This is a genomic window from Neorhizobium galegae, assembly GCF_017877055.1.
In the GTDB taxonomy this organism is placed as follows: domain Bacteria; phylum Pseudomonadota; class Alphaproteobacteria; order Rhizobiales; family Rhizobiaceae; genus Neorhizobium; species Neorhizobium galegae_D.
The window spans coordinates 115,343-173,013 of sequence record NZ_JAGIPG010000006.1; the positions used below are offsets into that span (position 1 = coordinate 115,343).

Sequence of the window (57,671 nt, forward strand, 5' to 3'; positions counted from 1 at the left end):
TTGGATGTATAAGGATAATCGCAACGAATGGCGTTGGAGGTATGATGCCTCCAACGCCGAGACGATCGCTGTAAGCAGTGAAGGCTACGTCAAAAGGTCTGATTGCCAGCGCGGCATCGACATTATGAAGGCATCCTACAATAGCCCTGTATGGCTGCCTTACGATCTTTTAGACGCCGCCTAACATAACATTGATGCCGCTGCGACCTTGCTCGTTGGCGGCCTCGTGGATAAGCAAATATTCCTATTGACATTGGTCATGGATCGGAATTTATTCCTTTCCATGACCAATGCTCTTTTGTTTCTTACTGGCATCATCGCGGTGTTCACCACCGAAGCGAAAGCCCGTGACGAGATTTCCGGGCCGGTGGTGGCGGAAATCCTGCGGGTCATTGACGGCGATACGCTGCTGGTCGAAGCACAGCCCTGGCCGCAGCAGAAGATGGAAGTTTATGTGCGCATCCGCGGCATCGATGCGCCGGAACTGAAGTCGAAATGCGAGCGGATCCGCGAAGCGGCGTTCGATGCGCACCGTGCGCTTGAAGCATTGACCGCAACATCACGCAAAATTCAGCTTACCCATATTTCCGGCGACAAATATTTCGGCCGCATCGTCGCCGACGTCGTGCTCCCCGATGGCCGCAACGCCGGGCACGACCTGCTGCTGGCAGGTCTGGTGCAGACCTATGACGGCGGGCGCAAGCCGCAGCAGGTCTGCGACACGAACTGAAAAGGCCGCCCGGTTTCCCGAGCGGCCCTTTGGTTCGATCAGCCCGCCTTGTTCTGGCGGTTGGCGATCAGGTCTTCCACGACAGCAGGATCGGCGAGCGTCGAGATATCCCCGAGCGAGCCGAAATCGTCCTCGGCGATCTTGCGCAGGATGCGGCGCATGATCTTGCCGGAACGGGTTTTCGGCAGGCCGGGCGCGAACTGGATCTTGTCGGGGGCCGCGATCGGGCCGATCTCCTGGCGGACATGCTTCACCAGTTCCTGGCGCAGCGCGTCATTGCCTTCATGGCCGGACATCAGGGTCACGTAGCAATAGATGCCCTGGCCCTTGATGTTGTGCGGATAACCGACGACCGCCGCTTCCGAGACAAGGTGGTGCGAGACGAGCGCCGATTCCACTTCCGCGGTGCCGAGCCGGTGGCCGGAAACGTTCAGCACGTCGTCGACGCGGCCGGTGATCCAGTAATAACCGTCCTCGTCACGCCGGCAGCCGTCGCCGGTGAAATATTTGCCCTTGTAGGTGGAGAAATAGGTCTGGATGAAGCGCTCGTGGTCGCCATAGACCGTGCGCATCATGCCAGGCCAGGCGTCGCTGATGCAGAGATTGCCGTCGGCCGCCCCTTCCAGCACCTTGCCCTCGTTATCGACCAGTTCCGGCTTCACGCCGAAGAACGGCTTGGTCGCCGAACCCGGCTTCAGGTCGGTGGCGCCCGGCAGCGGAGTGATCATGTGGCCACCGGTTTCCGTCTGCCACCAGGTATCGACCACCGGGCAGCGCTTGTCGCCGACCACGTTGTAATACCATTCCCAGGCTTCCGGATTGATCGGCTCGCCGACCGTGCCGAGCAGGCGCAGGCTTTCGCGCGAGGAGCGCTTCACGAATTCGTCGCCGGCACCCATCAGCGAACGAATCGCCGTCGGCGCGGTGTAGAAGATGTTGACCTTGTGCTTGTCGATGATTTCCCAGAAACGGCCCTGGTCCGGGAAATTCGGCACGCCTTCGAACATCAGCGAGGTGGCGCAGTTCGCGAGCGGCCCGTAGACGATGTAGGAATGCCCGGTCACCCAGCCCACATCCGCCGTGCACCAGTAGATGTCGCCGTCATGGTAGTCGAACGTGTATTCGTGGGTCATCGCCGCGAAGACGAGGTAACCGCCGGTCGTGTGCAGCACGCCCTTCGGCTTGCCGGTGGAGCCTGACGTGTAGAGGATGAACAGCGGATCCTCCGCCTTCATCTTAACCGGCTCGCAATGTTCCTTCACCGTGGCGATTTCCTGGTGATACCAGAGATCGCGGCCGGGCGCCCAGCCGGTCTTGCCGCCGGTACGGCGCACCACCACGACCTTGTTGACGATCACGTGCTGGCGGGCCGCGATATGGATCGCAGTATCGGTATTGTCCTTGAGCGGCACCGGCTTGCCGCCGCGCACGCCCTCGTCGCAGGTGATCACGAAAGTGGACTGGCAGTCGATGATACGGCCGGCAAGCGCTTCCGGCGAGAACCCGCCGAACACGACCGAATGCACGGCGCCGATACGGGCGCAGGCGAGCATCGCATAGGCCGCTTCCGGGATCATCGGCATGTAGATGGTGACGCGGTCGCCCTTCTTGACGCCGTGCTTCTTCAGGACGTTCGCCAGTCGGCAGACCTGATCGTAAAGCTGGTTATAGGTGATCTTCTTGTCGATATAGGGATTGTCGCCCTCCCAGATCAGCGCCGTGCGCTCCCCATGGGTCTTCAGGTGGCGGTCGATGCAATTGTAGGAAACGTTGGTAAGGCCATCCTCGAACCACTTGATCGAGACCTTGCCCTTGAAGGAGGTGTTCTTGACTTTCGTGTAGGGCTTGAACCAGTCGATGCGCTTGCCGTGCTTGCCCCAGAACTTGTCCGGATCCTCGACGCTCTCCTCGTACCACTTTTCGTATCTGTCCTTGTCGATGAGCGCTTTTGCTTTGGCAGACTTGAGGACCGGGTAGACTTTTTCGGACATGAACACCTCCCTGAATTGGCACGCATGACGACGCATCGAGCCGTCAGCGATATGTGCCGCATTCATAACAGGTGAGGCAAGGGCGGCAATTAGACAAACGTTCATCCGGGCAGCGACGATCTCGCTTCAAAGATTTGCAATTCCGTCCCAATTCGATTATAGGGCGGTAAATTCCCGGAAATTGTGGTTGATACCCACGGCCCGCGACACCGGCGCGGACGGACAGAGGACCTATACCCATGGCTCAACAATTGCTCATGCCGAAGGCGACCGCTGTATGGCTGGTCGACAATACCGCACTTTCCTTTGATCAGATCGCCAACTTCTGCAAGCTTCACCCGCTCGAGGTGAAGGCCATTGCTGATGGCGAAGCGGCGCAGGGCATCAAGGGCCTGGACCCGATCGCCACCGGCCAGCTTTCACGCGACGAGATCGAGCGCGGCGAAAAGGACATCAATCACAAGCTGAAACTTTCCGAGCCGAAGGTTCGCGTGCCCGAATCGAAGCGCCGCGGCCCGCGTTACACCCCGGTCTCCAAGCGCCAGGATCGCCCCAACGCCATTCTCTGGCTGGTCCGCAACCATCCGGAACTGAAAGACGCGCAGATTTCCCGCCTCGTCGGCACCACCAAGTCGACGATCGAGCAGATCCGCGAGCGCACCCACTGGAACTCGACCAACCTGACGCCGATGGATCCGGTCACGCTTGGCCTCTGCAGCCAGATCGACCTCGACCTTGAAGTCGAACGCGCCTCCAAGGGCCGTCCGCTGCCGACCGCCGCCGAACTCGGCGCTTCCCTGCAGCCGGCGGCCGAAACCGAAAACCTCGGCTTCAGCTATCGCAATGAGCGCGAGGAAGAGAAGGAAAAGGAGATCGACGCGGACGCCGTGTTTGCCAAGCTCTCGTCGCTCAAGTCTACCCGTCGCGACGACGACGAGGAAGACGACCGCTTCTGATCGACCCATTTCGATTGCACGAAGAAAGCCCCGGAAACGATCCGGGGCTTTCTTCGTTCAGGCGCTCTGTTTCAGGCCGTTGCCTTCGCGGGCATAACCGTTGGCCTTCAGGATCGCGGTGATCTCGTCCAGCACCGTCGCATCCTCGATCGTCGCCGGCATTTTCCACGGCATGTCGTCGGCGATCTTCTGCATCGTGCCGCGCAGGATCTTGCCGGATCGGGTCTTGGGCAGCTTGTGCACCACCATCACCGTCTTGAACGCCGCGACCGGGCCGATCTCGTTGCGCACCAGCGCGGCGACTTCCCGGGCGATATCAGAGGTTTCCCGTGAAACATGGTTCTTCAGCACCATAAAGCCGCACGGGATCTGCCCCTTGGTCGCATCATGGACGCCGATCACGGCGCATTCGGCGACATCGGGATGTTTGGCACAGACTTCCTCCATCGCCCCGGTCGAGAGCCGGTGGCCGGCGCAGTTGATGATGTCGTCGGTGCGTGCCATCACGAAGATATAGCCGTCCTCGTCCATCATCCCGGCATCGGCGGTCTTGTAATAGCCCGGGAACTCCTCGAGGCAGGCCTCGCGGAACCGCTGGTCGGCATTCCAGAAACTGACCAGGCAGCCGGGCGGCAGCGGCAGCTTGATGACGATATTGCCGAGCGTTCCGCGCGGCACCGGATGCCCTGCATCGTCCAGAACATCGAGCGCATAACCGGGCATCGGCCGCGTCGGAGAGCCGTGCTTGACCGGCATCAGCCCGAGCCCGACCGTGTTGGCGGCAACCGGCCAGCCGGTCTCCGTCTGCCACCAGTGATCGATCACCGGGATCTTCAGCTTCTGCTCGGCCCATTTCAGGGTTTCCGAATCTGCCCGTTCGCCGGCGAGGAACAGCGCCCGCATGCCGGTCAGGTCGTATTTCTCGACCAGTTCCCCGTCCGGATCGTCACGGCGGATAGCGCGAAAAGCCGTCGGCGCGGTGAACAGCACTTTCACGTCATGATCGGCGACGACGCGCCAGAACGTGCCCGCATCGGGCGTGCCGACGGGCTTGCCCTCGAAGATGACGCTGGTATTGCCGGTCAGAAGCGGCGCGTAGACGATGTAGGAATGGCCGACCACCCAGCCGATGTCCGAAGCCGTCCAGAACACCTCCCCCGGCTTGACGCCGAAAATGTTCTCCATGCTCCAATGCAACGCCACCATGTGCCCGCCATTGTCGCGTACGACCCCCTTGGGCTGGCCCGTAGTCCCGGACGTGTAGAGGATGTAGAGCGGATCGGTCGCCATGACCGGCACGCATGGCATATCCCGGCCCCGCGCCCCTTCAATGGTCTTTGAGAAATCCAGCTCTCCCCGCTCCGGCCGCAGCTCCGCCTGGAGTTGCTCGCGCTGCAGGATAAGGCAATGTTTCGGCTTCACCCGCGCAAGCTCGATCGCCTGGTCGATCAGGGGCTTGTAGGCAACCACCCGGCCCGGTTCCAGGCCGCAGCTCGCGCCGATCACCAGTTTCGCTTCCGAATCGTTCAGTCGTGCCGCCAGCTCCTGCGCCGCAAACCCACCGAACACCACGGAATGTACCGCCCCGAGCCGCGCGCAGGCCAGCATCGAAAAAATCGCTTCCGGTACCATCGGCATGTAGATGACGACGCGGTCGCCTTTTTCGATGCCGAGATCCTGCATGGCCGCGGCAATCGCCTTCACCTCGTCGAGCACTTCGGCATAGGTGAAAGCCTTCTGCTTGCCGGTCATGGCGCTGTCGTGGATGAAGGCGCGCCGCCCGCCGCGACCGGCCGCCACATGCCGGTCGAGGCAGTTGTAGCAGGTATTGGTCTCGCCGCCGGTAAACCAGCGGCCGTAGACGCCCTGATCACCGTCGAAAGCCTTCTCCGGCTCTTTGAACCAGTCGATGGCGGTGGAAGCGCTTTTCCAGAACCCTTCCGGATCCTGTTGCCAGCCCTCATAAACGTCGAAATAGCGGCTTTGCATCTGCACCTCCCGTCACATGAGCACAGCCCGGAAAGGCAATCTAGGGTGCTCCGGAGGTGCGGGAAAGCCCGACGAAAGCGCTAGGCACTTGGCAAACGTCTATTTTCAGCGCGAGCCGAAGATGGCTGAGCCGACGCGAACGCTGGTCGCGCCGAACTCCACGGCCGTCTCGAAATCACCCGACATCCCCATCGAGAGCTTTTCGACGCCGCATTCCTTCGCGAGCTTGGCGAGCAGCGCGAAATGCGGCCCCGGATTTTCCTCGGCCGGCGGAATGCACATCAACCCTTCGATCGAAAGCCCGAGCTCGTTGCGGCAGAGATCCACGAATGCGACGGTTTGCTTCGGCTCGATGCCCGCCTTTTGCGGCTCCAGACCGGTATTGACCTGTACATAAAGCTTTGGCGCCTTGCCCTGCTTGCTGATCTCGTCGGCAAGCGCCCGGGCGATCTTTTCTCGGTCCACCGTTTCGATGACATCGAACAGCGCCACGGCATCCGCCGCCTTGTTGGATTGCAACGGCCCGATCAGATGCAGCTCGAGATCCGGCGTCTCAACCTTCAGCTCCGGCCATTTGCCCTGGCTTTCCTGCACGCGGTTTTCGCCGAACGCCCGCTGCCCGGCGGCGATCACCGGGCGGATGTCTTCCGCATCGAACGTCTTCGACACCGCCACGAGCGTCACCGACCCCACAGGTCGCTTCGACAAGCGTTCCGCCTTCCCGATCCGTGCCTTCACATCCCGCAGCCGTTCTTCGACGCTCATGGCAATACCTTCCGCTTTTCTTGCAAGCCCAGCGCTTAGCCCTCATATAAGGCTCTGCCAAGGGTGTTTCGCCCTAAACTTGACCTTTCCCGACCCCGTAAAACTTGACGCTTGCGGGGTTTCATGGTGAAGGTCTCGCCCGACTCCTAGATCTTATTTTCCCGGAATATCATTGAAATGGCGACTGAACGTTATAATCCGCGCGATGCCGAGCCCCGTTGGCAGCAGACCTGGAACGATGCCAAGGTTTTCGAAACCGACAACAGCGATCCGCGCGAAAAATACTACGTTCTGGAGATGTTTCCCTATCCGTCGGGGCGCATCCACATGGGCCATGTGCGCAACTACGCCATGGGCGATGTCGTGGCCCGCTACAAGCGCGCCCGCGGTTTCAACGTCCTGCACCCGATGGGCTGGGACGCTTTCGGCATGCCGGCTGAAAACGCCGCCCGCGACAACAAGGTGCATCCGAAGACCTGGACCTACCAGAACATCGAATCCATGAAGGCACAGCTGAAGGCCATGGGCCTGTCGCTCGACTGGAGCAGAGAATTCGCCACCTGCGACGTCGAATATTACCAGCAGCAGCAGCACCTCTTCCTCGACATGATGGAAAAGGGCCTGGTCTACCGCAAGCAGTCCAAGGTCAACTGGGACCCGGTCGACCAGACGGTTCTCGCCAACGAACAGGTGATCGACGGCCGCGGCTGGCGCTCAGGTGCCTTGGTGGAACAGCGCGACCTGGTGCAGTGGTTCTTCAAGATCACCGATTTCAGCCAGGATCTGCTGGACTCGCTCGACACCCTCGACCAATGGCCGGAAAAGGTCCGGCTGATGCAGAAGAATTGGATCGGCCGCTCCGAAGGCCTGACGGTCCGCTGGGAAATCGTCGGCTCGACGGCACCCGCCGGCGAAAGCGAGGTCGTGGTCTATACGACCCGCCCCGACACGCTGTTCGGTGCCTCCTTCCTGGCGATCGCCACCGACCATCCGCTGGCCAAGGCGGCCGCAGCACAGAATCCGGCTATCGAAGCTTTTGCCGAAGAATGCCGCCATCACGGAACCTCGCTCGCGGCATTGGAGACGGCCGAGAAGAAGGGCATAGACACAGGCATCCGCGTCAGGCACCCGCTCGATCCCTCCTGGGAGCTGCCGGTCTATGTCGCCAATTTCGTGCTGATGGATTACGGCACCGGCGCCATCTTCGGCTGCCCGTCCGGCGACCAGCGCGACCTGGATTTCGCCCGCAAATACGGCCTGCCGGTCGTTCCGGTCGTCATGCCTAAGGACGGCGATGCCGCGACCTTTACCGTCGGCGACACCGCTTATGTCGATGACGGCGTGATGATCAATTCGCGCTTCCTGGACGGCATGACGACGGACGAAGCCTTCGAGACCGTCGCCAACCGCCTGTCGGAAACGCTGGTCGGCAACATGCCGCAGGGCGAGCGCAAGGTAAACTTCCGCCTGCGCGACTGGGGCATTTCCCGCCAGCGCTACTGGGGCTGCCCGATCCCGGTCATCCATTGCGATGACTGCGGCGTCGTGCCAGTGCCGAAGGCGGACCTGCCGGTGAAGCTGCCGGACGACGTCACCTTCGACCTGCCGGGCAATCCGCTCGACCGGCATCCGACCTGGCGCCATGTCGCCTGCCCGCAATGCGGCAAGGATGCTCGCCGCGAGACAGACACAATGGATACGTTCGTCGATTCGAGCTGGTACTTCACCCGCTTCACGGCGCCCTGGGAAAAGAACCCGACCGATCCCACCGTCGCCAATCGCTGGCTGCCGGTCGACCAGTATATCGGCGGCATCGAGCACGCGATCCTGCATCTGCTCTATTCGCGCTTCTTCACCCGCGCTATGCGCGAAACAGGCCACGTGGATGCCAAGGAGCCCTTCAAGGGCCTCTTTACGCAAGGCATGGTCGTGCACGAGACCTATCGCCGCGGCTCCGGTCCGAACGGCGAATGGGTCGCTCCGGCTGATATCAAGATCGAGGAGATCGACGGCAAACGCCGCGCCACCATGCTGAAGGGTGGCGAGGAAGTGACGATCGGCTCGATCGAGAAGATGTCGAAGTCGAAGAAGAACGTCGTCGATCCCGACGATATCATCGCCTCTTACGGTGCCGATACCGCTCGTTTCTTCGTGCTGTCCGACTCTCCGCCGGACCGCGACGTCATCTGGTCGGAAGCCGGCGTGGAGGGCGCACATCGTTTCACGCAACGTCTGTGGCGGCTGATTTCCGAGGCCGCCGAAAACCTGGTCGGCGTCGATCCTGCGCCGGCTAAGGACGGTGAGGCATTGGCGATCTCCCAGCTCGCTCACAAGACGCTGAAGGCGGTTCAGGGCGATTATGACAAGCTTTCATTCAACAAAGCCGTGGCGCGCATCTATGAACTCGTGAACGCACTTGCCGCGCCGCTTGGCCGGGTCGCAGCCGGGGAGGGTGATACCGCCTATCGCGCTGCCGTTCGCAATGCCTCGGAGATCCTGATTCAGCTGGTGGCGCCCATGACACCGCATTTGGCCGAAGAATGCTGGGCGACCCTCGGCAACAAGCAGTTGCTCTCCCTGGCTCCCTGGCCGGACTATGACGAAACCCTCGTCATCGAGAACGAAGTCACACTGCCGGTCCAAATCAACGGCAAGAAGCGCGGCGAATTGACAATCGCGCGCGACGCGGATCAAAGTGCGGTCGAAGCTGCGGTTCTGGCGCTGGATGCGGTCAAGGCGGCACTTGAAGGCCGGGCGCCGAAGAAAGTCATCGTCGTCCCACAGAGGATCGTAAACATTGTCGTTTGACCGCTCTCTTCGTCGTTTTGGGTTCGTATCCAGCCTGGTAATGCTGACAGTGCTTGCCGGCTGCCAAGCTCGCCCGCTTTATTCGGAGGCTTCCGGCACGGGCGAGCGCCTGGCATCCGTTGGCTTCGAGCAACCCCACACCCGCATCGACCAGGTTGTCCGCAACCATCTGGTCTTCCTGACCTCCGGCGGTGCCGGCGAGTCGGCCCGCCCTGCTTACAACGTGCAACTGGCCACGAAGAGCACGGCCTCGAGCATCATTGACGACGAGAACGACGCGGATGACGACAACGTCTCTCCGACCGGCGTACCGGTCCCCGGCCGCGTCCAGGTGGAAGGCACCTACACGATTACCCGCACCAGCGACGGGCAGGTCCTGAAGTCCGGCAAACGTCAGGTCGTTTCACTCATCGACATCTCCGGCCAGGGCTACGCAGGCCTGCGTGCCATTCGCGATGCCGAAAACCGCGCCGCAAGAGAGCTTGCCGAGTTCATCCGCGCCGAGATCGCGATTGCGCTTTCGCGCGAACCTCAGCCGCAGACGGTATGGCAGAAGTAAAGTCCCACGAATTTGATCGGTTTGCCGAGAAGAGTGCGGAACTCTACAAGATTTTCGTGATCTACGGCCCGGATCGTGGTCTCGTTTCCGAACGCGCAGCATTGATCGCAGGCAAGACGGGCATCTCGCAGGACGATCCGTTCGCGATGCTCAAGCTCGACGTTTCGGACCTGCAGGGCGATCCGGGACGGCTTCTCGATGAAGTGAATTCAATGGGCCTTTTTGGCGGCTCGAAGCTCGTCTGGCTGCGGGGTGCTGCCAATGAAAAACCGCTTCTGGACACGATACAGGTTTTGGCTGACGGCCCGGCTCCAGCCAATATCCTGATCGTCGAGGCCGGCGACCTCAAAAAAGGAAGCGGGCTGCGCAAGATCGCTGAACCCTCCCGATCCATCGCCGTCATTCCCTGCTACGCGGACGATATCAAGGCCTTGAACAGTCTCATCGATTCGGAATTGGGAAGCGAGGGCCTCAGGATCAGCCCCGGCGCCCGCCAGAGGCTCCTGGAGTTGCTGGGGGGAGATCGCGTCGCCTCCCGGAACGAGATTCGTAAACTCGCGCTTTACTGCCGTGGCACAGGCATGGTCGAAGAGGCGCAGATCGATGAAATCATCGGCGACGCGAGCGCAGTTTCAGCCGATGAGGCTGTCGACGCCATCCTTGGCGGCGATTTGCCCGGCCTGCATCGCGCCATACAGAAGATCGTCTCGTCGAAGACACCGGTTTTTCTCGTCCTGCAATCCTGCCTGAAACAATTTCAGCTGCTGGATCTGATGAAGGCGGAGATGGAGGAGAATAAGCTCCAGACCGCCCAGGTCATGATGACGCTCGGCAGGCATATTCACTTCAAGCGGAAGCCGATCATAGAAAAAGCGCTGCGAACCTGGAGCTCGCCAGCACTGGCACGTGAAACGGAAAGGTTGCAGGCTGCAATTCTGATGTCGCGGCAAAGGCAGAGCCTCGAACCCAATATTGCGTTCCACACGCTGATGGCGACAGCTATTCAGTCAACTCGCTGAATAGGTTAGGCTATCGCCGTTCCAGAAGGCGGCATATCTCCTCGAGCTGTTCAAGCGTCCGGTAGCCGATCCTGATCTGCCCCCCACCGTTCTTGTGGTTGATCTTCACGTCCAGACCAAGGGAATCAGAAAGGGTGCGCTCCAGCGCAAGCGTATCCGAGTCCTTTTGTTCCGCTTTCGAAACGGTTGTCGGTTCCGATTGAGCCTTGATGTCGTTCTGAGCCAGCTTTTCAGCATCACGAACCGACATCCCCTTGGCGATGATCGTCCGTGCCAGCGAAGCCGGGTCCGATGTTGTAATCAATGCCCGGGCGTGACCCGCCGAGAGGCTGCCTGCTGCCAGCATATCCCGCACCGGTTCGGGTAGCTTCAACAAACGGAGGCTATTGGCGACATGGCTTCGGCTTTTGCCGATGATCTCACCGAGGTCGTTCTGCGTATACCCATGTTCGGCAATCAGCTGATCATAACCGAGCGCCTCTTCCAGCGGATTGAGATCTGAGCGCTGGACGTTTTCAACGATGGCGATTTCAAGCGCCGTTCGATCATCCACGTCGCGAACGATGACGGGAATTTCAACCAGTCCGGCGAGCTGAGCCGCCCGCCAGCGCCGTTCGCCGGCGATAATCTCATACTGATCTGCGCCCCGAGGCCGAACGACGACCGGCTGAACGATACCATGCTGCCGAATAGAGCTTGCGAGATCCTGCAGCTCGCCCTCATCAAAGCTTCGACGCGGATTCTTCGGATTGCGCGACACATGCTCGATCGGCACCATCCGATCCGGGTTGACACTGCGGGCACCACTGTTGACAGGTGCCGGCTGGTCCATCTCACCGATAAGAGCCGCAAGGCCGCGCCCAAGGCGCCGTTTCGAAAGGTCGTCGTTCATCTTCACTACTCACTTGTCTGCAAAGCTTCAGGCTGCCTTGCGCCTGCGTTCCCGCTGGATGACTTCGGAAGCCAGCTGCAAATACGCCTGGCTGCCGGCGCATTTCAAGTCATAAAGGATAGCGGGTTTACCGTAGGACGGCGCTTCCGAAACGCGAACGTTGCGCGGAATCAACGTATGGTAGACCTTCTCGCCGAGATGTGTCCGGACATCATTGACGACCTGCTGGGCGAGGTTGTTTCGCGCATCAAACATCGTCAGGACAATCCCTTGAATATCGAGTGAGGGATTGACGCTGCGGCGCACCTGATCAACGGTTTCCAGCAACTGGCTCAACCCTTCGAGGGCGAAGAACTCGCATTGCAAGGGAACAAGCACGGAATGGGCCGCGGCCATCGCATTCATCGTCAGCAAGTTGAACGAAGGGGGGCAGTCCAACAAAATGTAGGAATAAGCCAGTGCATCATCACCATTCAGGGCGACTCGAAGCTTGAACGCCCGATCGGAAGCTTGCGAAATCTCCATCTCGAACCCGAGTAGGTCCATCGTCGACGGGACGATGTGAAGATTCGGAACGGCCGTCTCCAACGCAGTTTCCGCGATGGAGTTGTAACCCATCAAGAGATCATAGGAGGAAAGTTTGCGATCACGGCGCTCTATGCCCAGCCCGGTGCTGGCATTGCCCTGCGGATCAAGATCCACGATCAGGACACGCTCCCCGATAGCAGCGAGCGCAGTCGCCAAGTTGATCGCCGTCGTCGTCTTACCGACGCCGCCTTTTTGGTTGGCAATCGTGATGACCCGATTTCTTTCAAACATGCGGCACCTGAAAATCTAGGGTTCTTTGTGCCTTAAATTACCAATCTCGAGGATAACTGAATCTGGCTCGACGGCACTCTGGTGTTTTATCAGATCGAATACCCAACGACCACGGGCTTTCTCGACTTCCGCCGCGTAATCCCGGCCTTTATGAAAAAAAGCTCTGGTTTCTTTGCCGATCATCCACGCCGATGTATAGGACAACAAGGGATCAAGCTCGGCAAGGGCTCTAGCAGAGATGCGCTCGCAATCCGGAAGAGCCGTGGAGGCTGATTCGATTCGCAGAGGATGGACAGATCCCCGTGCCCCCGTCTCACTGAGCGCCACCCGAAGAAACGCCGCCTTCTTCTGATTGCTCTCAACCAGGTGAACCCATCCATCCCGCGCCTCCGCCAGGAAGATCGCGGTGATGACGCCCGGGAAGCCGCCGCCGGAACCAAGGTCAAGCCATTTATATGGCAGGGGAGAAAGCTGGAAGATCTGGGCGCTATCCGCGATATGGCGTTGCCACAATTCCTCCAGAGTGGATGGAGCGACGAGGTTGATGGCTTTCGCCCACTTTTGGAAAAGCGCAGAGAAATGCTCAAGCCTCTCCTGCGTTTCACGTGAAACACTCTTGCCGTTCAGAAGCATTACAGGACTCGCTTGAGGCGATGCGGCGCAGCTTCTTCCTTGCGAAGTAGTGCGAGGATCAGGGCAAGGGCGGCTGGCGTCATCCCATCAACTTTACTCGCCTGTGCGAGATTCCCCGGATTTGCAGCCGTCAGCTTCATTTTAAGCTCGTTAGAAAGCCCGGGAAGCCCTGAAAAATCAAAGCCTTGCGGAATAATACGAGCTTCGTCCCGATGGGTAGCATGAATATCAGCGGCCTGCCGGTTCATATAAACCGCATAGGACGCCTCAATTTCCAGGGCCTCTCCCACCTTAGGCGACAACTGTGCCAGTTCGGGCCATATCGCGGCGAGGCCTTTCCATGATTGGTCAGGATAAGCCAGCAACTCATAAGCGGTCCTGCGCTGCCCGTCTTTGTTCAGCTTCAGCCCGAAAACATCGGCTCCGTTGGGGGTGATATTGCGGGCTCGAAGCAGTTCGCGGCCCGCGTCTAACGCTTGCGTATAGGCGCGCAACTTTGCGGCCCGCGCCGGCCCGACACAACCCAGTTGGATCGCCTTTTCCGTCAGCCGGACATCCGCGTTGTCGGCTCTGAGCGATAGTCGATATTCGGCACGGGAGGTAAACATCCGATAAGGTTCAGTCACGCCGCGTGACGTGAGATCATCGATCATGACGCCGATATAGGATTCGGCGCGGCTGAAGTGATAGGCCTCACCGCCGGAAGCCTTGCGCGCAGCGTTCAATCCCGCAACCAGTCCCTGCGCCGCTGCTTCCTCATAACCCGTTGTGCCGTTGATCTGTCCGGCAAGGAAAAGGCCTGGAATCTTCTTCACTTCCAGAGCCGCGGTCAGTTCGCGGGGATCGACATGATCATATTCGATCGCATAACCGGGCTGCATGATCGTCACCGCCTCCAGGCCCGGAATTGTGCGAATGAAGGCTTCCTGGACGTCGGCGGGGAGGGATGTGGAAATGCCATTCGGATAAACGGTCGGGTCGTCCAACCCTTCCGGCTCCAGAAAGATCTGGTGCCCGTCCCGTTCGCCGAAACGAACGATCTTGTCCTCGATCGAGGGGCAGTAGCGCGGGCCGATCCCTTCGATCTGGCCCGAATACATCGCGGAACGGTGAATATTGTCCGAGATGATCCGGTGCGTCGCATCCGTTGTGCGCGTGACACCGCAAGCAATCTGCCGGGTGGTGATCCTGTCGGTCATGAAAGAGAAAGGCACCGGATCGTCGTCGGCTTCCTGCAAGCCGACACGGCTCCAGTCGATCGTATTTCCGTCCAGTCGCGCCGGGGTGCCGGTCTTCAGCCGACCGAGCCGCAAGCCAAATCGTGCCAGGGTTTCCGACAATCCCAGCGAAGGGGCCTCACCCACGCGACCTGCAGGAATTTTCTGGTCACCGATGTGAATCAGGCCGCGGAGAAAGGTACCAGTCGTCAGAACAATTGTTCCGCACCCGAATCGACGTCCGTCCGTCATTTCGACCGAACTCACCCTGCCGCCCTCGACCTCGACATCGAAGGCGTCTCCCTCGATGACGGTGAGATTGGCATGATCGAGAATTTCACGCTGCATCGCCAGGCGATAAAGCTTGCGATCGGCCTGGGCCCGTGGCCCGCGCACCGCAGGTCCCTTCTTGCGGTTGAGAAGTCGGAACTGGATTCCCGAGGCATCCGCCACGCGTCCCATCAATCCGTCGAAAGCATCGACCTCACGCACGAGATGACCCTTACCGAGACCACCGATCGCTGGATTGCACGACATCACGCCGATCGTCTCTCGCTTATGGGTTACCAGTGCCGTTTTCGCACCCATGCGTGCGGCCGCGCTCGCGGCCTCACAACCTGCATGTCCGCCACCGATGACGATTACGTCGAATGTCGTTTCCATTTAGCCACCTTTGAAACCGCGCGAACGCTCTGTTTCACGTGAATCACTTGCCGATGCAGAACTGCGAAAAAATCACGTCAAGGAGCTGCTCCACATCGACCCGGCCGGTGATGCGGCCCAGGGACGATGCCGCAGCCCGAAGGCTTTCAGCGCGAAGATCCAGCTCCCGGCCGTTTAGCGCTTCTGCGATAAAATTGGAAGCCTCTTGCAAATATTGGAGGTGCCGCCGCCGATTGGGGACCAGCGACCCGGACCAGGTCTTCCGCAGCTTCTCGAGGATCAAAGAACGAAGTTCCTCCAGCCCATCTCCGGTTTGGCTGGAAATAGTCAGGTCGTATCGAGCCGACGGCCCGCGCATATCCACCTTCGTGCCCACCCGCAGCACTTCGGCTCTCACCTCATCCAGAATCTGTTTCGAGGCCGAATCGATCTCTTCGAGCTGCAGAACGAGATCTGCTTGCTCAATCGCTATCTTCGCCCTGCGAACACCTTCCTGCTCCACCCGATCCGCGCTGTCGCGCAAGCCGGCCGTATCGAAGAAGCGGACGAGATACCCCTCCATGTCGATATCGATATGCAGAAGGTCCCTTGTCGTCCCGGCGATCTCCGTAACGATGGCGACATCCCGCTTTGCCAATGCATTCAGGAGGCTGGACTTGCCGGCATTGGGCGGCCCGGCGATAACCACCTTATATCCGTCCCGAATAATTTCTCCGGCTTTCGCAGAGGCGATATGCTCTTCAATCTCAAGATAGAGATCGCCGGCTTCAGCCCAGACCATGTCCGAAACCGATCCCGGAACATCGTCCTCATCCGCAAAGTCGAGTTCCGCCTCGATCAGGGCGCGCGCACGGGTCAATCTCTCCGCCCAGTTCATATAGAGCGCCGACTGCCCGCCAAACCCCTGCTCGACCGCCAGGCGCCGCTGCATCTCGGTCTCAGCAGCAATCAGGTCCGCCAGGCCCTCGACCTCCACCAGATCCAGCTTGCCGTTCTCGAATGCGCGGCGTGAAAACTCGCCTGCCTCCGCCAACCGGAGCCCGATCGCCTCCAGTTCCTGATAGACAGCCGAGACAACGGCGCGGCTGCCATGCAGATGTATTTCCACGCAGTCTTCACCGGTGAAGGAGCCAGGACCGGGAAAAGCCAGGACCAGGGCCTGGTCGATCACCAGACCGTTGCGGCTCCGAATCGTTTTGAGCCCCGCCTTCCGATCGGCAGGCAGTTCTCCAGCCAGGCCCACCGCCGCCTCAAAGGCGCGCGGACCGCTCAGACGCAACACCGCGACACCTGCCGGCAAGGTGCCGCTGGAGAGGGCAAAGATCGTGTCGTTGTCTGCCTGGGCCATGGGATCAATTTATCAGAGGCGGCTCTAAATTGAAAAGCGCCCGGCAAGACCGAGCGCTTTTTGATAAGTGTGAATCCGGCTAAGGATCAGGTGTTCATCGAGTCGAAGAAATCGCCGTTGGTCTTCGTCTGTTTCAGCTTGTCGATCAGGAACTCGATCGCATCCGTGGTGCCCATCGGGGCGAGGATACGGCGAAGCACAAAGATCTTCTGGAGATCCTGGCGCGGCACCAGCAGGTCTTCCTTACGGGTACCGGACTTGAGGATATCCATCGAGGGGAAGATGCGCTTGTCGGCGACCTTGCGGTCGAGAACGATTTCCGAGTTGCCAGTGCCCTTGAACTCTTCGAAGATGACTTCGTCCATGCGGCTGCCGGTATCGATCAGCGCAGTCGCAATGATCGTCAGCGAACCGCCTTCTTCGATGTTACGCGCGGCACCGAAGAAACGCTTCGGGCGCTGCAGGGCGTTGGCGTCCACGCCGCCCGTCAGGACTTTGCCGGAGGAGGGAACGACGGTGTTGTAGGCGCGGCCGAGGCGGGTGATGGAATCGAGCAGGATGACGACGTCGCGGCCGTGCTCGACAAGGCGCTTCGCCTTTTCGATGACCATTTCGGCGACCTGCACGTGACGCACGGCCGGTTCGTCGAAGGTGGAAGAAACGACCTCGCCCTTGACCGACCGCTGCATGTCCGTGACTTCTTCCGGACGTTCGTCGATCAGCAGGACGATCAGATAACATTCCGGATGATTGGCGGTGATCGAGTGGGCGATGTTCTGCAGCAGAACGGTCTTACCGGTGCGCGGCGGTGCGACGATCAGACCACGCTGGCCCTTGCCGAGCGGCGCCACCAGATCGATGACGCGGGCCGAGAGATCCTTGGAAGTCGGGATCTCCAGTTCCATCTTGAACCGCTCGTTCGGATAGAGCGGCGTCAGGTTGTCGAAGTGGACCTTGTGGCGGATCTTTTCCGGATCGTCGAAATTGATCGTGTTGACCTTGAGGAGGGCAAAATATCGCTCGCCTTCCTTCGGTCCGCGGATCGGACCTTCCACCGTGTCGCCGGTCTTCAGCGAGAAACGGCGGATCTGGGAGGGTGAGATATAGATATCATCGGGACCGGGCAGATAGTTTGCGTTCGCGGAACGCAGGAAACCAAATCCGTCCTGCAAGACCTCGACCACGCCTTCGCCGATGATTTCGACGTCCTGGCTCGCCAGAACCTTGAGGATCGCGAACATCAGCTCCTGCTTGCGCATCGTGCTGGCGTTCTCGACCTCCAGTGATTCGGCGAAGGTCAGCAAATCGGTAGGGGATTTGCTTTTGAGTTCTTGAAGCTTCATTTCAGCCATGAAGGGGGGACCATATTGAGAATTTCGGGGGAATGTAGGCGTGTCGGTGAAATTCGCTACCGCCGAAGATGAACCGGGGAGGACGGGAAATTACACGCATGCCACGAGATGAGATGGCGAGGAAAATAGCGATTCACGTGGAACGCCGCAAGGGGCAAGACGGAAATCTTGCCAAGAAACAGCGAGCCGGGGTTCAGAAGGGTTTCACGATCACCAGAATGACGATCCCGATCATCAGAACGGTCGGAAGTTCATTCATCATACGCCAGTAACGCGGCGCTTTCCGCGGACCATCGACCGCAAAGCTGCGCACCGCGCGACCAAACAGCACATGCACCATTGTGAGCAGCACCACAAGCCCGATTTTCGCATGCAGCCAGCCGCCACGAAATTCATAGACGTCCCAGGCGAGGTAAAGACCGAGTACCCAGCTGATCATCATCGCCGGGTTCATGATGATCCTCAAGAGCCGCTGCTCCATCATCTTGAAGGTCTCGGACTGCGCCGAACCGGGCTCGGCATCGCTGTGATAAATGAACAGCCGCGGCATGTAGAGCAGGCCAGCCATCCAGGACATTACCGCGATGACGTGGAAAGCCTTGATGTAGAGAATGAAGTTATCGGGCTGGGCGAGATAGACCGCGACCAGGATGCCGACGAAGACGGCAAGAGCGGTGAACGCCCGCAATGCCGAACGCCGCCCTGCCACCTTGCCCGCCTGCAGTTCTTCCCCGCTCACGCGTTGGCTCCCCGCACGCGTTCGATCAACTGGCGCACATGATCCGGATTGGCTTCGGGCGTGATGCCGTGGCCAAGATTGAAAATCAGCGGGCCATTCCCGAGTTTGTCGAGAATGGCGTCGATGCCGTCTTCGAGCGACTTGCCGCCGGCAACCACGCGCATCGGATCGAGATTACCCTGGACCGGGCCATCCTTTTGGAGTTCGACCGCAAACGAAAGCGGCACCGACCAGTCTAGACCGATCGCGTCCGCCCCGGTCTTCTGGCGGTAGGATTTCAGGTTCAGGCCGGCGCCCTTGGCAAAAGCAATGATCTTCGCCTGCGGGCGCTGGCGGCGGATAATCTCGATCATCCGCGCAACGGGCTTCACCGCATAGGCTTCGAATTCTTTCTCCCCCAGGACACCTGCCCAGGAATCGAAAATCTGAACGGCATCCGCGCCGGCATCGATCTGGGCGACCAGATATTCGGCGGAGATTTCGGCAAGCAGCGAGAGAAGCTTCTCGAAGGCTTCGGGATGGCGATAGGCAAATAGCCGGGCAGGGGCCTGGTCGGGCGTCCCATGGCCGGCGATCATGTAGGTGGCAACGGTCCAGGGCGCGCCGCAGAAGCCGAGCAGCGTGGTTTCCTCAGGAAGTTCCCGCCTCAGCCGGCGAACGGTCTCCATGACGGGAGCGAGATGGGCAATCACCCCTTCACTCTTCAGCCCCTGGATACCGGCGACATCGATCGGGTCCATCTGCGGACCTTCGCCCTGCACGAACCGCACGTTCCGGTGAAGCGCATCCGGGATGACCAGGATATCGGAAAACAGGATCGCTGCGTCGAAACCGTAGCGCCGGATCGGCTGCAAGGTCACCTCGACAGCCAGATCCGGCGTGTAACAGAGATCGAGAAAGCTTCCTGCCGCAGCCCGTGTCTCCCGGTATTCGGGCAGATAACGCCCTGCCTGTCTCATCAGCCAGACAGGCGGTGGACTGACGGTCTTGCCTTCCAGCACCTCGACGATCTTCCGGTATGCGCCGGTCAATGGGTTCTCCCTAAAAACAAAGAAATGAATCTTAAAAGGTTTTCTATTTCTTAGAGTCGGTGGGTAGCAAGGATTAAAGTCAAAACACAGCCGACGCGACGATCCGCCGCTTTGGGCCCGCTCAAAGGAGAGAAAATCGCATGTCGCGCGGGTTTGCCGGGACAGCGTGAATTTCGCCAGTTATTTCAGAGGCATGTCGCTCCAGCCAATCGGAGCTATCTGTGGATAAGCTGGGGAGAAAAAACAGCCGCAGGGAGCTTGTCCCCGGAACACACAAGACCACCTGATCCGCATCCGCGAGATATGCGAATGTGGAAAACTGGGCGGTTTTCCCGAGGCCGGGTCCGAGCCCGGCAGAACTTGATGGTCTCTCCCGAGTTATCAACAAAGGGTTAAGTTTAGCGTGGAGAACAGAAAAAACTTCTTCCATCTGCACCTCATATCTGACTCCACCGGCGAGACTCTCATTTCCGCCGGCCGCGCCGCCTCGGCGCAATTCCAGTCGTCGCTGGCCGTGGAACATGTCTATCCGCTGATCCGAAACCGCAAACAGCTGCTCGCCGTGCTCGAGGCGCTCGATCGCGAGCCGGGCATTGTCCTTTATACCATTGTCGATCAGGAACTGGCCGGGCTCATCGATCAGCGCTGCCGGGACATGGGCCTTCCCTGCGTAAACGTCCTGGAGCCGGTGATGGCGACGTTCCAGGCCTATCTCGGTGCGCCCTCCCGCCGCCGGGTTGGTGCCCAGCACGCGCTCAACGCGGAATATTTCAAGCGTATCGAAGCGCTCAATTTCACCATGGACCACGACGACGGCCAGATGCCGGAAGATTACGACGAAGCGGATGTCGTGCTGATCGGCATCAGCCGCACCTCGAAAACCCCGACCAGCATCTATCTCGCCAATCGTGGCATCAAGACAGCCAACATCCCGATCGTGCCGGGCGTCGATCTGCCGGACAGTCTCTATCGCGCCACCCACCCGCTGATCGTCGGTCTCGTCGCCACGACCGACCGGATCAGCCAGGTGCGCGAACATCGCGAACTGGGTGTCACCCAGGGTTTCGACCGACGCCATTATACGGACCGCGCCACCATCAACGAGGAGCTGAAATATGCCCGCGCGCTCTGCGCCCGCCAGAACTGGCCGGTCATCGACGTGACGCGCCGGTCGATAGAGGAGACGGCCGCCGCAATCGTTGCGCTGCGTCCGAAGCTGCGTTAAGCGAAACCGCTTGCCGCTTTTGGGAGAATTGCGTGACGGTGCCCCTCGTACTTGCCTCCTCCAGCCCGTTCCGCCGGATGCTGATGGAAAATGCCGGCCTCGCCTTTGAAAGCCGGGCCGCGGAAATCGATGAGCGGAAGATCGAGGCCGGACTGGAAGGTGCAAGCCCTGACCAGGTGGCGCTGACGCTTGCCAAGGCAAAGGCGGTGGACGTGAGCGGACGTTGTCCGCAGGCTCTGGTGATCGGCTCGGACCAGACCATGTCGCTCGGGAGCCGGGTTTATCACAAGCCGAAGACCCTTGCGGAGGCGAAGGAGAACCTGCTTTCCCTTTCGAACAGGACCCATCGTCTGAACAGCGCGATCGCGTTCGCGCGTGACGGTGAGATCGTCTGGGAGCATGTCGCCCATGCGGATCTGACCGTCAGGTGTTTGAGCGAAACCTTCGTCGATCGTTATCTCTCCCGGGTCGGCGAAAAGGTCTATGGCAGCGTCGGGGCCTATCAGCTGGAAGGCGAGGGCATTCAGTTGTTTTCGAAAATCGGGGGCGACTACTTCACCATTCTTGGCCTGCCCATGCTGCCACTCCTCGAAAAGCTTCGCGACCTTGGAGCGATCGATGGCTGATTCACGTGAAACATTTTTGGTTAATGCTTTCGTAACCGGCTGGCCGGTGAAGCATTCCCGCTCCCCGTTGATCCACGGCCATTGGCTGAAGCAGTTTGAAATTGCCGGGACCTACAGGCCTGAGGCCGTGACCGAAGCGGACTTCCCCGCCTTCATCCAATCGCTGAAAGACGGGAGTTCCGGTTTTCGCGGCGGCAATGTCACCATCCCCCACAAGGAGATCGCCTTCAAGCTGGCCGACCGGCCGGACGATCTGGCAAGGGAGCTCGGAGCGTCGAACACGCTCTGGATGGAAAACGGTCTGCTGCATGCCACCAATACCGACGGCTACGGTTTTACCGCCAATCTCGACGACCGTCATCCCGGCTGGGACAAGAGTGGCCGCGCCGTGATTTTGGGCGCTGGCGGCGCAAGCCGCGCCGTCATCCAGGCGATACGGGATCGCGGCGTCGGCGAGATCCATGTGGTCAATCGGACAGTTTCGCGCGCTGAGGAACTCGCCGATCGGTTTGGCCCCAAAGTTTACGCCAATCCTGTCGAGGCACTGGACGAGGTCATGTCCGGCGCCGGGCTTTTTGTGAACACCACATCGCTCGGCATGGACGGCAGCGATGCGCCGAAGATTGATTTCTCGCCGCTGGCATCCGGCGCGGTGGTCACCGATATTGTCTACGTACCTTTGAAAACGCCGCTGCTCGCGCAGGCCGAGGCTCAGGGTTTTCCGATCGTAGACGGGCTCGGCATGCTGCTGCACCAGGCGGTGCCCGGCTTCGAAAAATGGTTCGGCCGCCGTCCTGTCGTCGACAAGACATTGCGGGATCTCGTCATCACCGACATGGAAAAACACTAGATGATCGTCATCGGCCTCACCGGCTCCATCGGAATGGGAAAATCGACCACCGCGAAAATGTTCGCGGAAGAGGGCGTCCCGGTGAATGACTCCGATGCCGTCGTCCACGATCTCTATCGCACCGATGCGGTGGCACCCGTCGGTAAGGCATTTCCCGGCACCGTCAAGAATGGCGTCATTGATCGTCAGGAACTGTCCCGCCAGCTTTCGGCATCGCCTGAAAAATTCCCCCTTCTCGAAGCGATCGTCCATCCGCTGGTCCGCCGGCGGGAAGTCGATTTCCTGGCCCGCCACAAGGAGGCAGGCACTGATCTCGTGCTCCTCGATATCCCGCTTCTCTTTGAAGTGAAGGGCGAGGATCGCGTCGATGTCATCGTCGTTGTTACCTGCGATCCACAGATACAGCGCGACAGGGTGCTTGCGCGCCCGGGCATGACGGAGGAAAAATTGGCGATGATTCTCTCCCGCCAGATGCCCGATGCAGAAAAACGCCAACGAGCCGATTTTCTCATCGACACCGGCCTCGGACTCGACGCGGCGAGGGGACAGGTTCGCGAGATCATCGCGTCTCTGAAGGCCGGGAAGACGAGCGGGAGAAACCCACATGCGTGAGATCATCTTCGATACGGAAACCACGGGCCTCGAATCGAAGGTCGATCGGGTGATCGAAATCGGCGGCATCGAGCTGATCAACAATTTTCCGACCGGCAGAACGCTGCACCTCTACATCAATCCGGGCGACCGCAAGGTCCACCCGGATGCGCTGGCCGTGCATGGTATCACGGACGAGTTCCTTAAGGACAAGCCGAGCTTCGGCGACGTCGCGCAACAGATCATCGAATTCTTCGATGGCGCCAAATGGATCGCCCATAACGCCACCTTCGACATGGGCTTCATGAATGCGGAATTCGGCCGTCTCGGCCTGCCGCCCGTGATGTCCGACCAGGTTATCGACACCCTGGCCATGGCCCGCCGCAAACACCCGATGGGCCCGAATTCGCTTGATGCGCTCTGCCGCCGTTACGGTATCGACAACGCCCACCGCACCAAGCACGGCGCGCTTCTCGACTCCGAACTCCTGGCTGAAGTCTATATCGAGATGACCGGCGGGCGTCAGACCGCGCTCGGCCTGATGGGCAATGAACGGTCTGCGACGGTAATCGAGGTCGATGAAGTCGTGGCGGCGGTGACCGGCCGTCCCCGTCCCCTTACCCCCCGGCTGACCGAAGCCGAACTCGAAGCTCATGCAGCCATGGTCGCGTCGCTGAAGGACAAGGCGGTCTGGCTGAAATACAGGCCGGCCGAATAAAAAAGCCCGGGTCGAAACCCGGGCTCTTTCGTCAAATCTGGAAAATTTTGGCTTAGCTGTCCAGCACCTGAACCTTGGAACGGGCCTGTTCCTCGGCCATGCGCTGCGTGAACATCTGCGCGAAATCGATCGGGTCGATCATCAGCGGCGGGAAGCCGCCATTGCGTGTCACGTCCGCGATGATCTGGCGGGCGAAGGGGAACAACAGGCGCGGGCATTCGATGAACAGCAGCGGCAGCATGTGTTCTTGCGGAAAACCGGTGATGCGGAACACGCCGCCGTAGACCAGCTCGGCCGCAAAGACGATCTTGTCGCCTTCCTTGGCTTCGGCATTCAGCGTCAGGATGACGTCGAAATCGGCGTCCGAAAGCGGATTGGCGTTGACGTTGACATTGATGTTGATCGCCGGCGCCTTGTCGCGCGCCTGCAGCGAACGCGGAGCGCCCGGGTTCTCGAAGGAGAGATCCTTGGTGTACTGCGCCAGGATGTTGAGGGACGGCGTTGCGGCCTGGTTGTTATCGTCTGCCATTGGGATTTCCTCGAGGCTTTGGAGCGTTGAGGCCCTCTAACATTTCGTCTGGGGGCTTACAACCCTGGCCAACCCGCTGAACCTCTCAAGGTTCCTTGCTTTTGGGGCCTGCCCAGGGTGACGAGGGATCGGGGTCGCGATGGTAATCCTGCTCGTCGAGATCGACCACCGGCCCGGTTTTCCTGGCCTCGGGCGAAGGCCTTGGGCTTTCGTAGCGATAGCTTTCGCTGCGCGGCGAACGGACGACGACGATGCGACGGCCGATCACCGACCAGATCAGGCTGCGCACGAAGGGGATGAACAGGGCCAGCCCGATGATGTCGGTGAGGAAACCCGGCAGCAGCAGCAGGATGCCGGCGACGACGATCATCGCGCCGTCGATCAGGGCGCGGCCGGGCGCGCGGCCATCGCGGCTCTCGGTGGAAATCTTCCTCAGGATCTGGGTGCCTTGGTTGCGCAGCAAGATGGCGCCGAAAACCGCGGTACCGATCACCAGGCCGAGCGTCGCCCAGAGGCCGACTGCTTTGCCGACCAGCACGAAGCCTGCGATTTCGGCGAGTGGCCAGCCGATCAGAAGGAGCGGCACGAGAAAGAAGCGCATGATATTCCCTGTGTCGTGATATCCGGAAGCGCGCAAAGCGCTAACGTCTTCGCCATTTGAATGATAGGCGTATGCAGACTATATGAGAGACTGCACCGAACATTTAAACGCCAAATGCGGGTTAAGATGGGCTCCAACGACTTTATAACACTCTTTTTCCTTGTCGCAGCGGTTCTGATCTTCCTGCAACTGCGCAGTGTGCTCGGACGCCGGACGGGAAGCGAGAAGCCGCCGTTCGACCCTTACAGCCCCCGCGACGTCGCGAAGAACCCGGGTGGCGACGACAGCAAGGTCGTGACCCTGCCGCGTCGGGACGCCACCGACGACGAGCAGCGTTATGCGGATGTCGATGCCGCCGCTAAGCCCGATACGCCACTCAACGCCGCACTGCGCGAGATGGTCAAGTCGGATCCTTCCTTCCGTCTCCGCGAATTCCTGAACGGTGCCCGCATGGCCTACGAGATGATCGTCATGGCCTTTGCGGACGGCGACCGGAAAACGCTGAAGGGCCTCCTCTCCAACGAGGTCTTCGACGGCTTCGATGCGGCGATCACCGACCGCGAGTCCCGCGGCGACGTGGTGAAATCGACATTCGTCGGCATCGACAAGGCCGACATCACCCACGCGGCAGTCAAGGATGCCGAGGAGCAGATCACGGTCCGCATCGTCAGCCAGCTGATTTCCGCCACCTATGACAAGGCCGGCGCGCTGATCGACGGCGATCAGGAGACCGTTGCGGAGGTCACCGATATCTGGACCTTTGCCCGTGACATCCGCTCCCGCGATCCGAACTGGAGATTGGTCGCCACCGAATCCGAACAATGACTTTGGGCTCTGCGGACTATACCCTCCGGCCGCTATCCTTCTCCGATCTTGCGGGGTGGGGCGATGATGATCCGACCTTGCTCTTTGCCGGCATGCGCGCGTCGCTGGAGCATATCCGCAGGGTCAAGCCATACCGCACCGGTTCCCTCGGCCTGACGGCGGAGGAACTCGCCACCTTCATCGAAGCCGCCCGGGATGTCCCGGGCGATCCCGTTTCCGCCCGAGCCTTTTTCGAAACCCACTGCACGCCCTTCCTGATCGCCCGCAACGACGGCCGGCGGGGTTTCGTCACCGCGTTCTACGAGCCGGAGATCGAGGTTTCGGAAACGCGAGACGAAATCTGGGCACATCCCTTCCATTATCGCCCCGACGATCTCATTGACCTCGATGACAGGAACCGGCCGGCCGGATTGGACTCCGGCTACATGTTCGGCCGGCAGACGCCTGAGGGGATCGTGCCCTATCCGGACCGCGGCGAGATCGACCGCGGCTTTCTCGAAGGCCGGGGTCTGGAAATCGCCTACGCTAAATCCAAGGTCGACGTCTTCTTCATCCATGTCCAGGGCGCCGCAAGGCTGAGATACCCGGACGGAACCATCCGGCGGATCACCTACGCGGCCAAAGCGGGCCATCCGTTCTCGCCGGTCGGCAAGCTGTTGATCGACCGCGGCGAAATCGACCCCGCGAAGATTTCAATGCAGAGCATCCGCGCTTGGCTGGCTGAGAATCCGGCTAAGGTTGACGAGGTCCTCTGGCACAATCGCTCCTACATCTTTTTCCGCGAGGCGGACGTTTCCGATCCGTCGCTCGGTCCAGTCGCTGCCGCCAAGGTGCCGCTGATCGCCGGTCGTTCGCTGGCGGTCGATCGCCAGATCCACACATTCGGTTTTCCCTTTTTCATCCGCTCCGAGACGCTGACCCATATGGATGACGGCAAACCCTTCGCCCGGTTGATGCTGGCGCTCGATACCGGCTCGGCGATCGTCGGCCCTTCGCGCGGCGACATTTTTACCGGCTCCGGTTTTGAAGCGGGCGAGCTTGCGGGAACGGTGCGCAACGACGCCGATTTCTATATCCTCATCCCCAGGGCGGCTTCTGTCAGGTACGGCGGATGAAGGGCGGTCGCAAACTCGATCCGGAAGAGCGGATATTGTGGGGAAGGGTCGCGAAGTCAGCCCGCGCCTTGCCCGGCCGTATGAAGGAAATCCTGCAATTCGAGGAAGCCGAGGCCGCAAAGATCGCTGCGGAAGAGGCAGCCGTTGAGGCCGCGAAGCCGAAACCCGCGCCGCGGCAGGAGAGCTATGCGGTTGAACTTCCGGCGCCCGCTCCACCCAGGCGTCCCGTAGGTTCTCATCAGCCGCTCGAAAAACCGGTCAAGAAGAAGCTCGCCAAGGGTCGCCTGCCGATCGACGCCCGGCTCGATCTGCATGGGCTTTTCCAGGGCGAGGCGCATGACCTGCTCCTCGATTTTCTGCTGAGGGCGCATGAACGCGGTCTTCGCCACGTCCTGGTGATCACAGGCAAGGGCAGTTCGATGGGCAGCGAAGGTGCGTTGCGCCGCGCCGTGCCGCTGTGGTTTTCGAAAGCCGAGTTCCGTTTTCTGATCTCGTCCTATGAATGGGCGGCGCGCCACCATGGCGGGGAGGGCGCCATGTATGTGCGGCTTTCGCGCGGCCGCGGAGATCGGGAATGACTCCTTTCGGTCACGCATTGAGAGAGCTGCGCCGCCGCAAGGGGATTACCCAGCGCGAGCTCGCCGCGGCGATCGGCGTCACCCCTGCCTATCTCTCGGCCCTGGAGCACGGCAAGCGCGGCCGCCCGACCTTCGAACTGCTGCAGCGGATCGCCGGTTATTTCAACGTCATCTGGGATGAGGCGGAAGAGCTTTTCCGGCTGGCCGAGGCGTCACATCCGAAAGTCGTGCTTGATACTGCGGGCTTGCCGCCATCATACACCGGCTTTGCCAACCGGCTGGCGCATCGGATTCGCTCTTTGCCGCCGGACGTGATAGAGGAAATGGACGCGCTCCTCAAAAAAGCCGAGATGCGGGGCTGAATTCGCTGCGCATCCACGGCTTTCGTGCCGTATTGGTGAGGCCCAACCTTTAGAAACCGCCCCGATTTCCTTATATTCTGAGGGTGGAATGGCCGGTGATTCGCTTAACCGGCATCTCAAACGAATTGGAAGATAATTGATGACCGATACACCCGTCAGCGATAATGGCGCGAGTGCCGAATATGGTGCCGACTCGATCAAGGTTCTGAAGGGCCTCGATGCCGTTCGCAAGCGGCCCGGCATGTATATCGGCGATACGGACGACGGCTCCGGCCTGCATCACATGGTTTACGAAGTCGTGGACAACGCGATCGACGAGGCGCTGGCCGGCCATGCCGACCTGGTGACCGTCACGCTCAACGCGGACGGCTCGGTGACCGTGACGGATAACGGCCGCGGCATCCCGACCGACATTCACACCGGCGAAGGCGTTTCCGCTGCCGAAGTGATCATGACCCAGCTCCATGCGGGCGGCAAGTTCGACCAGAACTCCTACAAGGTGTCCGGCGGTCTGCACGGCGTCGGCGTCTCGGTCGTCAACGCATTGTCCGTCTGGCTGAAACTGCGCATCCGCCGCAACGGCAAGCTCCACGAGATTTCCTTCACGCATGGTGTCGCCGACGGTCCGCTCAAGGTCATCGGCGAATACGAAGGCCGTTCCGGAACCGAGGTCACCTTCCTCGCCAGCTCCGATACCTTCACGATGACCGAATATGACTACGGCACGCTCGAGCATCGCCTGCGCGAACTGGCCTTCCTGAATTCGGGCGTCAGAATCCGGCTAACGGACAAGCGCAAGCCGGACATCAAGGAAGAAGAGATGCTGTATGACGGAGGTCTCGAAGCCTTCGTCCGTTATCTCGATCGCTCCAAGAAGCCGCTGGTCGACAAGCCCGTCGCCATCAAGGGCGAGAAGGATGGCATGACGGTCGAAGTGGCCATGTGGTGGAACGACAGTTACCACGAAAACATGCTCTGCTTCACCAACAACATCCCCCAGCGCGACGGCGGCACCCATATGGCCGGCTTCCGCGGGGCATTGACGCGTCAGGTGACGTCCTATGCGGACAGTTCCGGCATCACCAAGAAGGAAAAGGTCACGCTGCAGGGCGAAGACTGCCGCGAAGGCCTGACCGCAGTGCTCTCCGTCAAGGTGCCCGACCCCAAGTTTTCATCGCAGACCAAGGATAAGCTCGTCTCGTCGGAAGTTCGGCCGGTTGTCGAAAGCCTGATGAACGAAGCCTTGAGCACCTGGTTCGAAGAACATCCGACCGAAGCGAAGATCCTCGTCGGCAAGGTGGTGGAAGCAGCCGTCGCCCGCGAAGCCGCCCGCAAGGCCCGCGAACTGACCCGCCGCAAGGGCGTGCTCGACATCGCCTCGCTGCCCGGCAAGCTTGCCGACTGCTCCGAGCGCGATCCGGCCAAATCCGAACTCTTCCTCGTCGAGGGCGATTCTGCCGGCGGCTCCGCCAAGCAGGGCCGTTCGCGCGAGAACCAGGCTATTCTTCCTTTGCGCGGAAAAATCCTCAACGTCGAACGTGCCCGTTTCGACAAGATGCTCGGAAGCCAAGAAATCGGCACGCTGATCACGGCGCTCGGTACATCGATCGGCAAGGATGAGTTCAACGCCGACAAGCTGCGTTACCACAAGATCATCATCATGACGGACGCCGACGTCGACGGCGCCCATATCCGTACCCTGCTTTTGACCTTCTTCTTCCGCCAGATGCCGGAACTGATCGAACGCGGCCATATCTATATCGCCCAGCCGCCGCTCTATAAGGTCAGCCGCGGCAAGTCGATCCAGTATCTGAAGAACGAAGTCGCCCTGGAAGAATACCTCATCACCATGGGCCTCGAGGAAGCGACCCTGACGCTCGGCTCCGGTGAAGTCCGTGCCGGACAGGACATGCGCGAGGTCATCCAGGATGCGCTGCGTCTCCGCGCCCTGGTCGAGGGCCTGCATTCCCGCTACAGCCGTTCGATCATCGAACAGGCCGCGATCGCCGGTGCGCTCAATCCGGAACTCACCGACAACCGCGAACGCGCCCAGCAGACTGCCGACGAAGTCGCCCGTCGCTTGGACATGATCGCCGAAGAGACCGAGCGCGGATGGACCGGCCATGTGACGGACGAGGGCGGCCTGCGGTTTGAGCGCATGGTGCGCGGCGTCAAGGAAGTCGCGGCCGTGGATGTGGCGCTGATCGGTTCGGCCGATGCTCGCCATATCGACCAGATGACGACGCGCCTGCAGGAAATCTACCGCACCCCGCCGGTCCTCACCCGCAAGGATGGCCAGCAGGAAATGTCCGGCCCCCGCGCGCTGCTCGAATCGATCTTCGCAACGGGCCGCAAGGGTCTTTCCATGCAGCGTTACAAGGGTCTCGGCGAGATGAATGCCGAGCAGCTCTGGGAAACGACGCTCGATCCCAACGTCCGTTCGCTGCTGCAGGTCCGCGTCAACGATGCGACCGACGCCGACGGTCTCTTCTCGCGCCTGATGGGCGACGAGGTCGAGCCGCGCCGCGAGTTCATCCAGGACAACGCGCTGAGCGTCGCCAATTTGGATATCTAAGCGGGTCGCTTCCGTCATGCTCGGGCCTATCCCGAGCATCTGTTCACGTCGATTGTGTTGAAGCGGCTTAGATCCTCGGCACAAGGCCGGGGATGACGTGGGATGGATTGTGATTTCTCCTCAAACAGAAACGGCGGCCTTCGATGCCGCCGTTTCTGTTTGTCCAGATCGAAAATGTTTCACGTGAATCTTTCTTGTGGATAGGGATTCACGTGAAACAATTTTTAGACATCACCGGCGCTCAAGGCTCTCCGGTAAACTTCCCCTCGAAGGCGATTTCGGAAACCGGCTTGCGCTTGCTCGGGAATTCCCGCTGCGCGAGTTCGTCGGGAAGCGTGTTTCTGTCGCCGATCCGGCCGATCGCAGCCGCCGCCTCGACCCGGTAGCCTTCCGGAATCTCCAGCACCTCGGCGGCCTTTTCCTTGTCCAGACCTTCCATGCCATGGGCGTGATAACCGAGCTTCATCGCCTGGCAGATCACCGAGAACCAGGCCGCGCCCGTATCGTAGGAGTGGGTATAGGCAAGCCTGCGTTCGCCGTTGCTCGCCACGCGATACGTCTTCGAGACGACGATCATCAGCGCCGCCGCATTCTGTGCCCAGCGCTGGTTGCCCGGCGAAAGAATGTCCACGAGCACCGGAAACGACGGCGTGCCGCGCAGCGCATAGATGAAACGCCAGGGCTGGTTATTGCCGGAGGAGGGCGCCCAGTGGGCCGCATCCAGGATCGTCAGCATGGTCGCCTGGTCGATCGTTTCCTCGGTAAACGCCCGAGGCGACCAGCGGTCGAGGAAGAAGGCATCGATCGGAAATTCCGAATCGCGGGTATTGCTGCTGGTCATGGGCATCTCCGAAATGGCAGGCTGTGAGTAGATCCAGGATTAACAATAGGCCCGCCGAGCTGCTTGGCAACAGACTTCTGGCCGACTGAAAACGGGGGTGACAAGCCAGGGCGCATGTTCCATAAACCTCCCGGTAATTGGAGGACCATGCTTTGAAACTGATGCGCATTGGCGAGCCGGGCCATGAAAAGCCGGCACTTTTTGACAACAAGGGCAAGATCCGCGATCTGTCCGGCCACGTCGCCGACATTGCCGGCCCTGCCATTTCCCCGGAAGGCCTCGCCAGGATCGCCGCTCTCGATCCGGAAAGCCTGCCCGAATTGCAGCCGACCCGCATCGGCGCCTGCGTCGCCGGCACCGGAAAATTCATCTGCATCGGCCTCAACTATTCCGACCATGCCGCCGAGACCGGCGCGACCGTTCCGCCGGAGCCGATCATCTTCATGAAGGCGACGTCTGCCATCGTTGGCCCGAATGACGACGTGGTCATTCCGCGCGGGTCGGTGAAGACCGACTGGGAAGTCGAACTGGGCGTCGTCATCGGCAAGACCGCGAAATATGTCTCGGAAGACGACGCGATGGATTATGTCGCCGGCTATTGCCTGACCAACGACGTTTCCGAACGCGCCTTCCAGGCCGAGCGCTCAGGCCAGTGGACCAAGGGCAAGTCCTGCGACACCTTTGGCCCGATCGGCCCCTGGCTCGTCACCAGGGACGAAATCCCCAATCCGCAGAACCTCGGCATGTGGCTCACCGTCAATGGAGAGAAGATGCAGGACGGTTCCACCAGGACGATGGTCTATGGCGTCCGTTATCTAGTGTCCTACCTCAGCCAGTTCATGTCGCTGCATCCCGGCGACATCATCTCCACCGGCACCCCTCCGGGCGTCGGCCTCGGCATGAAACCGCAGCGTTTCCTGAAAGCTGGCGAAGTGGTCGAGCTCGGCATCGATGGTCTCGGCACCCAGCGTCAGACCTTCGTCGCCGACATTTAAATAATCGGAGGACTCATGGCCGTCGGCGGCCATGAGTCCTTAACCAGGCTTGGAAGGTGGAACCTTAAGGCTTACATGTCATTCTCAAGACAGCAGAATGATCTGCGGTTTCGCCTTCCTCTTGGCCAATTCAGCCGGTATCCCCATAATGTTGCATCGCAATAGAAAAGTGCCAGCCTACCCTCACTCTGCTCTTGAACCGACCGGTTCGATGTCACTGTCGAATGCGGTGTCGGAAATCACGAAAGGCAGCACCTCGATGTTCTATCAGTTCTACGAGATGAACCACGCCGCGATGGCACCCATCCGGGCCGCCGCGGATGCCATGCACTTCTTCTATTCCAACCCGCTCAATCCGTTTTCCCATACGACGATGGGCCGGACGCTGGCGGCTGGCCTCGAAGTCTTCGAGCGCGTCACGCGCCGCTACGGCAAGCCGGCCTTCGAACTCCCCTTTACCATCGTCGATGGCGAGACTGTCGCGGTGACGGAAGAGATCGTCTGGAACAAGCCCTTCTGCAATCTCCTGCATTTCCGCCGCGATTTGCCCGCCGACCGTGCGCCTGATCAGAAGATCCTGATCGTCGCGCCGATGTCCGGCCACTATGCGACGCTGCTGCGCGGCACAGTGGAGGCACTTCTGCCAAGCGCCGATGTCTACATTACGGATTGGGTCGATGCTCGCGTCGTGCCGATCACCGACGGCCGCTTCGACCTTGACGACTATATCGACTACGTCATCGAGATGCTGCACGCGATCGGCCCCGGCACCCATGTCATCGGCGTCTGCCAGCCTTCCGTCCCGGTGCTTGCTGCCGTTGCGGTGATGGAATCGCAGCGCGACCAGATGGTGCCGGCTTCGATGATCCTGATGGGCGGCCCGATCGATACCCGCATCAACCCGACGGCCGTCAACAAGCTTGCGGAAAAACATCCGATCGAATGGTTCCGCGACAACGTCATCATGAACGTGCCATGGCCGCTTTCCGGGTTCATGCGCCGGGTTTATCCGGGCTTCCTGCAATTGTCCGGCTTCATGTCGATGAACCTCGACCGGCACGTCACCGCCCACAAGGAGTTCTTCCGGCACCTCGTCAAGAACGACGGCGAGTCCGCCGAGAAGCATCGGGAATTCTACGATGAATATCTGGCGGTCATGGACCTGACGGAGGAATTTTACCTCCAGACGGTCGAGACGGTGTTCATCAAGCATTCGCTGCCGAAGGGCGAGATGATGCATCGGAATGTTCCGGTCGATACCAGGCTCATCCGCCAGGTGGCGCTGCTGACCATCGAGGGCGAGAACGACGATATTTCCGGCCTCGGCCAGACCAATGCGGCACAGACCATCTGCCCGAACATTCCCGACGAGATGCGCATGCACTACATGCAGCCGGATGTCGGCCATTACGGCGTATTCAACGGCTCGCGTTTCCGTCGGGAGATCGCTCCACGAATCGTCGAATTTACCCAGAAGCACGCCAGGACACTGGCCAGGAAGACGCCGGTCAAGCGCGTCATCAAGGGCGGCAAGGCTTGATTGATCGCCCGCTGCCCGGTCATCGATCCTCGGGACAGGCCCGGGGATGAAGATTTGGGGCGGGCGCGGCTACTCAGCCTCCGTCATCCTCGGGCTTGACCCGAGGAACCAAGTCGGTCTCATCCTCGATATTTCGCCGATATTTCAGCATTTTCTTGAATTTAATGTTCCGTCTTCTTGAAGGCGGATCATGGGCTCACCAAATCGGAATGAGACGGGCTGGCATGTGGCCACCCGCTGAAACATCAGGGTGTGACCAATGAACCAGTCAGCATTGATTCGTCCGGATTGGACGCCGGCTACCATCGCTCTCATGGTGCTCGGTTTTGTTGTCTTCTGGCCGCTCGGCCTTGCCATGCTTGCCTATATCATCTTCGGTGAAAGGCTCCGCGGCTTCAAGCGCGATGCCAACGACCGCGCCGACCGCATGTTCGCCGGCTGCCGTCGGGCGAAGTCCCGCTACAACACGCATTTCACCACCGGCAACGTCGCCTTCGACGACTGGCGCAAGACCGAGATCGACCGGATCGAGGAAGAGCGCCGCAAGCTCGATGAGATGCGCGAAGAATTCGACAACTATGTCCGCGAGCTTCGCCGCGCCAAGGACCAGGAAGAATTCGATCGCTTCATGCGCGAGCGGCAGAACCGTTCCTCCGGCCAGAACACGGTCGTCGACCTCTAACTCTCTCCATGGATTCACGTGAAACGTGACCTGAAGCCGGCGTCTTTGAGACGCCGGCTTTTTTATGTGAAGGAATCGGCTAGAAAGGCATCATGTTCGCGCTTCTGAAAAAGCCAGTTCGCTCCAAACCGAAACCGCTCGAAACGGTGAAGCGGACCCTTGATGTGGGCGATCGGGCGATGCCGCTGACGATCAGGGAAAACCGCCGCGCCACCCGCATAACGCTCCGGATCGAGCCGGGCGGCCGCGCGCTCAATCTCACCGTGCCGGCGGGCCTGCTGAAACGCGAGATCGATGATTTCCTGGACCGCCATCAGGGCTGGCTGCTGACCAAGCTCGCGAAGTTTTCGGCCGATAACCCCATTCGATCAGGCGGCCGCATCGCCTTTCGGGGCGTTCCCCACCGGATCGAACACACCGGCACTCTCCGCGGCCTCACCGAAGCGGTGCTGATTGACGGCGAGCCGGTGCTGAGGGTCAGCGGCCTCGAGGACCATATGGGCCGCCGGCTTTCTGCGTTTTTCAAGAAGGAAGCACGCAAGGACCTCGAAGTGCTGGTCGCTCGCCACGCTGCTGCCATCCGCAAGCCGATCAAGTCTGTCTCGATGAAGGACACCCGCAGCCGCTGGGGCTCCTGCTCCTGGGACGGGAACCTCAGCTTCTCCTGGCGCATCGTCATGGCGCCGCCTCTGATCATCGATTATCTCGCGGCCCATGAAGTGGCGCATCTGAAGGAGATGAACCACGGCCCGAAATTCTGGGCGCTGTGCAAACAGCTCTGCCCGCGCATGGAAGAAGCCCGCAAATGGCTGAAACAGCACGGCTCGCAGCTGCATGCGATCGATTTCGAGTGACGCGGAGGCATATGGACCCTTGGGTCAAGCCCGAGGATGACGACGTTGGATATTGTGCCCGTTCTCCGCGCAACGTGCAGTTTTCCTCAGTCATCTCCACTTTTTGGTCAGCCGCCGCCTCTCCTCCGTCATCCTCGGGCTTGACCCGAGGATCCACCTCCCGGCACTGATCCCGGTGCATATCTGACACCTCCGCGCCAATCCAATCAAACACTTAACCTCCTTCTCGTCCCCGCCCGCCAAACCCATGCCTACAATCTGCCCGTCCCGTTTCGGCTGCACCGACCCGCATGACCGGCGAGACGGGACCGGTGATCTGGTGGTCTGCCGTCATGCAAGCAGGTCGTCAGGGGCCTGCGCAGAAAATGGTCCCCCTCTCGCCTTGAGGCGGGGCGTGTGTGTGTCGCACACAACCCGGTATGGCATCCGTGCTCATTTCCACGAAGTTAAATTCCATATCGCCGCAGAGGGACCGGAGTTGCGCGGAAAAACACACCGAACGGGACACGTCGCGTGTCACCTAAAACTACTTATTACCAGGCACCCGAGGTGTCCCGGCCGAATTCGAAAATAACCAGGATCACTAAGGCCGCATTCCGTCTGCTATGATTTGCCTCGACTCCGTCGGAATTTCATGTCAATCCGCGCATCATGAAACCTGATATCAAGATCTGCGGGTTGAAGACCCCCGAGGCAGTCGATCGCGCCGTGGCGCGGGGCGCCTCGCATATCGGCTTCATCTTCTTTGCCAAGAGCCCGCGCTATGTCGAACCGGACCTTGCCGGAGACCTGGCCGATCGGGTCCGCGGACGAGTGAAGCTCGTGGCGGTAACCGTCGATGCCGATGACGAGGAGCTCGACGATATCGTCTCGATGGTGCGGCCGGACATCCTGCAACTGCATGGCAACGAGAGCCCGGAACGGGTTCTGCAGGTGAAGGCGCTCTTCGGCCTGCCGGTCATGAAAGCACTTTCCGTGAAGGAAGCCGGCGATCTTGACCGGATTGATCCGTATATCGGCGTCGCCGACCGTTTTCTTTTCGATGCCAAAGCGCCTGCCGGCTCCGAGCTGCCGGGCGGCAACGGCGTTTCCTTTGACTGGAGCCTAATGGCTTCCCTTGACGAGGGCGTGGATTACATGCTTTCGGGAGGATTGAATAAGGATAATGCCGTTCTCGCCCTCAAATCGACGCGGGCAAGCGGTATCGATCTATCGTCCGGCGTCGAAAGTGCGCCGGGTATCAAGGACCTTGGAATGATCGATGCGTTTTTCGATGCCGTCGCGGATGCGGGCCGGAAAAGCGCGTGAGGGAGTAGACAGTGAACGAGACGCCAAAACCCAATTCGTTCCGTTCCGGCCCCGACGAGGATGGCCGTTTCGGTATTTTCGGCGGGCGCTTCGTCGCCGAAACGCTGATGCCGCTGATCCTGGATCTCCAGGGCGAATGGGAAAAGGCGAAGAACGATCCTTCCTTCCAGAAGGAACTGGCCGACCTCGGCACCCATTATATCGGCCGTCCGAGCCCGCTCTATTTCGCCGAGCGCCTGACCGAGCATCTCGGTGGCGCGAAGATCTATTTCAAGCGCGAAGAGCTGAACCACACCGGCTCGCACAAGATCAACAACTGCATCGGCCAGATCCTGCTCGCCAAGCGCATGGGCAAGACCCGCATCATCGCGGAAACCGGCGCCGGCCAGCACGGCGTTGCGTCCGCGACCGTTGCTGCGCGTTTCGGTTTCCCCTGCGTCGTCTACATGGGCGCAACCGATGTCGAGCGCCAGGCGCCGAACGTCTTCCGCATGAAGCTCCTCGGCGCCGAAGTCATTCCGGTGACCGCCGGCAACGGCACGCTGAAGGACGCCATGAACGAGGCCCTGCGCGACTGGGTCACCAATGTCGAGGATACCTATTATCTGATCGGCACGGCTGCCGGCCCGCATCCCTATCCGGAACTCGTCCGCGACTTCCAGTCGGTGATCGGCAAGGAGGCCCGCGAGCAGATTCTTGAAGCCGAAGGCCGGCTGCCGGATATGGTCATCGCTGCCGTCGGCGGCGGTTCGAACGCGATCGGCATCTTCCATCCGTTCCTGGATGATGCGGGCGTGCAGATCGTCGGCGTCGAAGCGGGCGGCCGCGGCCTTCAGGGCGTCGAGCACTGCGCCTCGATCACCGCCGGCGCGCCGGGCGTGCTGCATGGCAACCGCACTTACCTGCTGCAGGATCATGACGGCCAGATCCTCGAGGGCCATTCGGTCTCGGCCGGCCTCGATTATCCGGGTATCGGTCCCGAGCATAGCTGGCTGCACGATATCGGCCGGGCGGAATATGTGCCGATCATGGACCACGAGGCCCTCGACGCCTTCCAGGTCCTGACCCGTCTCGAAGGCATCATCCCCGCGCTGGAACCGAGCCATGCCCTGGCAGAGGTGATCAAGCGAGCGCCAAAAATGCGCAAGGACCAGATTATCGTGATGAACCTCTCCGGTCGCGGCGACAAGGACATCTTCACCGTCGCCAAGATTCTCGGAATGGATATGTGACATGACCGTTCGTATGGACAAACGTTTCGCGGCCGTGAAAGCTGAAGGCCGCCCCGCTTTGGTCACCTATTTCATGGGTGGCGATCCGGATTTCGACACCTCGCTCGGCATCATGAAGGCGCTGCCGGGCGCCGGTTCCGATATCATCGAGCTCGGCATGCCGTTTTCCGATCCGATGGCGGACGGCCCCGCGGTCCAGATGGCCGGTCAGCGCGCGCTGAAGGGCGGTCAGACGCTGTCGAAGACGCTCGATCTCGCAGCCAGGTTCCGCGAAACCGACAACGACACGCCGATCGTCATGATGGGCTACTACAACCCGATCTACGTCTATGGCGTCGACAAGTTCCTGGACGATGCGATCGCAGCTGGCATCGACGGCCTGATCGTCGTCGACCTGCCGCCGGAAATGGATGACGAACTCTGCATCCCGGCGCTCGCCAAGGGCATCAACTTCATCCGCCTCGCCACCCCGACGACGGACGACAAGCGCCTGCCGACGGTTCTCAAGAACACGTCCGGTTTCGTCTATTACGTCTCGATGAACGGCATTACGGGTTCCGCGCTGCCCGACCCGTCGCTGATTGCCGGTGCTGTCAAACGCATCAAGGGGCATACGGACCTGCCGGTCTGCGTCGGTTTCGGCGTCAAGACCGCCGATCATGCCAAGGCGATCGGTGCTTCGGCCGATGGCGTCGTCGTCGGCACCGCAATCGTCCAGCAGATTGCCGGCAGCCTAACCAAGGACGGCAAGGCTGGTCCGGATACCGTCGCCTCGGTCGTGACGCTGGTTCGTGGCCTGGCGACCGGCGTCCGCGCCGCCCGCCTTGTTGCCGCCGAATAGTTTCCCCACATTAGGCTTGGATTCCAACGGGAGTACGCCCAAGTGAACTGGATCACCAATTACGTCCGGCCGCGCATCAACTCCATGCTCGGTCGCCCCAACCGGGACGTTCCGGAAAACCTCTGGATCAAGTGCCCCGAGACAGGGGAAATGGTCTTCCACAAGGACCTGGAAGAGAACAAGTGGGTCATCCCCGCTTCCGGCTTCCACATGAAGATGCCCGCCAAGGCCCGTCTCGTCGATCTCTTCGATGGCGGTGTCTTCGAAGCGTTTCCGCAGCCGAAAGTCGCCCAGGATCCGCTGAAATTCCGCGATTCCAAGCGTTATGCCGATCGCCTGAAGGACAGCCGCGTCAAGACCGAGCAGGAGGACACGATCCTCGCGGGTCTCGGCGAAGTCCAGGGCCTGAAGCTCGTGGCGGTTGTTCATGAATTCAATTTCATCGGCGGTTCGCTCGGCATGGCCGCCGGCGAGGCGATCGTCCGGGCCTGCGAACGGGCCGTGACGGAAAAGTGCCCGCTGGTGATCTTCCCGGCTTCCGGCGGAGCGCGCATGCAGGAAGGCATCCTGTCGCTGATGCAGCTTCCGCGCACCACCGTCGCGGTCGACATGCTGAAGGAAGCGGGCCTTCCTTACATCGTCGTTCTCACCAACCCGACCACAGGCGGCGTCACCGCCTCCTATGCGATGCTGGGCGATGTCCACATCGCCGAACCGGGCGCCGAGATCGGCTTTGCGGGCAAGCGCGTCATCGAGCAGACCCTGCGCGAAAAGCTGCCTGAGGGCTTCCAGACGTCGGAATACCTGCTGGAGCATGGCATGGTCGACATGGTGGTGAAGCGCCACGATATTCCCTCGACGCTCGCCAAGATCCTGAAGATGCTGACGAAACAGCCTGTCCAGGAAGCGCTGCCGGCACCGATCGCGTTGAGCGCCTGAGCGGAAGAGTGCATCGAAAGCCGGAGCGGCGGGAATGACCACCATGAACGAGCCCGTTGTGAGCGCGGCCGAGCGGGAAATTGAGCGGCTGATGACCCTTCATCCGAAGGGCTTCGATCTATCGCTCGACCGGATCACCCGCCTGCTCGAAATTCTGGGCAATCCGCACAGGAAACTGCCGCCGGTCATCCATGTGGCCGGCACCAACGGCAAGGGTTCCGTGACCGCCTTCTGCCGCGCCCTTCTGGAAGCGGGCGGTTATGCGACGCATGTCCATACGTCCCCGCATCTCGTCCACTGGCACGAGCGCTACCGGATCGGCGTCAAGGGCGGCCGCAGCAAGATCGTCGGCGACGCGATGCTTGCGGATGCCCTGCGGCGCATTGCGGCGGCGAATGCCGGCCAGATGATCACTGTTTTCGAAATCCTGACGGCCGCGACCTTTCTCCTGTTTTCCGAGCAGCCGGGCGACGCGGTGATCCTCGAAGTCGGCCTCGGCGGCCGTTTCGATGCCACCAATGTCATTACCGATCCGGCTGTCTCGGTGATCATGCCGATCTCGCTCGATCACCAGGCCTATCTCGGCGATCGGGTCGAACTGATTGCCGCCGAAAAGGCAGGCATCATGAAGCGCGGCCGCCCGGTCGTCATCGGCCATCAGGAATTCGAAGCGGCCCGTGACGTGCTGATATCGACCGCCGAGCGGCTCGGCTGTCCGACCGCCGTCTATGGCCAGGAATTTTCCGCCCATGAGGAATTCGGTCGGCTGATCTATCAGGACGAATTCGGTCTTGCCGACCTGCCCTTGCCGCGGCTGCCGGGCCGCCACCAATATGCCAACGCCGCCGCCGCCATCCGCGCCGTCAAGGCTGCCGGCTTCACCGTCACAGAGGCGATGATGGAAAAGGCCATGGCGACGGTCGAATGGCCGGCCCGCTTGCAGAAGCTGACCGAAGGCGAGCTCTTGGAATATGCGCCGGAAGGCTCCGAAATCTGGCTGGATGGCGGGCACAATCCCGGCGCCGGCGAGGTGATCGCCGAGGCGATGGCGGCTTTCGAGGAACGCCAGGCCCGTCCGCTCTACATTATCGCCGGCATGATCAACACCAAGGATCCGATCGGCTACTTCCGCGCCTTCGCGGATATCGCCGAACACGTCTTTACCGTCCGCATTCGAGGCAGCGAATCGGGGCTCGACCCGGTGGTTCTCGCCCACGCCGCGTTCGATGCCGGCCTGGTGGCCGAACCCGCCGGCTCCACGGCCGAGGCATTGCAGGAAATCACCCGCCGCCAGGTGCCGGGCGCTCCGCCGCCGCGCATCCTGATCGGCGGCTCGCTGTATTTCGCCGGCAATGTGCTTGCCGACAACGGTACCCCGCCGACCTGACTGCAAAGATTGCGACAGACATAGAAAAAGCCCGGCTGCAGGGATGAGCCGGGCTTTTTTATGCGGGCATGCGACTGGAAGTTAGGCGGCGCTGGAAATCCAGGCCGAAAGTGCGGTCTTCGGAGCGGCGCCAACCTTGATGTCGGCGACTTCGCCCCCCTTGAACATGGCAAGCGTCGGGATCGAACGCACGCCGAACTGGGCAGCCAGTTCAGGATTTTCGTCGATGTTCAGCTTGACGACCTTCACCTTGCCGGCAAGCTCGTTCGAAATTTCTTCGAGGCTCGGACCGATCATTTTGCAGGGGCCGCACCATTCAGCCCAGAAATCCACGATCACCGGCTGGGCGGAGTCGAGGACTTCGGCCTGGAAGTTGCTGTTGTCGACTTTTACGGTAGCCATAGGGCTCTCCTTCACGATTCTCTGTTGGTGTAAATGTGAGCCTGCCGCTCAGAGTTTTCAATGGCCGCTATCTCACTTTGTTTTGAGTTCTGCAAGCGAACGTGACAGCAGTTCCGGCGGCAGCGAAACGACCTGCGCCGACTCGGTGTAGACAAGCACGCACTCGAAGTGTTTTGCCGGATAAAGCGGCTTCAGGATCTCGCGATAGATGGCGAGCTGGGCTCGGTGCGAGAGCGGCACGTCCTGCGAAGTCTTCGGGGTGATGCGATTGGTCTTGTAGTCGAGGATGAACACCCGGTCCTCGGTCACCACCAACCGGTCGATGCGGCCGGAAATGGCGTAGTCGCGTCCCTCCAGCACCAGCGTGCCCATGATCGACACTTCCGACTGGCTTCGCTCGGAAAAGATCGGCCCAAGTTCGGCATGCGCAAGCACCGACATGACGCTGGCGACCAGCTTTTCGCGCTCCCCCGCCGGCCAGAAACGGGCCGCGCGATCCGCGTACCGCCGGGCGGCGGAGGCACGCTCGGCCTCGGGAAAATCTGTCAGCATCTGCAGCATGCGGTGAACCAGTTTACCCTTCTGCAGCGCCAGCCCCGCGCCTTGCGTCTGGTCGCCGAACAACGGCGAGGTGATGATCAGATCGTCCGCGTCATCGTCGATCATCGTTCCGGCACCGGATGGGCTGAGCGGTCGCGGTAGCATCTTCTGGGCGGGCACAGGGCGGGAGAGGGCTTGCGGCAGCGCTTGCTTGCCAGCCGGTGCCGTCTCCCTGTGCGCGGCTTTCGGCGCCTGGCCGGGGGCGGCCGGAAGCCGCCACCTGAAGCCACCCCATTCGCCATCGGCCCCGTGAAATTCCGCCGGGCTGCAATGATGCTCGTCAGCGGCAAGCGCCTTGGAAATCATCGACTGCCAGGTATCCGGATTATCGATCTTGCCGCGATAACCGCAGACGATCAGCCGGTCCGCGGCCCGCGTCATGCCGACATAGAGCAGCCGGCGATATTCTTCCTCGGTGGACGTCCGGATCCGGTCGTCATCGGCTGATGTCATCGCATTGGTCAGCATCTTGCCCGGCACCCAGGCCGGCACATCCTCGCCGCCGATCCGCAGCAGCCGGAATTTCGGCACATGCGAGGAGATGAACGCTTTCGAGCCGCTGTCGACGAGAAACACGACCGGCGCTTCCAGCCCCTTGGAAGCGTGCACGGTCATGATCCGCACCTCGTTACGGCCGCCGTCCTGCTCGCGCTTCACCTCCGGCGATTCGATCTCCAGCGTCGAGATGAAGGCCTGCAGGCCGGGCAATCCGCTGGTCTCGTGGTCGAGCGCGAAGGTCAGGAACTCGTCGAGAATGTCGCCCGCCTCGGTGCCGAGCCGGCCAAGGAATTTTCGCCGCCCGCCCTGCGCCCCGAGAATCCGGGCAAACAGATCGTGCGGGCTGAGCTGTCGCGACAGGGCAAGCAGGTGCTGGAGCCGGTCGGCCGCATCGCGGAACCGGAGCGGTTGTTCCTCGCCCAAACGGTTGAGCTGCGCCCAGGCGCTCGTATTCTCCGCCCGCCGCGCCGCGACTTCGAAGACGTCTTCTTCGGAGAGATTGAAGAGCGGGCTTTTCAGCAGCGCGGCCAGCGAAAGATCGTCCTGCGGCAAAAGCAGAAAACGACCGAGCGCCAGAAGATCCTGCACGGCGATATGGCTCGTCAGCCGCAACCGGTCGGCACCGGCGACGGGAATGTTGTCGCGGCGTTTCAGTGCCCGGGTCAGCGCGTTGACGAAGGCGTCACGTTTTCTGACCAGGACGAGGATATCGCCGGCCTCGATCGGCCGTTCGACGCCCTTCTCGATAATCGTTTCCTTGCCGATCATCTCGTCGATCCGGTTGGCAATCCGGCTTGCCAAAATGGCTGACGGCGCCTTGTCGGGCGTCGAATCGAACGGCGCGGTCCAGTCCTCCTCCTGCTCGGAGACTTCGGGCACGACCACGTCCCAGAGATCGACGGCTCCGGGATGACCGATCCGGTTGGAGCGGTGTTGCACCGGCTCGCCAAGCGCGCTGAGGCCTCGAAAATTCTCCTCCAGCGAAAACACCTGGTCGACGGCCGCGAGCACATCGGCGGTGGAGCGGAAGGAGAGCGGCAGCCGCACCGGATGGAAAGCCTGGCCGCTGGCCCGCACCCGCTTTTCCGTCTCGCTTCTTTCCTCGGCGAAGCGCTCCGGGCGTGCCCCTTGGAAGGAATAGATCGACTGTTTTTCGTCCCCGACCGCAAAGATCGTGCGGCGGGTCTCGCGAGCGCTGGCACCGGAATAGAAATCCTCGGCCAGCGACTTGATCACCGTCCACTGGATCGGGCTCGTATCCTGCGCTTCGTCGACGAGAATGTGGTCGATGCCCTGGTCCAGCTTGTAATGCACCCAGGCCCCGACGCCGTCGCGGGTCAGAAGATCGGCGGTCCGGGCGATCAGGTCCTCGAAGTCGAGCAGGCTGCGCTGTTTCTTCAGGTCCTCGTAGTCGTCGTTGAGGCGTTGCGCCAGCGTCAGCGCCGCCTTGGTGGCGAGGAACATTCTGACCAGCCGCAGCCGGTCGCGGCAGGCGACGACATGGGCTCGAGCGGTGGCCACGGCATCGGCCAAGTCCGGTGCCGTCGTTGTCATCGCCTTGGCGATCAGCGAACTGTCGGCCTTCGGCTTGCCCTCGCGGGTGAGAAAGATCTGGTCGAGATGCTGGGCTCGCTTCAGGACATCCGGTTCCTTGGCGGCCAGCCGGAGACCGTAGGCCACGTCCGTGACCTTCTGCCCACCCTTCTGGTCGGCGAGCGCCAGATAGAGATCGAGCGTCAGGCCGGAAAGCCCGGGCAGGGGCCAGTAGCCGGCTGCGATACTGTCTTCCGTGTCGGCCGGACCGAGCCCCAGGGCGCGCTTCAGTTCGACGCCGATGCCGCCGTGGCGTTCGGCATGGGCAATGAAACGGCGGATGGCGGTACGGTTGGCAATGATATCGCCGAGCAGCGTTTCGAGCCCGAACTCGTCGCCGAGATCCAGCACATGGGCAAAAGCTTTGGCGAGCTCCGGATCGTCTTCAGCAGACGTCGCGGTCAGCAGCGAACGGCGTGCGTCGGCAAGCAGGGCGGAGGCGGCGCGGTCGTCGAGCACCGAAAAATGGCCGGCGACATTGGCTTCGAGCGGAAACTGGTGCAGCAGCGCTTCGCAGAAGGCATGGATGGTCTGGATCTTCAGCCCGCCCGGGGTCTCCAGCGCCTTGGCGAACAGCCGTCGGGCTTCGGCAATCTTCAGCTGGCCCGGCTCTGCGCCCTCGATGCCGGCGATCCGCTTGCGCAATTCGTCGTCGGACAGCACCGTCCATTCCGACAGCCGCTGGAAGACGCGGTTCGACATTTCCGATGCCGCCGCCTTCGTATAGGTGAGGCAGAGGATCGAGGAGGGCCGGCAGCCGGCGAGCAGCAGCCGGATTACCCGCTGGGTCAGCACATGTGTCTTGCCAGAGCCGGCATTGGCTGAAACCCAGGCGGAACTCACCGGATCGGAGGCAAGCGATTGCTGCACCGTCGTCCAGTCGATCCACGTGATCGGATCGTCGCCCTCGGGAGCCAGGTCACTCATCGGTTTCCGCCTCCTCGTCGTCGGCCGTCGACCATTCGGCCACGCGGGCGAGGTGGTCGTATTCGCCGCCGAAATCCGTCTGTGCCATCGGCACAAGCCGCGATGCGAAGCCGGCTTGCCCATTGCGCAGCGTGATGACGAACCGGGTCAGCTGTTCGAGCGCTTCTTCGGCCAGATCGAGCGCCGATTTCGGCTGGCGTTTGGCCGTCGCGCTCGAACCCTCGTTGTTGACCTTGTCCTCCCGGAAACGGTCACCGGGACGCAGCCGGACATAAAGCAGCTTGTCGGGCGTCAGCGAACCCGCGCCCTTGAACGCTCCGGCCTTGAGGGCAGCCGCCTCGAGCCCAAGCTGCGGATCGAGCAGCGCCCGCGCCTGCGAAACCGATGGGCTGAGACCGGTCTTGTAATCCACGAGATCGGCAAGCCCTGAACCCTTTATGTCGATCCGGTCGGCAATGCCGGTAACGCGAATGCCGGCCGGCTCGACCTCCCAGCCCGCGCCGACTTCCGTCATCGTCTGGCGGATATCCGGCGCGCGTTCGACCTCCCAGTCCAGGAAGGCGCGAGCGACTTCCGCAAATCGCGGGCGCCAGACGCGGTCGATATGAGTTGGCAGCTGTTCCGCGTCGAACAGTTCCTCGGTGATCCGTCGCATCGCCTCTCTGGCGGCCGGCGTACCCGGTTTGTGGCCTTCGCGGGTATAGCGGTCGATGATCGCGTGGTAGAGTGTGCCGCGTTCGGAAGCGCCCGGATCGCGGTTGAAGGGATCGAGCGGATCGAGCTTCAGGATGCGACGGGCGTAGATCGAATAGGGGTCGCGGCGCAGGCGGCCCACCTCGCTGAAGGAGTATTTTTTCGGCTGCAGATCCGCCGGTGGTTTCGGGGCCGGGCGCTTGGCGACCGGCTGGTTTTCGCCGGCATCGATCATCGACGCCCAATCGCGATACTGATTGCCGCGCGCCTTGAGCTCGTCCGCGAACTGCTTTCCGCCGAGCGCCAGCAGCCTCTGCAGCCAGCGCGAGGCGACCGTCGGCGTCGACCCTTGCCGCGTCGAGCGCGACAGGATGAGATGCCGGGTGCCGCAGGCCATTTCGAAATCGTGGGCAAGCTGGCCGATCCGGCGTTCCGGCGGCTCCAACCCCATGTCGGTTTTCATGGTGCGGGAGAGAAACGGGTTGTTGACCGTCTGGCCAGGCCAGGAACCTTCGTTGAGCCCGCCGAGGATCATCGTATCGACCCTTTGCAGCCGGGCTTCGAGCGTGCCGAAGATGAAGATGCGCGGATGGCTGAGCGAGCGGGGTTTGACCGCCTCGCCGGTCGTCAGCGCCATGACGATATCGATCCATTGCGGACCGTCTGCTTCCATCTGCCCGTCGGTTTCTATGACCTCGGAGAGCAATCCCGCCAGTCTTTCGCCGGCTTCTCCGGACCAGAGCGTCGCCAGGTCTCCCCGCTCGTCCACACAAAGGGCTTCGAGAGCGCGGCCGGTGCGTTCGGCCCAGTCGGACAGCGGAAGCTTTGCGGTGAGGCCACGTCCATCCGGCCGGCGGCGGACGAGGGCGGACGCGAGCGGCTCGACGGCCTTCGCCAATCTCCGGGCCAGATCACGAGCCCTGTCGGCGGCATCTGATGGCAGCGACAGCCGCCAGTGCGGCGCATGCCTGTCTTCGAGCTGCGCGGCAAGCTGGATCTCCAGCAGCGGCTCCAGCGCTGAAATGTCCATGTCGCCGAGACCGCCGCGCAGCGCCAGGATTTCGAGCGCTTCGACGGCCGACCGCAGGTCCGCCGCCGGCAGGCCGAGGCGCAGGAGCGGATGTTTGATCAGCGCGACGATTGCCACCGGATCGCCGGGCCGCAGCGTCGCTTCGAGGAGAAGCTGGGTCAGCGTGCCCTGCGGCGTGCCGGACAGCGGCGAACCGGCTGAATCGTCGGCGAGCAGGTCGAAACGGGAAAGCTCGGCGGTCACCCGGCGGGCAAGCGCACGATCCGGCGTGATCAATGCCGCCTGGGCCTCGCCGCCGTCTTTGCCCGGTTGTTCGAGCGCCAGGCGGAGCGCGATGGCAATCGCCACGGCCTCTTCGCGTTCATTCGAAGCCTCGATCAGCGAGACATCCGCGAAGGCACGGGCAAGCAGGCTGGGATCGGCGCTATCCCGCCACGTGCTCCAACTGTCCGTTGCCTTGGCGGGTACGAGGGCCTGGGACAGCGTGGCTGCGCGGAACGCGATGTCGTCCGGAACCTCACCCAGCATGTCCACCTCTTCCCGCGTGATGCCGAGTTTCTTGAGCAGCCGAGACAGGCCGAATTGCGAATGGCTGCGGCTGGCAGGCTCGGGTTTCCCGTCAAAGGCCTCTTCGCCGATCATTGCCCACTGGTCCGCCGGCATCGAAAGGTCGAGGCCCGGCAATATGACGGTGCCGTTCGGCAGGTCGGAGATCGCGGCAATCAGGTCGGCAGCGGCCGGCACGGACCCCGTCGAACCCGCAACGATCACCGGACCCTTGTGGTCCCTCAAGGAGATCCGCCGGGCCTCCCCGCGCAGGATCGCCGCCTGGTGCTTTGCCGGCGAAGAACGGCGCAGTTCTTCGAGCCGCAGCGGCCAGAAGGCGCTGGCGATCGACAGGAACTCGGCGGTCAGCTGCCACCAGAGTGCATGTTCGCCGGTATCGAGTTTTTTGAGATCGGCCCAATCGCGCTCTTCGGTTTCGACGGCGTCGATGAGTTCTGCCAGCGCGCGGGCGAGCCAGATGGCATCGGCGGGGCTGGCAGGCGCCACCAGCGGCGATTCCGAATGGACGTCGAGCACGATCTTCGGAAGCTGGTTGCGCCAGGCAAGGATCAGCCGGCCGAGTTCGAGCAGGCGGGCGGTGCCGCCGATCGGCAGCGCGAGGTCCATTTCCTCCGGCGCCACGAGGTCGAAATAACCGCTGTCGTCGTCAGTCTCGCCGAGTGGCCGGATGACCGGCAGGATCGCCGAACGGCCGCCGAGCAGGTCGACGAATTCCGAGCGCAGCACGCGGGCCGAGCGCCGCGTCGGCACGTAGATGGTTACGTCCGCGAGCGAAAGCGGGTCGGTCGGATCGTAACGAAAAGTCTCGTTGAGCCGGCCGTCGCAGAGCGCGGCTGCCACGGTCTTGAGGAACGGCGCTCCGGCGGGGATAGAGAAGACCCGCTTCCGGCCGGAGGACGTGGTCATGCCTCCACCGGATAGCGCGCGATCACCGCTTCGGCTTCCGGAAGCGCCTCGGGCGTGCCGACGGTGATCCAGTGTCCGTCGAGCATCGTGCCGTAGAGCCTGCCCCGGGCGATCGCCTTGTCGAAATAGATATTGATGTTGAAGGCGTCGGACGGCGCGTCGTCGAGGAAGGACGGGTTCATCGCAAAGGCGCCGGCATAGACGACCGGGTTGGCCGGATTGTCGCGGTAGCGCCTCAATCGGCCATCCGCGTCCATGCCGAAATCGTTGATGCCGTTATGCCCGGTCGTATCGCCGATCCGGACGCAGAGCATCGCGATGTCCATGCGCTCGGGATCGAAGAACTGGGCGAGATGCTGCAGGTTGGTGGGTCTGCCGGGAATCTCGCCGATCCAGAAAAGATCGGCGTTCATGACGAAGATCGTGCTGCGGTCGAGGAGTTTCAGCCCCTTCACGATGCCGCCGCCATTGTTCATCAGCGCATCGCGCTCGTCGGAGACGAGGATTTCGAGGCCCCTATAGGCTTTGAGATGCGCCTCCATCTGGTCGGCGAAGTGGTGCACGTTGACGACCGCGCGTTCGACGCCGGCTTCCTTCAGCGAATCCAGCACGTAGTCGATCATCGGCTTGCCGGCGACGGGCACGAGCGGCTTCGGCATCGTGTTGGTGATCGGCCGCATGCGGGTGCCGAGCCCTGCGGCAAGCACCATCGCCTGTTTGATGGGGGCCTGTTGAATGGTCATCGGAAACCGTATTTATGATTCGGGCAGATCTATTCCAGCCCGGCGACACCAATCGCGCAAGGGGGTGAGCACATCATGCTTGAGCGCCGTCGCGAGATGGCGGAGCGTCCGCGGCATGTGCTTCAGATAGCCCGGCTTTCCGTCCCGCTGCAAGAGCCGCACCCAGAGACCGGCAAGTTTGCAATTGCGCTGCGCCGCCATGATCGCCCAGGCTTTCAGGAACGTGGGCTCGTCGAAGGCTCCGAGTGCGCGGCGGAGCGTCACGTAATCCAGCATCAGCTGGTCGGCGAGCGCCTTCGGGATGTCGACGCGCGCATCCTGGACGATCGAGGCGAGGTCATAGGCGGTCGGGCCGATCATCGCATCCTGGAAATCGATCAGGCCGACGCGGCGCACGCCCGATTCATGGGGCCGCCAGATGATGTTCGGCGAATGGAAATCGCGCAGCAGCAGGTTCTTCTCGACGCCGACGAGCTCGCAGACCAGGTTGTCCCAGATCTCCAGGTATTCCTGCCGTTCCTCGTCGGTCGCCGGCGTGCCGCGCTTCCAGGGCAGGTGCCAGTCGATCAGAAGCCGGGCTTCCATCTTCATCGCCGTCGGATCGAAATCGGGAATGTGATGGATATGCCCGTCGCCGACCGGCAGGTCCTGGCGCATCTCGTGGCTGTGCAGGAAGGCGAGGCAGACGATGCTCTCCCGGTAACGCTCGGCGATGGGATTGCCGTCTTCGTCGACGGCACCTTCGTCGCCGAGATTTTCGATCAGCAGGATGCCCTGGTCGTAATCCACATGCAGCACTTCCGGTGCCGCCAGTCCCAGTCCGCGCAGATATTCGTCGATCGCCACGAAGGGGTAGGGGTCTTCGGCGAGATGCGCGACCTTGGGATAGGGCTTTCCGTCGAGAACCGGCGGGCCTTGTGCCGGGCGCGGCCAGTCCATCAGGATCAGCGTTTCGCCAGTTGCGATCGTCACGCTCTCATAGGCGCGTGTCGAAGCGTCGCCGGTGAGGAACCGCCGCCGGGCGCCGGCATAGCCGTGGCTGTCGAGGAATTCCCGGATCGCCAGCACGCGGCGGATCCGCTGCATCTGCGCGTCCGGTGCGGTGATCGTCGCGGTCCGGCCGTTGCCGTGCTGTTCGAGCCGGAGCTGGATGCGGGTCTGCGGCAGCAGGTCGTCGGCGACCTCAGGCCATTCCACCAGACAGATGCCGTTGGAAAGCGCCTCGTCGAAACCAAGCTCGTCCAGTTCGGAGGAATCACCAAGCCGATAGAGATCGAAATGCGAGACCGGAATGCGCAGCTCGTAGCTCTGCACCAGCGTGAAGGTCGGGCTCGGCACTTCGAGCTCGCCGTCATCCGCAAGCGCGCGCAAAAAGGCCCGGGCGAAGGTGGATTTGCCGGCGCCGAGATCGCCGGAAAGGGCGATCCAGTCGCCCTTGTTCAGCGCCAATGCAAGGTCTTCGCCGAGGCGGATCGTTTCGGCCTCGTCGGCAAGTGTCAGGGTAAAAGTTGCCTCACCACTCATTCGGCGGCGACGGACCGCGCTGTCGTGCCGCTCGGAATGCGGCACGTAACCGTGGTTCCCTGGCCGGGCTTGCTGTCGATCGCCACATCGCCGTGATGGAGCGTCACGAAGCTCTCGACGATCGAAAGACCAAGGCCTGCACCGGAGCGCTTGCCGCCCTTGGCATTGGCCGAGAAGCGGTCGAACACGGTTTTCAGGATGTCTTCCGGGATACCCGGACCCTTGTCGGTCACCGAGAAGAACACGTCGCTATGGGTGCGCCAGCAGTTGAGCGTGATGGCGGAGCCGTCCGGCGCAAAATTGGTGGCATTGGTGAGCAGCTTGATGAGGATCTGCTTCAGCCGCTGCTGGTCGGCGACGATCGTGCCGAGTCCGGCCGGTGCGGTGATCGCCAGCGTCACGCCGTTCTCGTGCAGCCGGTCGGCGATCTGCATCGCCACGTCGTCGAGGAGCTCGTCGATCGACATTTCCGAGTAGTTGAGCTGCATGATGCCGGCATCGACGGTCGCCAGATCGAGGATGTCGTTGACGATCGTCAGCAGCACCGAGGAGGACGTCGAGATATGGTCGATATATTCGGCCTGCCGGTCATTTAGCGAACCGATGCCCGGCGTCTTGAGGAGGTCGGTGAAGCCGATGATGTTGGTCAGCGGCGAGCGCAGTTCGTAGGAGACGTGCTGAACGAAATCGTTCTTGAGTTCGTCGGCCTTCTGCAGCGCCTCGTTCTTTTCCTTGAGCGCCCGTTCCGCCCTGGCGCTCGCCGTCATGTCGACGAAGGTCAGCATCGTCTGGGCGTTCGGCAGCGGCGTCACGGCGTAATCGAGGATCAGGCCGGAATAGAGTTCGAACGTGCCCTGCAGCGAGGGGCGCTCGTCATCGAAATTGGTCAGCATCTGGCCGAAGCGGCGCCAGCCGTCCGGTTTGTCATAGGACGGCGCGCAAGCCGTCTCGATGGCCTTGATATGGGTGCCGGGCTTGGATTCCTCGGCGGTGATGCCCCAGAGCGCCCGGAAGGCGGGGTTCGACAGGCGGATGCGTCCGTCCGGTCCGAAGACGGCGACGCCTTCGGACAGATGATCGATGGTTTCGCCCTGAACCTGGACCAGCGTGTTGTAGCGGGTCTCGAGATCCACCTGTTCGGTGAGGTTTTCGAACACCCAGGTGGCGCCACCCTGCGGATGCGCGGTGGCAATGACGCGCAGCGTCTGGCCGTTCGGCAGGTGCCAGAGGTCGGTCTGGGTATCCGGAGACTGGTAGACGGAAAGCGCCGTCTCCTTCCAGCTCCGCCAGCTGAGCTGTTCCGGCAGCTTGCCGTCGCTTCTCAGTTTGTCGAGCAGTTCGCTATTGTCCGGCCTCTGATCGAGGAAGGGTAGGGTCAGGCCCCAGAGTTGCACGAAGGCCTGGTTGTAGAACTGCAGCCGGCGGTCGCCGTCGAAAATCGCGACGGGTGTTGCCAGATGATCGAGCGTTTCCGCGTGGCTCTTGAGCGTCCGCTTCAGTTCCTCGCGCACCGCTTCCGCCTCGGACACGTCGATCGCAATGCCGGTAGAGCCGCCGGGAACCACGACATCGACCACATCGAACATGGTGCGGTTGCCATGCACCACCGTGGAAATCCGATCATGGAAAGGCGAGGTGGACGTCGCGGTCGCCCGGATCTTTTCGCGGGCGATCGAGCCCAGAAATTCGCGGTTTTCTTCGATGGCCCGCGCCGGGGTCGAAGCCTCCACGGCATCGCCATAGGCGTGGTTCACCCAGGTGAGCTTGCCTTGCGAATCGCGGCGCCAGACCGGCTGCTCGATGGCATCGAGCAGCGAGTGGAACAGCATGATCGAATTCGTCAGCCGCTCGCGCTCGATCTTCAGCTCGGCGAGTTCGGCCCGCAGGTTGTTGAGTGCGATGAAACGGACGAAGGCCTTGCCGCCCGAAACCCGGCCTTGCACTTCCAGGATCTCGTCACGATTGGTCTCGACAACCATATCGAAGGAGCAGGCTTCGCCCCGCAGCAGTTCGATCGATTTTTCGAGTTCGCCGGCCGAGCTGCCGCGCATCCAGCGGCCGAAGGCGAGAAATTCGCGGTCCTGCTGCGGCGCGCCGGTTTCCGCCGGCAGCTGGCCGAGGAATTCGGGCTTCGAGGAACCGCTTTCCCACACGACGATCCGCCGGTTCTTGTCGGCGATCAGGGCTTCGAACTTGGAAATCCGCTGCTGCGCGTCAGAAAGGGCGCTGCGCATTTCCTGTGTTTCGGCTTCCATATTGCCGCGCTGGCGCACCAGCCAGATGGCGGAAAACAGGGCGGCACCCAGCGCGCCCATCACCAGCGATGAAACGATGACTTCCGTCGAGGAAAACAGGCGGACGGCTGCATTGCCCGACTGCTGCGCAAGCGCCGCGGTCGCCAGCCCGGAAAGAGCGGTGCCCGAAAGAAAAGCACTGCCGAACAGCGCCAGACGGCGAAGTCCTCCAACGGTCGCATTGCCGTTCGCAGGCCTCGAAACGAAACGTAAAGCCGGAGCGTCCGCTCCGCCGCAAAGGGGATCGGCCCGTTCTGACGAGCTCATTTTTTTTACCGACATATCCGGTCTGTCTCCGTCCAATTGCCGCTCATCGACAAGACATACCACATCACGCCTTGCCCGTAGCCGGACGGCTCCCAATCAGATGGTGGGAGCGCGACGATGTCCGAAAACCGCTGGCGGCTTTCGGCATCACGCTCCATGGAAGGCGCGAATCAAGTTCTAAAACAATACTTGCTTAGGGAATCGCCGGGAAGGGCGGCGCCTAAAAAAGAAGCCGCAGCCTTTGTCAAGGCTGCGGCTACCATATCTTGTGGATTAACCGGCTATTGATCAGTACCGGTAGTGTTCGGCCTTGAACGGACCCGTCTGCGGGACGCCGATATAGGCGGCCTGCTCGTCGGAGAGTTCCGTCAGCTTCACGCCGAGCTTGGCGAGATGCAGGCGGGCGACCTTTTCGTCGAGGTGCTTCGGCAGGATGTAGACGTCGTTCTTGTACTCGCCCTGCTTGGTGAAGAGCTCGATCTGGGCCAGCGTCTGGTTGGTGAACGAAGCCGACATCACGAAGGACGGATGGCCGGTGGCGTTGCCGAGGTTGAGCAGGCGGCCTTCCGAGAGAAGGATGATGCGGTTGCCCTTGGGGAACTCGATCATGTCGACCTGCGGCTTGACGTTGGTCCACTTGAGGTTCTTGAGCGCCGCGACCTGGATCTCGTTGTCGAAGTGGCCGATATTGCCGACGATCGCCATGTCCTTCATCGCACGCATGTGGTCGATGCGGATGACGTCCTTGTTGCCGGTCGTGGTGATGAAGATGTCGGCGCTGTCGACGACGTCTTCGAGGACGACGACTTCAAAGCCGTCCATGGCAGCCTGCAGGGCGCAGATCGGGTCGACTTCGGTGACCTTGACGCGGGCGCCGGCACCGGCAAGCGAAGCGGCCGAACCCTTGCCGACGTCACCGTAACCACAGACGACGGCAACCTTGCCGGCCATCATCACGTCGGTGCCGCGGCGGATGCCGTCGACCAGCGATTCCTTGCAGCCGTACTTGTTGTCGAATTTCGACTTGGTGACCGAGTCGTTGACGTTGATCGCCGGGAAGGGCAGCAGGCCCTTCTTGGAGAGTTCGTAAAGGCGATGCACGCCCGTCGTGGTTTCTTCGGTAACGCCCTTGATCGCGTCGCGCTGCTTGGTGAACCAGCCAGGCGAAGCCTTGAGGCGCTTCTTGATCTGCGCGATGAGGATTTCTTCTTCTTCCGACGTCGGGTTCGAAAGAACGTCCTCGCCGGCTTCGGCACGGGCGCCGAGCAGGATGTACATGGTGGCGTCGCCGCCGTCATCCAGGATCATGTTGGAGAGGCCACCATCGGCCCACTGGAAGATCTTGTCGGTATAGTCCCAGTACTCGGTCAGCGATTCGCCCTTGACGGCGAAGACCGGGATGCCGGCGGCGGCAATTGCCGCGGCAGCATGGTCCTGGGTCGAGAAGATGTTGCAGGACGCCCAGCGGATTTCCGCGCCGAGTTCCCGAAGGGTCTCGATCAGAACGGCCGTCTGGATGGTCATGTGGAGCGAACCCGAGATACGGGCGCCCTTCAGCGGCTTCGTCGTGCCGAATTCTTCGCGGCACGACATCAGGCCCGGCATTTCGGTTTCTGCGATGTCGAGCTCCTTGCGGCCGTAGGCGGCAAGATTGATATCCGCGACGACATAATCCTTCTCAGTGCTCATAAAGCTCTCCATGTTCGGTGGTGCCCTCTCCAGCGGAGGTACCGCCGGAGGTGGCAAGACCCGCTTTGGGCAAGCGGAAACTGGCCAGCGGTTTAGCAGGCTTCCTGCAAGCTGGCAACGGGGATATAAAGAAGTCTTTATATGTTTATGTCAGTGCAAGGCTAAGTCGCGGACGCGTCAGGCTTCTTCGCCGAACTTGTTGGCGACGAGCTCTTCCAGTGCGGTCAATGCTTCCTCGGCCTGACGGCCTTCGGCTGAGACTTCGATCGTGCAGCCGGTGCTGGCGGCAAGCATCATCAGGCCCATGATCGAGGTACCGCCGACGGTCGTTCCGTCCTTGGAAACGGTAATCCGCGCATCGAAGCTTTCCACCATCTGCACGAACTTGGCCGAGGCGCGCGCATGCAGTCCACGCTTGTTGACGATCAGGAATTCACGGGGAGAGGGAGATGACATCCGGTCTGGGTTCTCATTTGCCGCTGAGGACGCGGCTTGCGACATTGATGTATTTGCGACCGGCTTCGGAGGCTTCGGCGAGTGCCTTGTCCATGTTGTTGTCGCTGCGCACGCCGGCAAGCTTGATCAGCATCGGCAGGTTCATGCCGGCAATGACCTCGATCCGGCCGCTTTCCATGACGGAAATGGAAAGGTTGGAAGGCGTGCCGCCGAACATGTCCGTCAAAATGATGACGCCATGGCCTTCATCGGCATTGGTGACGGCATCGACGATATCCTGCCGCCGCTGATCCATGTCGTCCTCGGGACCGATCGATACGGTTTCGATGAATTTCTGAGGCCCGACGACATGCTCCACCGCATGACGAAATTCCTCAGCCAGCTTGCCATGGGTGACAAGCACTAGTCCGATCATGAAAACTGCCCCCTGCTATGGAAACTCGGCGCCAATATCGCATTGCAATAAGGCGGTCCAGCGGTGGGATGCCATCTTCTCCAAGTAGACTTGAAGTTCAAGTCAAAAAATCAGGCTTCGGGATGATCAAAACGGCATCTCGCCGTGAAAATCAGGCGCGATTGCCGCCAGAATGCCCAAAGGGTCCGGTGCGCCGCGCCATATCCGCACAAGTGGAAGGTCGCCGAGACCGGGGATCGGGAAGCGTTCGTTTTCCGGCGGAAGCCTTTCATCTTCGGGCAGGGAGATGATTTCGACCGCAAGGTCCAGCGCCGCGGCGGAGAGGCTTTCAACACGGGCGATGCCGCTTCCGCGCAGTTCGATGAGGCCGGCGATCGGTTCCGGCCGGCTGGCGAGCAGATGATCGCCGTGGCGTGAGACGAGCACCCGATCGTCGGCCACCAGGGCCGCGAAAGCGCCCTGGCGCCGGGCAGCAGTGATGCAGGTGAAGGCAAGCATGGATTTGCCGCTGCCGGACGGCCCGGTGAAGAGGAGGCCCCTGGTGCCGATGACGATCGCGGTCGCATGGATATTGACCGGCGTCGGGCTCATTGGTCCTCGCCGCCCGGCAGCGACAGCGTGAAGCGCGCCCCGGTCATGGCACCCGTCTTGGCGTCGTGCACGTTCTCCGCCTTCAGCGAGCCGCCATGGGCCTCGGCGATCTGCCGGCTGATCGACAGGCCGAGCCCGGAATTCTGGCCGAAACTTTCGCCGTCCGGCCGGTCCGTATAGAAGCGTTCGAAGATGCGGTCGATATCCTCTGCCTGGATGCCGGGACCGTTGTCCTCCACCGTCACGATCACGCGGTCCCTGGCGTGGGACAACCGGATGGTGATGCGGCCGCCCTTCTCGGGCACGAAGGATCGGGCGTTCTCGATGAGGTTGGTGATGATCTGGCCGAGACGAAGATCATGGCCGTTGACCAGGAAGGCCGAGCGGTTGCCGGCCTTGTTGTCCACCGTGAGACTGATTTCCACCGGCTTGCGGCCGCTGCGGATCTGCCGGGAAATATCCACCAGATTGCCGAGCAGGTTTTCCATGTCGACCGGCGTCGAATCCTCCCGGGCGAGCTCGGCATCCAGCCGCGAGGCATCGGAAATGTCGCTGATCAGGCGGTCGAGACGGCGCACGTCGTGGAAGATGATTTCCGTCAGCCGCTGTTTCGACTCCTCGGACTTTGCCAGCGGCAGGGTCTCGACGGCGCTGCGAAGCGAGGTCAGCGGGTTCTTGAGTTCGTGGCTGACATCCGCCGCGAAACTCTCGATCGCATCGATGCGGTCGTACAGCGCGTTGGTCATTTCGCGAAGCGCGATCGAAAGATTGCCGATTTCGTCCTGGCGATAGGAGAAGTCCGGAATTTCCTCGCGCTGCTTGGCGCCGCGCCGCACGCGGATTGCCGCCGCCGCCAGTCGCCGCAGCGGATTGGCGATGGTCGAGGAGAGCAGCAGCGAGAGCAGGATATTGACCAGTGTCGCGACGCCGAAGACGCGCATGATCGCCAGCCGCTCCGCATGCACGATCTTGTCGATGTCGCCGGCCTGGGTCGACAGGAGAAGCACGCCGAGCACGGCGCGAAAACGCTGGACCGGCACGGCGACGGAAACGATCAGCTCGCCGCGGTCGGTAACCCGCACGAGCGCGCCCCGCACGCCGGTCAGCGCATTCATCACCTCCGGATAGATCGAACCATCGCCGCCTGGCGCCTCCCTGTAGACCGGCAGGTTGCCCGGCTGCAGCAGGCGGTTGATGAGGCCCGCAAACCAATCGCTCCAGGTCTGTGATTCGTTTTCCACCGGCGGCAGGTCGAAACGCAGCACCTGCCCGCGCGAATAGAGATGGCGTGAATCGAGCAGCAGGTTGGCGTCGGCATCGAAAATCCGGGCGCGGGTGCGGGTCGGCGAAATCAGCCGCCTGAGGACCGGGGCGATGCGCTCGGGATCGATCGGGAAATCGAGGTCCTCGTCGTTCGGCACCGGCGTGATGCTCTGTCCGGCCTGCAGTTCGAGGAGTTTCTGGGGGTCGATAGTGATCGAGTTGGTATCGACCGAGGCCGAAGCGGAAATTGCGCCGGCGATGATCTCGCCCTGCGTCAGCAGGCTCTCGACGCGTGCGTCGATCAGCCCCTCGCGGAACTGGTTGAGGTAGAGAATGCCGGCGACCAGCACGACCGTCGCGGCGATATTGAAGAACAGGATGCGGCGGGTAAGGCTCGAAAAGACCGCGTGGCCGAACACCCGCCGAATGAGCGTGAAGGGGCGCGACCAGAACCGCCGCGGCGCGCGGCGTGTCCCGGCCTTCTCCAT

The 57,671-nt window shown here is 61.5% G+C and carries 51 protein-coding genes; 26 read left to right on the forward strand and 25 right to left on the reverse strand.

All coding sequences use genetic code 11. The features are described 5' to 3' along the window. Window positions 1–4 precede the first annotated feature (4 nt). Both J2857_RS28770 and J2857_RS28775 read left to right on the forward strand, forming a co-directional pair. Window positions 5–184, forward strand: a complete 180-nt coding sequence (locus J2857_RS28770) for a DUF1508 domain-containing protein (protein WP_245363992.1) — start codon at window positions 5–7, stop codon at window positions 182–184. A gap of 24 nt (window positions 185–208) precedes the next feature. Then, complete coding sequence (locus J2857_RS28775) at window positions 209–730, forward strand: thermonuclease family protein (protein ID WP_245363971.1); 522 nt, start codon at window positions 209–211, stop codon at window positions 728–730. 38 nt (window positions 731–768) lie between these two features. Here the strand turns inward: J2857_RS28775 and acs are convergent, their stop codons facing one another. Then, a complete protein-coding gene (gene acs, locus J2857_RS28780) occupies window positions 769–2,721 on the reverse strand; it encodes an acetate--CoA ligase (protein ID WP_210013491.1) in 1,953 nt (650 codons plus the stop codon). Between the two features lie 239 nt (window positions 2,722–2,960). Between acs and J2857_RS28785 the strand changes: the two genes are divergently transcribed. Next, entirely contained in the window at window positions 2,961–3,677 is a 717-nt protein-coding gene (locus J2857_RS28785) for a DUF1013 domain-containing protein (RefSeq protein WP_210013492.1), read from the forward strand. 57 nt (window positions 3,678–3,734) lie between these two features. Here the strand turns inward: J2857_RS28785 and J2857_RS28790 are convergent, their stop codons facing one another. Together J2857_RS28790 and J2857_RS28795 are read right to left on the reverse strand one after the other, a co-directional pair. Then, window positions 3,735–5,666, reverse strand: a complete 1,932-nt coding sequence (locus J2857_RS28790) for a propionyl-CoA synthetase (RefSeq protein ID WP_210013493.1) — start codon at window positions 5,664–5,666, stop codon at window positions 3,735–3,737. Window positions 5,667–5,771: 105 nt separating this feature from the next. Next, complete coding sequence (locus J2857_RS28795; protein ID WP_210013494.1) at window positions 5,772–6,431, reverse strand: YggS family pyridoxal phosphate-dependent enzyme; 660 nt, start codon at window positions 6,429–6,431, stop codon at window positions 5,772–5,774. 177 nt (window positions 6,432–6,608) lie between these two features. Between J2857_RS28795 and leuS the strand changes: the two genes are divergently transcribed. From leuS to holA, 3 genes are read left to right on the forward strand one after another with little or no spacing between them, the layout of a single operon-like run. Beyond that, the gene (gene leuS, locus J2857_RS28800) at window positions 6,609–9,239 is read left to right on the forward strand and encodes a leucine--tRNA ligase (RefSeq protein WP_210013495.1); all 2,631 of its coding nucleotides are present in this window, start codon (window positions 6,609–6,611) and stop codon (window positions 9,237–9,239) included. A 40-nt stretch (window positions 9,240–9,279) separates the two neighbouring features. Beyond that, complete coding sequence (locus J2857_RS28805; protein WP_210013496.1) at window positions 9,280–9,798, forward strand: hypothetical protein; 519 nt, start codon at window positions 9,280–9,282, stop codon at window positions 9,796–9,798. Further along, window positions 9,786–10,817: a DNA polymerase III subunit delta gene (gene holA / locus J2857_RS28810; RefSeq protein ID WP_210013497.1), complete on the forward strand. Its 1,032-nt coding sequence runs from the start codon at window positions 9,786–9,788 to the stop codon at window positions 10,815–10,817. The genes J2857_RS28805 and holA overlap by 13 nt, the downstream gene beginning before the upstream one ends. A 10-nt stretch (window positions 10,818–10,827) precedes the next feature. Here the strand turns inward: holA and J2857_RS28815 are convergent, their stop codons facing one another. The 8 genes from J2857_RS28815 to hemE all read right to left on the reverse strand — a co-directional run bounded on the left by J2857_RS28815 (window position 10,828) and on the right by hemE (window position 19,511). Continuing rightward, a complete protein-coding gene (locus J2857_RS28815; protein WP_210013498.1) occupies window positions 10,828–11,709 on the reverse strand; it encodes a ParB/RepB/Spo0J family partition protein in 882 nt (293 codons plus the stop codon). Between the two features lie 27 nt (window positions 11,710–11,736). Further along, the gene (locus tag J2857_RS28820; protein WP_210013499.1) at window positions 11,737–12,528 is read right to left on the reverse strand and encodes a ParA family protein; all 792 of its coding nucleotides are present in this window, start codon (window positions 12,526–12,528) and stop codon (window positions 11,737–11,739) included. A gap of 15 nt (window positions 12,529–12,543) precedes the next feature. Then, window positions 12,544–13,161, reverse strand: a complete 618-nt coding sequence (rsmG, locus tag J2857_RS28825) for a 16S rRNA (guanine(527)-N(7))-methyltransferase RsmG (RefSeq protein ID WP_210013500.1) — start codon at window positions 13,159–13,161, stop codon at window positions 12,544–12,546. Continuing rightward, on the reverse strand, window positions 13,161–15,041 hold the full coding sequence (gene mnmG / locus J2857_RS28830; RefSeq protein ID WP_210013501.1) for a tRNA uridine-5-carboxymethylaminomethyl(34) synthesis enzyme MnmG: 1,881 nt from the start codon (window positions 15,039–15,041) through the stop codon (window positions 13,161–13,163). The genes rsmG and mnmG overlap by 1 nt, the downstream gene beginning before the upstream one ends. A 43-nt stretch (window positions 15,042–15,084) precedes the next feature. After that, a complete protein-coding gene (gene mnmE, locus J2857_RS28835) occupies window positions 15,085–16,389 on the reverse strand; it encodes a tRNA uridine-5-carboxymethylaminomethyl(34) synthesis GTPase MnmE (RefSeq protein WP_210013502.1) in 1,305 nt (434 codons plus the stop codon). Between the two features lie 86 nt (window positions 16,390–16,475). Beyond that, window positions 16,476–17,741 (reverse strand): transcription termination factor Rho, encoded by a 1,266-nt coding sequence (gene rho, locus J2857_RS28840; protein WP_110118995.1) that lies wholly within the window; start codon window positions 17,739–17,741, stop codon window positions 16,476–16,478. A gap of 193 nt (window positions 17,742–17,934) precedes the next feature. Beyond that, window positions 17,935–18,480, reverse strand: coding sequence for a protoporphyrinogen oxidase HemJ (gene hemJ / locus J2857_RS28845; RefSeq protein ID WP_210013503.1), 546 nt, complete (start codon window positions 18,478–18,480; stop codon window positions 17,935–17,937). Next, window positions 18,477–19,511, reverse strand: coding sequence for a uroporphyrinogen decarboxylase (hemE, locus tag J2857_RS28850; RefSeq protein WP_210013504.1), 1,035 nt, complete (start codon window positions 19,509–19,511; stop codon window positions 18,477–18,479). The genes hemJ and hemE overlap by 4 nt, the downstream gene beginning before the upstream one ends. 403 nt (window positions 19,512–19,914) lie before the next feature. Here hemE and J2857_RS28855 point away from each other — a divergent pair, with 403 nt between their 5' ends. The 5 genes from J2857_RS28855 to dnaQ are packed head-to-tail and all read left to right on the forward strand — an operon-like array spanning window position 19,915 to window position 23,521. Then, window positions 19,915–20,736, forward strand: coding sequence for a pyruvate, water dikinase regulatory protein (locus J2857_RS28855; RefSeq protein WP_210013505.1), 822 nt, complete (start codon window positions 19,915–19,917; stop codon window positions 20,734–20,736). A gap of 32 nt (window positions 20,737–20,768) precedes the next feature. After that, a complete protein-coding gene (locus J2857_RS28860; protein WP_210013506.1) occupies window positions 20,769–21,362 on the forward strand; it encodes a Maf-like protein in 594 nt (197 codons plus the stop codon). Then, a complete protein-coding gene (locus tag J2857_RS28865; RefSeq protein WP_210013507.1) occupies window positions 21,355–22,212 on the forward strand; it encodes a shikimate dehydrogenase in 858 nt (285 codons plus the stop codon). Before J2857_RS28860 ends, J2857_RS28865 begins: the two co-directional genes overlap by 8 nt. Then, a complete protein-coding gene (gene coaE / locus J2857_RS28870) occupies window positions 22,213–22,824 on the forward strand; it encodes a dephospho-CoA kinase (RefSeq protein WP_210013508.1) in 612 nt (203 codons plus the stop codon). Then, window positions 22,817–23,521 (forward strand): DNA polymerase III subunit epsilon, encoded by a 705-nt coding sequence (gene dnaQ / locus J2857_RS28875; protein ID WP_210013509.1) that lies wholly within the window; start codon window positions 22,817–22,819, stop codon window positions 23,519–23,521. Before coaE ends, dnaQ begins: the two co-directional genes overlap by 8 nt. Window positions 23,522–23,573: 52 nt before the next feature. Here dnaQ and secB read toward each other — a convergent pair whose 3' ends face one another. After that, window positions 23,574–24,050 carry a protein-export chaperone SecB gene (gene secB / locus J2857_RS28880; RefSeq protein WP_037086290.1) on the reverse strand — a complete coding sequence of 159 codons (477 nt, stop codon included), beginning with the start codon at window positions 24,048–24,050 and terminating at the stop codon, window positions 23,574–23,576. A gap of 85 nt (window positions 24,051–24,135) precedes the next feature. Further along, window positions 24,136–24,651, reverse strand: coding sequence for an FxsA family protein (locus J2857_RS28885; protein WP_210013510.1), 516 nt, complete (start codon window positions 24,649–24,651; stop codon window positions 24,136–24,138). Window positions 24,652–24,777: 126 nt separating this feature from the next. Between J2857_RS28885 and J2857_RS28890 the strand changes: the two genes are divergently transcribed. The 5 genes from J2857_RS28890 (at window position 24,778) to gyrB (ending at window position 30,106) form a co-directional block, all read left to right on the forward strand. Next, window positions 24,778–25,476: a Tim44/TimA family putative adaptor protein gene (locus tag J2857_RS28890; protein WP_210013511.1), complete on the forward strand. Its 699-nt coding sequence runs from the start codon at window positions 24,778–24,780 to the stop codon at window positions 25,474–25,476. After that, a complete protein-coding gene (mltA, locus tag J2857_RS28895; RefSeq protein WP_210013512.1) occupies window positions 25,473–26,591 on the forward strand; it encodes a murein transglycosylase A in 1,119 nt (372 codons plus the stop codon). Before J2857_RS28890 ends, mltA begins: the two co-directional genes overlap by 4 nt. Continuing rightward, window positions 26,588–27,169 (forward strand): Smr/MutS family protein, encoded by a 582-nt coding sequence (locus J2857_RS28900; protein WP_210013513.1) that lies wholly within the window; start codon window positions 26,588–26,590, stop codon window positions 27,167–27,169. Before mltA ends, J2857_RS28900 begins: the two co-directional genes overlap by 4 nt. Continuing rightward, window positions 27,166–27,531, forward strand: a complete 366-nt coding sequence (locus J2857_RS28905; RefSeq protein WP_210013514.1) for a helix-turn-helix domain-containing protein — start codon at window positions 27,166–27,168, stop codon at window positions 27,529–27,531. The genes J2857_RS28900 and J2857_RS28905 overlap by 4 nt, the downstream gene beginning before the upstream one ends. A 139-nt stretch (window positions 27,532–27,670) precedes the next feature. After that, window positions 27,671–30,106: a DNA topoisomerase (ATP-hydrolyzing) subunit B gene (gene gyrB, locus J2857_RS28910; protein WP_210013515.1), complete on the forward strand. Its 2,436-nt coding sequence runs from the start codon at window positions 27,671–27,673 to the stop codon at window positions 30,104–30,106. Window positions 30,107–30,347: 241 nt separating this feature from the next. Here gyrB and J2857_RS28915 read toward each other — a convergent pair whose 3' ends face one another. After that, entirely contained in the window at window positions 30,348–30,947 is a 600-nt protein-coding gene (locus tag J2857_RS28915; RefSeq protein WP_210013516.1) for a nitroreductase family protein, read from the reverse strand. Between the two features lie 152 nt (window positions 30,948–31,099). Between J2857_RS28915 and J2857_RS28920 the strand changes: the two genes are divergently transcribed. The 9 genes from J2857_RS28920 (at window position 31,100) to J2857_RS28960 (ending at window position 40,725) form a co-directional block, all read left to right on the forward strand. Next, window positions 31,100–31,942 carry a fumarylacetoacetate hydrolase family protein gene (locus tag J2857_RS28920; protein WP_210013517.1) on the forward strand — a complete coding sequence of 281 codons (843 nt, stop codon included), beginning with the start codon at window positions 31,100–31,102 and terminating at the stop codon, window positions 31,940–31,942. Between the two features lie 259 nt (window positions 31,943–32,201). Then, window positions 32,202–33,482 carry a polyhydroxyalkanoate depolymerase gene (locus J2857_RS28925; RefSeq protein WP_210013564.1) on the forward strand — a complete coding sequence of 427 codons (1,281 nt, stop codon included), beginning with the start codon at window positions 32,202–32,204 and terminating at the stop codon, window positions 33,480–33,482. A 259-nt stretch (window positions 33,483–33,741) separates the two neighbouring features. Then, on the forward strand, window positions 33,742–34,164 hold the full coding sequence (locus J2857_RS28930; RefSeq protein WP_210013518.1) for a DUF2852 domain-containing protein: 423 nt from the start codon (window positions 33,742–33,744) through the stop codon (window positions 34,162–34,164). A gap of 92 nt (window positions 34,165–34,256) precedes the next feature. Next, window positions 34,257–35,018: a M48 family metallopeptidase gene (locus J2857_RS28935; protein WP_210013519.1), complete on the forward strand. Its 762-nt coding sequence runs from the start codon at window positions 34,257–34,259 to the stop codon at window positions 35,016–35,018. A 651-nt stretch (window positions 35,019–35,669) separates the two neighbouring features. Then, the gene (locus tag J2857_RS28940; RefSeq protein ID WP_210013520.1) at window positions 35,670–36,326 is read left to right on the forward strand and encodes a phosphoribosylanthranilate isomerase; all 657 of its coding nucleotides are present in this window, start codon (window positions 35,670–35,672) and stop codon (window positions 36,324–36,326) included. Window positions 36,327–36,337: 11 nt separating this feature from the next. Next, window positions 36,338–37,558 (forward strand): tryptophan synthase subunit beta, encoded by a 1,221-nt coding sequence (gene trpB / locus J2857_RS28945; RefSeq protein ID WP_210013521.1) that lies wholly within the window; start codon window positions 36,338–36,340, stop codon window positions 37,556–37,558. 1 nt (window position 37,559) lies between these two features. Then, entirely contained in the window at window positions 37,560–38,399 is an 840-nt protein-coding gene (gene trpA / locus J2857_RS28950; RefSeq protein WP_046635580.1) for a tryptophan synthase subunit alpha, read from the forward strand. Between the two features lie 42 nt (window positions 38,400–38,441). Next, window positions 38,442–39,338, forward strand: a complete 897-nt coding sequence (gene accD / locus J2857_RS28955) for an acetyl-CoA carboxylase, carboxyltransferase subunit beta (RefSeq protein WP_210013522.1) — start codon at window positions 38,442–38,444, stop codon at window positions 39,336–39,338. Between the two features lie 34 nt (window positions 39,339–39,372). After that, a complete protein-coding gene (locus J2857_RS28960) occupies window positions 39,373–40,725 on the forward strand; it encodes a bifunctional folylpolyglutamate synthase/dihydrofolate synthase (RefSeq protein ID WP_245363973.1) in 1,353 nt (450 codons plus the stop codon). 81 nt (window positions 40,726–40,806) lie between these two features. On the opposite strand, the gene trxA is transcribed toward J2857_RS28960, so the two are convergent. The 6 genes from trxA to J2857_RS28990 all read right to left on the reverse strand — a co-directional run bounded on the left by trxA (window position 40,807) and on the right by J2857_RS28990 (window position 52,769). Next, window positions 40,807–41,127 (reverse strand): thioredoxin, encoded by a 321-nt coding sequence (trxA, locus tag J2857_RS28965; protein WP_210013523.1) that lies wholly within the window; start codon window positions 41,125–41,127, stop codon window positions 40,807–40,809. 72 nt (window positions 41,128–41,199) lie between these two features. Further along, complete coding sequence (gene addA, locus J2857_RS28970; protein ID WP_210013524.1) at window positions 41,200–44,745, reverse strand: double-strand break repair helicase AddA; 3,546 nt, start codon at window positions 44,743–44,745, stop codon at window positions 41,200–41,202. Continuing rightward, the gene (gene addB / locus J2857_RS28975) at window positions 44,738–47,941 is read right to left on the reverse strand and encodes a double-strand break repair protein AddB (protein ID WP_210013525.1); all 3,204 of its coding nucleotides are present in this window, start codon (window positions 47,939–47,941) and stop codon (window positions 44,738–44,740) included. The genes addA and addB overlap by 8 nt, the downstream gene beginning before the upstream one ends. Next, the gene (locus tag J2857_RS28980; RefSeq protein ID WP_210013526.1) at window positions 47,938–48,684 is read right to left on the reverse strand and encodes a nucleotidyltransferase family protein; all 747 of its coding nucleotides are present in this window, start codon (window positions 48,682–48,684) and stop codon (window positions 47,938–47,940) included. Before J2857_RS28980 ends, addB begins: the two co-directional genes overlap by 4 nt. Window positions 48,685–48,696: 12 nt before the next feature. Continuing rightward, window positions 48,697–50,208, reverse strand: coding sequence for a tRNA (adenosine(37)-N6)-threonylcarbamoyltransferase complex ATPase subunit type 1 TsaE (gene tsaE, locus J2857_RS28985; RefSeq protein ID WP_210013527.1), 1,512 nt, complete (start codon window positions 50,206–50,208; stop codon window positions 48,697–48,699). Further along, window positions 50,205–52,769, reverse strand: a complete 2,565-nt coding sequence (locus tag J2857_RS28990) for a PAS domain-containing sensor histidine kinase (RefSeq protein ID WP_245363975.1) — start codon at window positions 52,767–52,769, stop codon at window positions 50,205–50,207. The genes tsaE and J2857_RS28990 overlap by 4 nt, the downstream gene beginning before the upstream one ends. A 117-nt stretch (window positions 52,770–52,886) precedes the next feature. Between J2857_RS28990 and J2857_RS28995 the strand changes: the two genes are divergently transcribed. Next, entirely contained in the window at window positions 52,887–53,057 is a 171-nt protein-coding gene (locus J2857_RS28995) for a hypothetical protein (RefSeq protein ID WP_210013528.1), read from the forward strand. On the opposite strand, the gene ahcY is transcribed toward J2857_RS28995, so the two are convergent. The 5 genes from ahcY to J2857_RS29020 all read right to left on the reverse strand — a co-directional run bounded on the left by ahcY (window position 53,058) and on the right by J2857_RS29020 (window position 57,671). Then, window positions 53,058–54,458 (reverse strand): adenosylhomocysteinase, encoded by a 1,401-nt coding sequence (ahcY, locus tag J2857_RS29000; RefSeq protein ID WP_210013529.1) that lies wholly within the window; start codon window positions 54,456–54,458, stop codon window positions 53,058–53,060. 177 nt (window positions 54,459–54,635) lie between these two features. Continuing rightward, window positions 54,636–54,914 carry an HPr family phosphocarrier protein gene (locus J2857_RS29005; protein WP_210013530.1) on the reverse strand — a complete coding sequence of 93 codons (279 nt, stop codon included), beginning with the start codon at window positions 54,912–54,914 and terminating at the stop codon, window positions 54,636–54,638. Between the two features lie 13 nt (window positions 54,915–54,927). Beyond that, window positions 54,928–55,329, reverse strand: a complete 402-nt coding sequence (locus tag J2857_RS29010) for a PTS sugar transporter subunit IIA (protein ID WP_037086324.1) — start codon at window positions 55,327–55,329, stop codon at window positions 54,928–54,930. A 126-nt stretch (window positions 55,330–55,455) separates the two neighbouring features. Next, window positions 55,456–55,920: an HPr kinase/phosphorylase gene (locus J2857_RS29015; RefSeq protein WP_210013531.1), complete on the reverse strand. Its 465-nt coding sequence runs from the start codon at window positions 55,918–55,920 to the stop codon at window positions 55,456–55,458. Beyond that, the gene (locus J2857_RS29020; RefSeq protein WP_245363999.1) at window positions 55,917–57,671 is read right to left on the reverse strand and encodes a sensor histidine kinase; all 1,755 of its coding nucleotides are present in this window, start codon (window positions 57,669–57,671) and stop codon (window positions 55,917–55,919) included. Before J2857_RS29020 ends, J2857_RS29015 begins: the two co-directional genes overlap by 4 nt.

Coding starts and splice junctions, on each gene's coding strand:
- J2857_RS29005 (WP_210013530.1), bottom strand. CDS start 54,914: ATGTCATCTCCCTCTCCCCGTGAATTCCTGATCGTCAACAAGCGTGGA.
- J2857_RS28795 (WP_210013494.1), bottom strand. CDS start 6,431: ATGAGCGTCGAAGAACGGCTGCGGGATGTGAAGGCACGGATCGGGAAG.
- J2857_RS28935 (WP_210013519.1), top strand. CDS start 34,257: ATGTTCGCGCTTCTGAAAAAGCCAGTTCGCTCCAAACCGAAACCGCTC.
- rho (WP_110118995.1), bottom strand. CDS start 17,741: ATGGCTGAAATGAAGCTTCAAGAACTCAAAAGCAAATCCCCTACCGAT.
- J2857_RS28925 (WP_210013564.1), top strand. CDS start 32,202: ATGTTCTATCAGTTCTACGAGATGAACCACGCCGCGATGGCACCCATC.
- mltA (WP_210013512.1), top strand. CDS start 25,473: ATGACTTTGGGCTCTGCGGACTATACCCTCCGGCCGCTATCCTTCTCC.
- holA (WP_210013497.1), top strand. CDS start 9,786: ATGGCAGAAGTAAAGTCCCACGAATTTGATCGGTTTGCCGAGAAGAGT.
- gyrB (WP_210013515.1), top strand. CDS start 27,671: ATGACCGATACACCCGTCAGCGATAATGGCGCGAGTGCCGAATATGGT.
- J2857_RS28900 (WP_210013513.1), top strand. CDS start 26,588: ATGAAGGGCGGTCGCAAACTCGATCCGGAAGAGCGGATATTGTGGGGA.
- ahcY (WP_210013529.1), bottom strand. CDS start 54,458: ATGAGCACTGAGAAGGATTATGTCGTCGCGGATATCAATCTTGCCGCC.
- addA (WP_210013524.1), bottom strand. CDS start 44,745: ATGAGTGACCTGGCTCCCGAGGGCGACGATCCGATCACGTGGATCGAC.
- J2857_RS29010 (WP_037086324.1), bottom strand. CDS start 55,329: ATGATCGGACTAGTGCTTGTCACCCATGGCAAGCTGGCTGAGGAATTT.
- J2857_RS28815 (WP_210013498.1), bottom strand. CDS start 11,709: ATGAACGACGACCTTTCGAAACGGCGCCTTGGGCGCGGCCTTGCGGCT.
- J2857_RS28785 (WP_210013492.1), top strand. CDS start 2,961: ATGGCTCAACAATTGCTCATGCCGAAGGCGACCGCTGTATGGCTGGTC.
- J2857_RS28805 (WP_210013496.1), top strand. CDS start 9,280: ATGCTGACAGTGCTTGCCGGCTGCCAAGCTCGCCCGCTTTATTCGGAG.
- J2857_RS28885 (WP_210013510.1), bottom strand. CDS start 24,651: ATGCGCTTCTTTCTCGTGCCGCTCCTTCTGATCGGCTGGCCACTCGCC.
- coaE (WP_210013508.1), top strand. CDS start 22,213: ATGATCGTCATCGGCCTCACCGGCTCCATCGGAATGGGAAAATCGACC.
- J2857_RS28820 (WP_210013499.1), bottom strand. CDS start 12,528: ATGTTTGAAAGAAATCGGGTCATCACGATTGCCAACCAAAAAGGCGGC.
- tsaE (WP_210013527.1), bottom strand. CDS start 50,208: ATGAGTGGTGAGGCAACTTTTACCCTGACACTTGCCGACGAGGCCGAA.
- dnaQ (WP_210013509.1), top strand. CDS start 22,817: ATGCGTGAGATCATCTTCGATACGGAAACCACGGGCCTCGAATCGAAG.
- secB (WP_037086290.1), bottom strand. CDS start 24,050: ATGGCAGACGATAACAACCAGGCCGCAACGCCGTCCCTCAACATCCTG.
- leuS (WP_210013495.1), top strand. CDS start 6,609: ATGGCGACTGAACGTTATAATCCGCGCGATGCCGAGCCCCGTTGGCAG.
- J2857_RS28940 (WP_210013520.1), top strand. CDS start 35,670: ATGAAACCTGATATCAAGATCTGCGGGTTGAAGACCCCCGAGGCAGTC.
- J2857_RS28990 (WP_245363975.1), bottom strand. CDS start 52,769: ATGAGCTCGTCAGAACGGGCCGATCCCCTTTGCGGCGGAGCGGACGCT.
- addB (WP_210013525.1), bottom strand. CDS start 47,941: ATGACCACGTCCTCCGGCCGGAAGCGGGTCTTCTCTATCCCCGCCGGA.
- trpA (WP_046635580.1), top strand. CDS start 37,560: ATGACCGTTCGTATGGACAAACGTTTCGCGGCCGTGAAAGCTGAAGGC.
- J2857_RS28980 (WP_210013526.1), bottom strand. CDS start 48,684: ATGACCATTCAACAGGCCCCCATCAAACAGGCGATGGTGCTTGCCGCA.
- J2857_RS28930 (WP_210013518.1), top strand. CDS start 33,742: ATGAACCAGTCAGCATTGATTCGTCCGGATTGGACGCCGGCTACCATC.
- J2857_RS28790 (WP_210013493.1), bottom strand. CDS start 5,666: ATGCAAAGCCGCTATTTCGACGTTTATGAGGGCTGGCAACAGGATCCG.
- rsmG (WP_210013500.1), bottom strand. CDS start 13,161: ATGCTTCTGAACGGCAAGAGTGTTTCACGTGAAACGCAGGAGAGGCTT.
- J2857_RS28960 (WP_245363973.1), top strand. CDS start 39,373: ATGACCACCATGAACGAGCCCGTTGTGAGCGCGGCCGAGCGGGAAATT.
- J2857_RS28995 (WP_210013528.1), top strand. CDS start 52,887: ATGTCCGAAAACCGCTGGCGGCTTTCGGCATCACGCTCCATGGAAGGC.
- acs (WP_210013491.1), bottom strand. CDS start 2,721: ATGTCCGAAAAAGTCTACCCGGTCCTCAAGTCTGCCAAAGCAAAAGCG.
- J2857_RS29015 (WP_210013531.1), bottom strand. CDS start 55,920: ATGAGCCCGACGCCGGTCAATATCCATGCGACCGCGATCGTCATCGGC.
- J2857_RS28890 (WP_210013511.1), top strand. CDS start 24,778: ATGGGCTCCAACGACTTTATAACACTCTTTTTCCTTGTCGCAGCGGTT.
- mnmE (WP_210013502.1), bottom strand. CDS start 16,389: ATGGCCCAGGCAGACAACGACACGATCTTTGCCCTCTCCAGCGGCACC.
- J2857_RS28770 (WP_245363992.1), top strand. CDS start 5: ATGTATAAGGATAATCGCAACGAATGGCGTTGGAGGTATGATGCCTCC.
- trxA (WP_210013523.1), bottom strand. CDS start 41,127: ATGGCTACCGTAAAAGTCGACAACAGCAACTTCCAGGCCGAAGTCCTC.
- mnmG (WP_210013501.1), bottom strand. CDS start 15,041: ATGGAAACGACATTCGACGTAATCGTCATCGGTGGCGGACATGCAGGT.
- J2857_RS28915 (WP_210013516.1), bottom strand. CDS start 30,947: ATGACCAGCAGCAATACCCGCGATTCGGAATTTCCGATCGATGCCTTC.
- J2857_RS28905 (WP_210013514.1), top strand. CDS start 27,166: ATGACTCCTTTCGGTCACGCATTGAGAGAGCTGCGCCGCCGCAAGGGG.
- J2857_RS28865 (WP_210013507.1), top strand. CDS start 21,355: ATGGCTGATTCACGTGAAACATTTTTGGTTAATGCTTTCGTAACCGGC.
- J2857_RS29020 (WP_245363999.1), bottom strand. CDS start 57,671: ATGGAGAAGGCCGGGACACGCCGCGCGCCGCGGCGGTTCTGGTCGCGC.